The organism is Bacteroides sp. An51A, assembly GCF_002161565.1.
Taxonomy (GTDB): Bacteria; Bacteroidota; Bacteroidia; order Bacteroidales; family Bacteroidaceae; genus Phocaeicola; species Phocaeicola intestinalis.
This window is the reverse complement of sequence record NZ_NFIC01000001.1, coordinates 1-57671: the sequence shown is the minus strand read 5'-3', so window position 1 is coordinate 57671 and position 57671 is coordinate 1. Positions and strand designations below refer to the sequence as shown.

At 44.8% G+C, this 57671-nt stretch carries 42 protein-coding genes and 1 riboswitch; of the genes, 38 read left to right on the top strand and 4 right to left on the bottom strand.

Annotated features, from left to right (window positions below):
• Window positions 1-205: 205 nt before the first annotated feature.
• Both B5G04_RS00210 and B5G04_RS00205 read left to right on the top strand, forming a co-directional pair.
• Window positions 206-3622 (top strand): SusC/RagA family TonB-linked outer membrane protein, encoded by a 3417-nt coding sequence (locus B5G04_RS00210; RefSeq protein ID WP_087251097.1) that lies wholly within the window; start codon window positions 206-208, stop codon window positions 3620-3622.
• A 22-nt stretch (window positions 3623-3644) separates the two neighbouring features.
• Window positions 3645-5471, top strand: a complete 1827-nt coding sequence (locus B5G04_RS00205; protein ID WP_087251075.1) for a SusD/RagB family nutrient-binding outer membrane lipoprotein — start codon at window positions 3645-3647, stop codon at window positions 5469-5471.
• 672 nt (window positions 5472-6143) lie between these two features.
• Here B5G04_RS00205 and nrdG read toward each other — a convergent pair.
• Together nrdG and B5G04_RS00195 are read right to left on the bottom strand one after the other, a co-directional pair.
• Window positions 6144-6626, bottom strand: coding sequence for an anaerobic ribonucleoside-triphosphate reductase activating protein (gene nrdG, locus B5G04_RS00200; protein WP_022039569.1), 483 nt, complete (start codon window positions 6624-6626; stop codon window positions 6144-6146).
• A gap of 4 nt (window positions 6627-6630) precedes the next feature.
• Entirely contained in the window at window positions 6631-9018 is a 2388-nt protein-coding gene (locus tag B5G04_RS00195) for an anaerobic ribonucleoside triphosphate reductase (protein ID WP_087395021.1), read from the bottom strand.
• A gap of 25 nt (window positions 9019-9043) precedes the next feature.
• A riboswitch (cobalamin riboswitch) is annotated at window positions 9044-9229 on the bottom strand.
• Window positions 9230-9733: 504 nt separating this feature from the next.
• Between B5G04_RS00195 and uxuA the strand changes: the two genes are divergently transcribed.
• From uxuA to B5G04_RS00150, 9 genes are all read left to right on the top strand, one after another.
• Complete coding sequence (gene uxuA / locus B5G04_RS00190; RefSeq protein WP_204246979.1) at window positions 9734-10927, top strand: mannonate dehydratase; 1194 nt, start codon at window positions 9734-9736, stop codon at window positions 10925-10927.
• A gap of 95 nt (window positions 10928-11022) precedes the next feature.
• Window positions 11023-11517, top strand: a complete 495-nt coding sequence (locus B5G04_RS00185) for a hypothetical protein (protein ID WP_087395018.1) — start codon at window positions 11023-11025, stop codon at window positions 11515-11517.
• A 16-nt stretch (window positions 11518-11533) separates the two neighbouring features.
• Window positions 11534-12490, top strand: a complete 957-nt coding sequence (gene bioB / locus B5G04_RS00180) for a biotin synthase BioB (protein ID WP_087395015.1) — start codon at window positions 11534-11536, stop codon at window positions 12488-12490.
• Window positions 12480-13763 carry an adenosylmethionine--8-amino-7-oxononanoate transaminase gene (gene bioA / locus B5G04_RS00175; protein WP_087395012.1) on the top strand — a complete coding sequence of 428 codons (1284 nt, stop codon included), beginning with the start codon at window positions 12480-12482 and terminating at the stop codon, window positions 13761-13763. Before bioB ends, bioA begins: the two co-directional genes overlap by 11 nt.
• A gap of 79 nt (window positions 13764-13842) precedes the next feature.
• The gene (locus tag B5G04_RS00170) at window positions 13843-15015 is read left to right on the top strand and encodes an 8-amino-7-oxononanoate synthase (protein WP_087395009.1); all 1173 of its coding nucleotides are present in this window, start codon (window positions 13843-13845) and stop codon (window positions 15013-15015) included.
• Window positions 15016-15154: 139 nt separating this feature from the next.
• Window positions 15155-15820, top strand: a complete 666-nt coding sequence (locus B5G04_RS00165; protein WP_087251561.1) for a pimeloyl-ACP methyl esterase BioG family protein — start codon at window positions 15155-15157, stop codon at window positions 15818-15820.
• The gene (gene bioC, locus B5G04_RS00160; protein WP_087251558.1) at window positions 15805-16557 is read left to right on the top strand and encodes a malonyl-ACP O-methyltransferase BioC; all 753 of its coding nucleotides are present in this window, start codon (window positions 15805-15807) and stop codon (window positions 16555-16557) included. The genes B5G04_RS00165 and bioC overlap by 16 nt, the downstream gene beginning before the upstream one ends.
• 11 nt (window positions 16558-16568) lie before the next feature.
• Window positions 16569-17216, top strand: a complete 648-nt coding sequence (gene bioD / locus B5G04_RS00155) for a dethiobiotin synthase (protein ID WP_087251559.1) — start codon at window positions 16569-16571, stop codon at window positions 17214-17216.
• Between the two features lie 34 nt (window positions 17217-17250).
• Window positions 17251-17577 carry a helix-turn-helix domain-containing protein gene (locus tag B5G04_RS00150; protein ID WP_087207869.1) on the top strand — a complete coding sequence of 109 codons (327 nt, stop codon included), beginning with the start codon at window positions 17251-17253 and terminating at the stop codon, window positions 17575-17577.
• Between the two features lie 203 nt (window positions 17578-17780).
• Here B5G04_RS00150 and B5G04_RS00145 read toward each other — a convergent pair whose 3' ends face one another.
• A complete protein-coding gene (locus B5G04_RS00145) occupies window positions 17781-17966 on the bottom strand; it encodes a hypothetical protein (RefSeq protein ID WP_158100006.1) in 186 nt (61 codons plus the stop codon).
• 1047 nt (window positions 17967-19013) lie between these two features.
• Here B5G04_RS00145 and B5G04_RS00140 point away from each other — a divergent pair.
• From B5G04_RS00140 to B5G04_RS00030, 23 genes are all read left to right on the top strand, one after another.
• Window positions 19014-20309, top strand: a complete 1296-nt coding sequence (locus B5G04_RS00140) for a hypothetical protein (protein WP_087249704.1) — start codon at window positions 19014-19016, stop codon at window positions 20307-20309.
• Window positions 20310-20343: 34 nt separating this feature from the next.
• The gene (locus B5G04_RS00135; RefSeq protein WP_013617834.1) at window positions 20344-20685 is read left to right on the top strand and encodes a cupin domain-containing protein; all 342 of its coding nucleotides are present in this window, start codon (window positions 20344-20346) and stop codon (window positions 20683-20685) included.
• Window positions 20686-20718: 33 nt separating this feature from the next.
• Window positions 20719-22206 carry a hypothetical protein gene (locus B5G04_RS00130; protein ID WP_087249706.1) on the top strand — a complete coding sequence of 496 codons (1488 nt, stop codon included), beginning with the start codon at window positions 20719-20721 and terminating at the stop codon, window positions 22204-22206.
• A gap of 15 nt (window positions 22207-22221) precedes the next feature.
• Complete coding sequence (locus B5G04_RS00125; protein ID WP_087249708.1) at window positions 22222-23535, top strand: hypothetical protein; 1314 nt, start codon at window positions 22222-22224, stop codon at window positions 23533-23535.
• A gap of 59 nt (window positions 23536-23594) precedes the next feature.
• Entirely contained in the window at window positions 23595-24368 is a 774-nt protein-coding gene (locus B5G04_RS00120) for a type 1 glutamine amidotransferase domain-containing protein (protein ID WP_013617831.1), read from the top strand.
• Between the two features lie 72 nt (window positions 24369-24440).
• Complete coding sequence (locus tag B5G04_RS00115) at window positions 24441-24680, top strand: hypothetical protein (protein ID WP_013617830.1); 240 nt, start codon at window positions 24441-24443, stop codon at window positions 24678-24680.
• A gap of 28 nt (window positions 24681-24708) precedes the next feature.
• Window positions 24709-26367 carry a thiamine pyrophosphate-binding protein gene (locus B5G04_RS00110; protein ID WP_022039556.1) on the top strand — a complete coding sequence of 553 codons (1659 nt, stop codon included), beginning with the start codon at window positions 24709-24711 and terminating at the stop codon, window positions 26365-26367.
• 416 nt (window positions 26368-26783) lie between these two features.
• Entirely contained in the window at window positions 26784-27977 is a 1194-nt protein-coding gene (locus B5G04_RS00105) for an MFS transporter (protein WP_087249710.1), read from the top strand.
• Between the two features lie 59 nt (window positions 27978-28036).
• Window positions 28037-29203 carry a SpoIIE family protein phosphatase gene (locus tag B5G04_RS00100; RefSeq protein WP_013617826.1) on the top strand — a complete coding sequence of 389 codons (1167 nt, stop codon included), beginning with the start codon at window positions 28037-28039 and terminating at the stop codon, window positions 29201-29203.
• Window positions 29204-29233: 30 nt separating this feature from the next.
• On the top strand, window positions 29234-31090 hold the full coding sequence (locus B5G04_RS00095; protein ID WP_013617825.1) for an AGE family epimerase/isomerase: 1857 nt from the start codon (window positions 29234-29236) through the stop codon (window positions 31088-31090).
• Between the two features lie 6 nt (window positions 31091-31096).
• Window positions 31097-31405: an STAS domain-containing protein gene (locus B5G04_RS00090; protein WP_022039552.1), complete on the top strand. Its 309-nt coding sequence runs from the start codon at window positions 31097-31099 to the stop codon at window positions 31403-31405.
• A gap of 2 nt (window positions 31406-31407) precedes the next feature.
• Window positions 31408-33525 carry a glycogen debranching protein GlgX gene (gene glgX, locus B5G04_RS00085; protein ID WP_087249714.1) on the top strand — a complete coding sequence of 706 codons (2118 nt, stop codon included), beginning with the start codon at window positions 31408-31410 and terminating at the stop codon, window positions 33523-33525.
• A gap of 43 nt (window positions 33526-33568) precedes the next feature.
• Window positions 33569-33880, top strand: coding sequence for an STAS domain-containing protein (locus B5G04_RS00080; protein ID WP_013617822.1), 312 nt, complete (start codon window positions 33569-33571; stop codon window positions 33878-33880).
• Window positions 33881-33892: 12 nt separating this feature from the next.
• Window positions 33893-34306, top strand: a complete 414-nt coding sequence (locus B5G04_RS00075; RefSeq protein WP_013617821.1) for an ATP-binding protein — start codon at window positions 33893-33895, stop codon at window positions 34304-34306.
• Window positions 34296-34856, top strand: coding sequence for a DJ-1/PfpI family protein (locus B5G04_RS00070; RefSeq protein WP_239413987.1), 561 nt, complete (start codon window positions 34296-34298; stop codon window positions 34854-34856). Before B5G04_RS00075 ends, B5G04_RS00070 begins: the two co-directional genes overlap by 11 nt.
• Before the next feature lie 190 nt (window positions 34857-35046).
• Entirely contained in the window at window positions 35047-36597 is a 1551-nt protein-coding gene (locus B5G04_RS00065) for a WD40 repeat domain-containing protein (RefSeq protein ID WP_143269841.1), read from the top strand.
• A 5-nt stretch (window positions 36598-36602) separates the two neighbouring features.
• Window positions 36603-39617: a sensor histidine kinase gene (locus B5G04_RS00060; RefSeq protein ID WP_087395000.1), complete on the top strand. Its 3015-nt coding sequence runs from the start codon at window positions 36603-36605 to the stop codon at window positions 39615-39617.
• A 34-nt stretch (window positions 39618-39651) separates the two neighbouring features.
• Window positions 39652-40491 carry an ATP-binding protein gene (locus B5G04_RS00055; RefSeq protein WP_013617817.1) on the top strand — a complete coding sequence of 280 codons (840 nt, stop codon included), beginning with the start codon at window positions 39652-39654 and terminating at the stop codon, window positions 40489-40491.
• Window positions 40488-42764, top strand: a complete 2277-nt coding sequence (locus B5G04_RS00050) for a TonB-dependent receptor plug domain-containing protein (RefSeq protein ID WP_087394997.1) — start codon at window positions 40488-40490, stop codon at window positions 42762-42764. Before B5G04_RS00055 ends, B5G04_RS00050 begins: the two co-directional genes overlap by 4 nt.
• A 102-nt stretch (window positions 42765-42866) precedes the next feature.
• Complete coding sequence (locus tag B5G04_RS00045) at window positions 42867-44318, top strand: transposase (RefSeq protein WP_087394992.1); 1452 nt, start codon at window positions 42867-42869, stop codon at window positions 44316-44318.
• Window positions 44319-44458: 140 nt separating this feature from the next.
• The gene (locus tag B5G04_RS00040; protein ID WP_087394989.1) at window positions 44459-46942 is read left to right on the top strand and encodes a non-ribosomal peptide synthetase; all 2484 of its coding nucleotides are present in this window, start codon (window positions 44459-44461) and stop codon (window positions 46940-46942) included.
• Between the two features lie 10 nt (window positions 46943-46952).
• Window positions 46953-47498: a nitroreductase family protein gene (locus B5G04_RS00035; RefSeq protein WP_022039544.1), complete on the top strand. Its 546-nt coding sequence runs from the start codon at window positions 46953-46955 to the stop codon at window positions 47496-47498.
• A gap of 8 nt (window positions 47499-47506) precedes the next feature.
• Window positions 47507-47911, top strand: a complete 405-nt coding sequence (locus B5G04_RS00030; protein ID WP_022039543.1) for a VOC family protein — start codon at window positions 47507-47509, stop codon at window positions 47909-47911.
• A 687-nt stretch (window positions 47912-48598) separates the two neighbouring features.
• Here B5G04_RS00030 and B5G04_RS00025 read toward each other — a convergent pair.
• The gene (locus tag B5G04_RS00025; protein ID WP_087213269.1) at window positions 48599-49639 is read right to left on the bottom strand and encodes an IS630 family transposase; all 1041 of its coding nucleotides are present in this window, start codon (window positions 49637-49639) and stop codon (window positions 48599-48601) included.
• Between the two features lie 344 nt (window positions 49640-49983).
• Between B5G04_RS00025 and B5G04_RS00020 the strand changes: the two genes are divergently transcribed.
• The 4 genes from B5G04_RS00020 to B5G04_RS00005 all read left to right on the top strand — a co-directional run bounded on the left by B5G04_RS00020 (window position 49984) and on the right by B5G04_RS00005 (window position 57588).
• Window positions 49984-52701 (top strand): TonB-dependent receptor, encoded by a 2718-nt coding sequence (locus tag B5G04_RS00020; protein WP_087394985.1) that lies wholly within the window; start codon window positions 49984-49986, stop codon window positions 52699-52701.
• A gap of 24 nt (window positions 52702-52725) precedes the next feature.
• Window positions 52726-55164, top strand: a complete 2439-nt coding sequence (locus B5G04_RS00015) for a choice-of-anchor J domain-containing protein (RefSeq protein ID WP_087395779.1) — start codon at window positions 52726-52728, stop codon at window positions 55162-55164.
• Between the two features lie 123 nt (window positions 55165-55287).
• Window positions 55288-56553, top strand: coding sequence for a DNA/RNA non-specific endonuclease (locus B5G04_RS00010; RefSeq protein ID WP_087207900.1), 1266 nt, complete (start codon window positions 55288-55290; stop codon window positions 56551-56553).
• A gap of 15 nt (window positions 56554-56568) precedes the next feature.
• Window positions 56569-57588: an endonuclease/exonuclease/phosphatase family protein gene (locus B5G04_RS00005; protein WP_087394980.1), complete on the top strand. Its 1020-nt coding sequence runs from the start codon at window positions 56569-56571 to the stop codon at window positions 57586-57588.
• Window positions 57589-57671 lie beyond the last annotated feature (83 nt).

Sequence of the window (57671 nt, the reverse complement as noted above, 5' to 3'; positions counted from 1 at the left end):
AAAGACCGGAGCTTGTGTGCGACGCATAGGCTTCGGTTGTTCATTATTTGTTCGTGAAAATTAAAAAAATTCATTTTCTGCCTAAGTGTTTTATAAAAGATAGTTGTTATTATTATAAGTTTTGCCCAATAGCTTAAAGATAAAAGAGAAAAAAGAGAAAGAGATAATCAACTTAATATTAATGTTTAACCTTAGAAATGCAAGTATGAGAAGCAAACATTCGTGCATGAGCTCGAAGAAACTCGTTCGGGCATTATTGGTTTCGGCACTATTTGCTGTTCCTACACAGGTAGTGTCTGCGCAATTAAATATTGCATTGACCAATACTCAGTTGGGGACTATGATTCAGCAGATTCAGTCTCAGTCCCAGTATCAATTCTTTTACGATGACGAATTGGCCGATACACCGATCGAGTCGGTAAAGGCAAACGGCTCCAGCGTGGAAGAAGTTCTTGATCAGGCATTGGCAGGGAAGGGTATCAGTTATGTAGTAGATGACAATGTGATTTATTTGTCGAAAGAATCTACTTCTACAACAGCACCTACTGCTGTGAATGCAGCGCAGGAAGAACAACAGCAACAAATCACTGGACGTGTTGTTGACGCAACAGGTGAAGCGTTGATTGGTGTGTCGGTTGTACAGAAAGGAACGACTAACGGAAACATTACCGACTGGGATGGTAACTTTACAGTAAATGTTCCCGTAGGTTCTGTCTTGCAGTTCTCTTACATCGGTTATAAAACGGTAGAAATGACGGTAGAGGCCGGAAAGACTACCATCAACCTGACTATGGAAGAAGACTCTGAAATGTTGGACGAAGTGGTTGTTACCGCTTTGGGTATCAAGCGTGAAAAGAAGATGTTGGGTTACGCCGTTCAGGAACTGAAGAGTGATGAACTGAACCGTACGGGTGACCCGTCGGTAACCAGTGCTTTGCAAGGTAAAGTTGCCGGTCTGTCGATGAACACTTCTGCTACCGGTTTGGGCGGTTCTACCAAGATTACTATCCGTGGTAACTCTTCGTTGAGCGACAACAACCAGCCGCTGTGGATTGTGGACGGTGTGCCGTTCAGTGATAACAGTAATTCGGATGCATCGTTCTATGGTGGTGTAGACCGTGGCGGTGCTTCGTTGGATATCAATCCGGATGATATCGAAAGTATCTCGGTATTGAAAGGTCCGAATGCTGCAGCCCTTTACGGTAGCCGTGCCGGTAACGGTGTTATCTTGGTAACGACCAAGAAAGGTTCGAAGAAAGACGGTTTCGGTATCCGTTATAGTGGTAACTTTACGTGGACAAAGGTTGCTGAGACATTGGATATGCAGGAACGTTATGGACAAGGTCTGATAGGAGAAAATGGGGGAGCCGAGTATACGACAGGAGCTTCTAGTAGCTGGGGACCCGTATTGGATGGTTCAATGAAGGAAGCGTGGAACGGTCAGACCTACGCTTATTCTAAATACGGAAACAAGCTGAAAGATTATTTCGAGACAGGCTTCTCTCAGACACACAACGTATCTATCCAAAACGGTACGGAAACTTCACATTATCGCGCATCATTCGGCGCATCGGATAATGACGGTATGTTCCCGAACGAGAAACTGCAACGTATTAATGTAGACTTGAACGCAGGTACGGAATTGAATAAATACCTGTCGATGGACGCTAAGATTTCTTTGTCGCGTACGAAAGCTAACGATCGTCCGATGTATGGTACGTATGGTGCTATCAATCAGTTGATGGGTATTCCACACAATGTACGTTTGGATGACTTGCGCCAGTATTCCGATGACAATCATGTACATGTTAACTGGTACGGACCGACTGCAGGCATCCGTAACCCGTATTATGTATTGAACCAACGTCGTAATGAAGACGAACGTTGGCGTGCTTTCGGTTACTACAATGCGAAAATCAATTTTACCGATTGGCTGCATTTCTCTGCTAAATACGCTTTCGATTACTATCGTACCCGTATCGAAGAAACCAATGGTGGTGACGGTATCAATGGTGAAAGTTCGATGGCAATGATAACGAACGATGCAATGGATCGCCGGGAAGAAAACTTCTTTGAATCGAATGCTGAATTTATGTTGATGGCAGACAAGCAAATTACCGATAATTTCCGTTTGGGTGTGAACTTGGGTGCCAACTTCATGTATCAGAAGTATGAGGCTCTGAATGCCGGTGTAGGTAATATGCTGATTAAAGGCAACTGGATGTTTAATGCTGCCAACTTGCTCCGTACGGCAGGTGAAACCGGTTACGAACGTGCTACAAACTCCGTATTCGGATCGGCACAGTTGGCATGGAAAGAATATTTGGCTTTGGACTTGACTGCCCGTAACGACTGGTCATCTACGTTGCCCCAACAGAACAACTCTTTCTTCTATCCGTCTGCTAACTTGAGTTTCGTGATTTCAGATTTTGTACGTTCCTTGGATAAAGAATTGCCCAGTTGGTTGACTTTTGCCAAGTTGCGTTTGTCTGCAGCTCAGGTAGGTAAGGATACAAGCCCTTATCAGTTGTACAATACGTATTCTTATTCATTTGATAACGGTATCCTGACTCCGACCCGTGACAATGTGAAGATGAACGACCAGTTGAAGCCGGAAATTGCAACATCTTACGAGGCTGGTTTGGATATGCGTTTCTTTGATAATCGGTTAGGCTTTGACTTCACTTATTATTATATGAAGACAAAGAACCAGATTATGAAAGTGCCTGCTGCAGCTCCCTGGTCGGGTGGTCAATGGGTGAATGCCGGTTTGATTTCGAACCAAGGTGTGGAATTGATGATTTATTCTACCATTGTAGACACCAAAGACTTTACGTTTGATTTGAACTTGAACATGGCTCACAACGTTTCTACAGTTGAAGAATTGGCACCCGATCAAGGTGTAAGATACATGTTCTTCGAAGGTGATACTAATTTCCCGATTCAGGTAGGTGCAACCGAAGGTGGTAAATTGGGTGATATCTATGCTAGTACGCTTTATCAGCGTGATGAAAATGGCAACATCATTATCGGTGCGAACGGACTTCCGATGACCATTACTGATGAAGCTGAACGTGTTGCTAACCCGATTGGTAACATCCAGCCCAAACTGACAATGTCTGTATCTCCAACTTTCACTTACAAAGGCATTACGCTTTCGGCTATGTTCGATATGAAGTTTGGTGGTGACATCTTCTCTTATTCAGAAATGGTAGCTACTGGTAACGGTTTGGCAAAACGTACGGAAAACCGTGGTGAGAATAACAACTACATGATGGTATTCCCAGGTGTAAAAGAAGACGGTACTACAAATAACACCGCTATTAGAGCTTCTGACTATTATGGCAATTTGTTGCCGGAAGATTTCTTGTATGACGCTTCGTTCATTAAGTTGAAAGAATTGTCTATCGGTTATTCGTTCCCGTCAAAACTGTTGCAAAAGACTCCGTTGACTTCGTTGAACGTTTCGTTCGTGGCTCGTAACTTGTGTTACCTGATGAAACATACACCGGGCACCAGCCCTGAAGGTGGTTACGATACCTCAATGTTCTCGCAGGCAATCGACTATGCGGCTCTGCCGTACTCTCGTACCTTCGGTTTGTCAGTTAGTTTAGGTTTTTAATCTTACATAAAAATAGTAACTTATGAAATTCAATACATATAAGTCAGTGGCGATGTGCTCCCTGTTGGCACTTTTAGCCGGGTGTCATGACTTTGAAGAAATGAATACCAATCCCTATCAGCCGGTTTATGACCCGAGCGTCATTGGCGGTACGGGCGATGGCATTGATATCGATTACGAAGTGTCGGATAATGCGTTGCAAAGCTTGCGTGCCACTGAAGGTTCGGCAGGCGCAACATTCTCCAATCTGGTTTACGAAGGAATGTATAACGATTATCAGATAACCACGAATTTGACCCACGATGTCTATGCCGGTTATTGGGGTAATAACTCGTTCACACCTCCTAGTGCTCCTACGTATTCGTATAATGACGGATGGTCGGGTGCACGTTGGAGACACTTCTACGATGACCGTACGGTGAGCGAATACAGCCAGTTGATTAAGACATTCTGGTTCTGTGATAGAGACTATTATCAGAATGCATTCTATATCACTCGTATCTATTACGCTTTCCTGCTGTCGGCGCAGACGGATACCTACGGCGATATTCCTATCAAGTATTATGTAAAAGGTATGCTTCCGCCGGAAGAAAACGTAGAATATACCTCACAGGAAGAAGTATATGGCATGATTTTCGATATTTTGGATCAGGCTATTACCAACTTGCATAATCCGACTCTTCCTACGGCTCAGCAATTTAGCTTTGGAGAAGATGATTTATGCTATGGCGGTGATGTGGAAAGCTGGATTCGTTTTGCCAATACCTTGCGTTTGCGTTTGGCGTTGCGTATCTCCAACGTCAATCCGAGTTTAGCTAAGCAACAAGGCGAGGCTGCTCTTAACGACCCGTCAGGCTTGATGGCAAGCCAGGATGATAACATGAAACTGATTCCGAAACGCCAATACATTACCGGCGGTAATGAAAATATTTACGGTTTGCTCTTCTCGTGGGGTGCCAACGTAGTGCTGCCGAAAGAAATGGAATGGGCTTATAAGAATCAGGCTTTGAAACCGGGTGTTACAACTGCAACTCCGGGATTTGAACAAAAAGCGCCGGCTAATCTGTATACGGCAGGTGGGGTAGACGAAACAATGTTCAACGCTAGTGAAGATAACTGTTATCTTGATCCGCGTTGTAACATCCTTTGGTTCCGTCCTTCAGCATATGCGAATTTGAATCAAGCTGTACCCGAAGAGTCTGATGCAGATTTCTGTGGTATACGTAATGGTGCAACTGTTTTGGGTAGTTCACAAACGGTAAACTATTCACCCAACCGTTGCAATCTGCAGTCGGATGCCATGAATCCGAAGATTTGGTGGAACTTGGCTCGTGAAATTGTTTGGTTCGGCTATTCTGAAAGCTTGTTCCTGAAAGCTGAAGCCGCTTTGCGTGGCTGGACAGGTTCGTCTCTGACCGAATCCGCTAAGGATTATTATCTGGACGGTATCCGTGCTTCAATGGACTACTACGGCATTGCGGAAGCCGACTACAGCGATTACATCAACAACTTGCAAGGGTTGGCTGCTTTCGATGGCGGTTCGCAAGAAGAGCAGTTGGAACAGATTATTACTCAAAAGTGGATTGCCGTATTCCCGAATGGAAACGAAGGTTGGGCTGAATTGCGCCGTACTGATTATCCGCGTTATGCATTGGTTGTACAGGGCGGTAACGGTTCGAACGGTGAAGTTCCAAACACGAAGTTGATTAAGCGTGTACAATATCCGGACAGTGAATCGCGCAACCCGTTGAAGCCGACTCAGTACACTCAAGGTACAAGGGTTTGGTGGGATGTAGCCGATACCATGGATGATGATGGCAAGTGGCATCAACCGAATAACTTCAGATAATGCGTTGAGATTTATCTCTAAAAAGAGAGGATTCTGATATGTTGAGCGGAGGGCAGCTTGTAAAAGTTGTTCTCCGCTTGATTTGTCTGGCAGGTGTATGGCGGAAATAGACACAAAAAAAAACGATATTCATCTTTTTATGAATACCGCCGACTTCCGAAAGAACCCCCATAATAGGGTTCTTGTTTCATCATCATTCAGTTGTTTGTGTTTCTGTTATCCTTCCTTTCTCTTTTTACCTCAAAGCAATTCATCTAATTCCTATTGAATCTAATTCCTGAAAACTTACCTTATTACTAATACCTAAAAAACAAAAACATCTAATACCTTAAATCTAATACCTTTTTGCTTTGAATTGTTTACCTTAATCTAATACCTTTAGTTTTTGTATATGTCATCTAATACCTATTAGTTAATGCTTATTGGTTTCACAACCACGATGCAAAGGTATAGCTTTTTTGTGTTTCTGCAATAGACAGAAAGGATTTATTATAAAAAATGCAATATTTCTTGATGTAAATCATCTCGCATTTATTCTGATATGCCGTAAATAGCATATTCGTGTACGGAAACGGCAATAGTGTGCGCGATAACGATTGTTTTTTATAGCTGAAATGATAGATTTATCCTTGATGAATGAACCTGATGAAAACGTAACTTCAATGTTGCTTTTTAGGGTGAAATGTTAAATTTATCTTTCAGTTTTAAGATACGTTGGTTACTGCTGCCGCGGAATTCCAGATAGGGAGAATATAATGCCTGTTCGAATTTCCCGTCTACCAATACGTCGATATAGTCGAGGATTGGCCGGCGGAGAGGGTCGGCAAGTAATGTTTCGTAGGTGTATCCGGTGTAACACCAGATATTTAGTTTGGTATATTCATGGAATTTCCGGATAACCGGCAGAAATTCTTTGGGATTGTAGAAAGGGTCTCCTCCAGAGAATGTGATGCCGTCCAGCAGCGGATTGGCGTTAATCTGGTCAATCATTGTTTTGATTGCCGTTTCTGTCAAAGGAAACCCAGCTGACGGATTCCACGATTCAGGATTGTGGCATCCTTTGCAACGGTGGCTGCATCCGGCAAGGTAGATGGAAAAGCGGATGCCTTCACCGTCGACAATGGTTTCGGGATATGTGTAGAGGTAATGGAGCACTTTTTTAATGATGTTTTACACGGTCGCGTTCTTCGGCACGTTTGGCAGAATTCCAACTGTTTAAGTCCCCGGTCAGATAACCTGTGATGCGGCGCATGCGGAGGATGTTCTCGCTGTTGCAGATGGGGCATTTGTCGTAGATTACACCTCGGTATCCGCAGTTATGGCATGTGTCTACCGGATGGTTGATAGAACCGTAGCCGATGCCTTCATCGTGCATCACTTTGACAATCTTGGCAATGGCGCGCACATTCTTTTGCGCTTCGCCGTCCAGTTCCACATACGTGATGTGTCCACCCCGTGTCAAGGCGTGAAACGGTGACTCGCATTTGATTTTCTCAACGATGCTGATGGGTTCTTTTACGTCTACGTGGAACGAGTTGACGTAATAATCACGGTCTGTCACACCGGGAATAATGCCGTATTTCTTGCGGTCGATACGGGTGAAACGTCCGGAAAGCCCTTCGGCAGGCGTGGCGAGTATCGAGTAGTTCAGTCCATATTTCTGTTTGAATTCGTCTGCTACCCGGTTCATTTCCTCTATTGCCTCGTATAAGGTGTTCCATGCCTTGCGGTTATGCCCGTGCCCTGTGCCGTAAAGTGCGGTCATGGCATTGTGTCCGCCGATAAAGCCGATGCCCAACGTGCCTTGTTTCAATACGTCGCCCACTTCATCGTTCGGATTCAGTTTGCCTCCTCCTTTCCATACATCGTTGCTCATCATGAACGGGAACTGGCGGGCAAGGGCGGTCCGCTGGTATTGGTAGCGGACATACAGTTGTTCTCCGATAAATTCCGACATGCGGTGCACCGATTGCAGGAACAGCTCTTTGGCGTGTTGTTCGATGGCCTCCTGGCTTTGGTTTCCCGGTGTGCGCTCTGCTTCCCGGCGTGCTTCGATGGCAAGGCGGGGCAGGTTCATTGTGGTAAACGAAAGGTTTCCCCGTCCCAGACTGGTCTTTTCGCCGTTCAGGTTTTCGAATACACGGGTGCGGCATCCCATGGTGGCAAGCTCGTAGCGGTACCGCTTCGGGTCGTTCGGATTCCATTTCTCGTTTTGGTTGAACGGGGTGTCTAAGAACATGAAGTTCGGGAAAAGGGCTTTCGCCGTCGTGCGGCATGCTTTCAGAAACAAGTCAAAGTTGGGTGCCTCGAAGGTCATTCCGCCGTTCAGTGCCGCTTCAAAGTCGGTCATTGCTTTCTGATAATCGGCATCCGAGTAGGATACCCCGTCTTTTATCTTGAATATCTGGATGGGGAATACCGGCACTTCGCCTTGCGTGCCCAGTCCTTCAACGGTGGCTTGGAGCAGTTCTTCGATGACCATCCGTCCTTCGGGAGAAGTGTCCGTCCCGTAATTGATGGAACTGAAAACCACTTGGTTCCCGCCTCGTGAGTGCATGGTGTTCAGGTTGTGGATAAATCCTTCCATCGCCTGATGAGTGTCTTTCCGCACTTGCTTGTGGGCGGAGTGCAGGATGTGCGCCGATTCTTCTTCGGTGAGGAAGCAGCCTTCGTTTGCCAGTGCTGCAAGGAAAGCCTTTTGGGCTTTTGCGTCCGGTTCTATCGAAGTCAGGTGTTTGCGTACGTGTTCCGTCAAGTTTTTTTCGTCTATCGGCGTTCCTTTCATTTCCATATAGAAAGCAATGTCCGTTACAATCGCTTTCTGATAGCTTTTCAATACGCCTTTTGCCATGAAGAAGTCGAATGCCGGAATCGCCTGACCTCCGTGCTGCTCGTTCTGGTTGGTCTGGAAGATAATGGTAGCCAGTGTGGCATAGCTTTGGATAGACTGGGGCGTGCGGATGCTTCCGTTCTTGGTATGGAACCCCCGTTCGAACAGGTCATCCAAGTCATATTGGATACACGTGGTGGTTTTGGTGGGATAATAATCCAGGTCATGAATATGGATATCCCCCATGCGGTGCGCTTCAGCATATTGCTTGGGCAGCAGGTATTTGTACGTGTAGTCTTTGGTGACTTCCGAGGCAAAGGTCATCATCTGTCCGGCAGGCGTATGGCTCGACATGTTGGCGTTGCTCAGGTTCACGTCGTTCTTGTCTATTGCCACGATGCCGTCCATGATGTGTTTCATCTGTGTCTTGCGCTCGCGTTCGGTATTGCGCCACTGGCGGTAGATGATGTATTTCTTCGCTACTTCGGGCTGCACTTTCATCAGTTCGTTTTCTACGAGGTCTTGGATTTCCTCTACATTTAATGTTAGATGTTCAAAATGTGAAATGACCCGCTGGGTGATTTCATCAATCAATGCTTCTTGGCGTTCCAAGCCTGTAGCCTGGAATGCTTTCCCGATGGCATTCGAGATTTTGGATGCCGAAAAGTCTTCCCGCTTTCCGTCCCGTTTGATAATGCAAATGTCTGCAGTATTCATACGTCTTGTGTTTTTAAGTGCAACATAAATTCTGTTTTTCCGTGGCAGGTCTTCTGACTGATTCCTCTCTGCAGACGCCTTCCCACCTGTTCGAGGCAGTGGCTGCATTTGCATGTCCCGAGTTTTGGAAATCACAGCAGCGGGTACTGTTGCCGATGTGCGCGGCATTCCCTATTGAAACTTTTTTGTTACCATAAGAAAAACATTTGCAAAGGTAGTGATTTGGCACATTTCTCAAAATGTACTTTTGCTGAGGTTGTCTAAATTGAATAACTTCTGAAAATAAAAATGCCGATTTAGTGGTTTGTATCGCTGTTTATTGGAAAACTTAATTTATAATGAATGTTTCTTGTTTGACATTCTGATTTTTTTTGTTAAGCCACATTCCCGGTATTGGCCCGGCTCGTCAGTGAAGGTTTTCTTTTAGCCAGTATGATTGCAGAACGAAGATATGTTTCAATAGCAGTTCATGTATCTGCAATTGCCAATGTATATATATTCTCGCGGCACAAGGGTGGTCAAATTATATTGGTAAAGCTCATTTAATCCTGTATGAAACAGACAATGCCTGTATGCATAAACAGAAGCACAGGCTGATACTTTTTAAATATTACTTCAGAAATTTGTCAATTTGGAATATTCTTGATAACTTTCGCCGTCTTTTTTCAAAGAACTGATAAAACTTACGAACTTAAAAACTCAAGAACTCGTATATATGATGGAAAAAACTTGGAGATGGTTTGGGAAGAAAGATAAGATTACACTTCCCATGTTGCGCCAAATCGGCGTAGAAGGTATTGTGACAGCACTTCATGAAGTGCCCAACGGTGATATATGGACCGAGGAGGCTATTAATGACTTGAAGTCATACATCGAATCGTACGGGTTGAGATGGTCGGTAGTGGAAAGCTTGCCGGTGTGCGAGGCTATCAAATATGCCGGTCCGGAACGCGACCAACTGATTGAGAACTATAAGGTGAGCCTTGCCAATCTGGGCAAATGCGGTGTGAAGACGGTATGTTATAATTTTATGCCGGTCATCGACTGGGTGCGTACCGACTTGCAGCATCCGTGGGCAGACGGTTCTAGTTCGTTGTATTTCGACCGCGTACGTTTCGCTTATTTCGATACGATGATTCTGAAACGTAAAGGTGCCGAGGCGGACTATACGGAAGAAGAACTGCGCAAGGTGGCTGAACTGGATAAAGTGATTACCGAAGCCGAGAAAGACGAACTGATTGACTCGATTATCGTGAAGACGCAGGGATTCGTAAACGGTAACATCAAGGAAGGCGACAAGAATCCGGTGGCTATTTTCCGCAACCTGTTGGCATTGTATGACGGAATCGACCGTGCTGCGTTGCGTGAGAACATGCGTTATTTCCTGGCTGCCATTATGCCGGTATGCGAAGAATACGGAGTGAATATGTGTGTGCATCCCGATGACCCTCCTTTCCAGATTCTGGGCTTGCCGCGTATCGTGACCAATGAAGAGGATATCGCTTGGTTCTTGAATGCTGTAGACAATCCGCACAATGGCTTGACTTTCTGTGCCGGTTCGCTCAGCGCAGGCGAGCATAACGATACACGTGAATTGGCGAAGAAGTTTGCTTCGCGTACGCATTTTGTACATCTGCGCAGTACGGCGGCTATGCCGGGCGGCAATTTTATCGAAAGTTCGCACTTGGAAGGTCGTGGTCATGTAATCGACTTGATTCGTATTTTCGAACAAATAAAGCCGGGGCTTCCGATGCGTGTAGATCATGGGCGCACGATGTTGGGCGATGAAGACAAAGGCTACAATGCCGGCTATTCGTTCCACGGCCGTATGTTGGCTTTGGCACAGGTAGAAGGCATGATGGCTGTAGTGGAAGACGAGATGAAACGGAATATTAAAGTGGAATATTGATATTTGTTTTTCACCACAGATTACACAGATTAATTAGATGAAATTTAAGAATAATAATTTAATTAATCTGTGTAATCTGTGGTGAACGTAAAAACATGAAGAAGGTTTGTTCACATAAGGCAGGCAGTATCCGGTTCCGTCGGTGGAGCCGGAAGGGGTATGCCGTGTTCGTGAGTCTGCGCATTGTTGTGACAATCGGGCATGTATGCCGGAGCATTGCCGATGCGGCATTGAGCAAGAACAAATCTTTTTCTGAGAACCGGGAACAGAGAACGTCCGTTGACGAGAGAATGGCGGAAGGTACTGTAGATGACGGGGGCGGAGGAATCTTAGTGTCCGCATCTCAGGTAGTGAATGCCGTATTGCTTCTGTTCTTGATGCAGAGAGTGGTATCGGTTTCGGGTAAATCTGTTGTTTGTCCGGAGCGTTATATACCTTTATATAATATAGGAAGCGGAATGGGAAAGGCTCGCAAGCGGGTTTCTCTCATTCCGCTTTTAATGTTTTTTGAAACGCAGATTAGCGCAGATTTTCGCAGATATAATTATTTTTATTTGCGAAAATCTGCGCTAATCTGCGTTTCAACCTAAAGACTTATAAGCTCAAATGATAGAAAGAATTGAGAAAGCTGTTTACGAAGGGAAGCCGCTTCAGCCCGATGAGGTGCTGAGGGTTGCCGAAGAAACCCCGTTGGGCGTGTTGTGTGAGGCGGCACATCGGATTACGGTGAGGTGTGCTTCACGGAAGTTTGATATGTGTTCCATTATCAATGCGAAATCGGGACGGTGTCCGGAGAATTGTAAATGGTGTGCCCAGTCTGTACATTATGATACAGGCGTGCAAGTGTATGGCTTGGTATCGGAAGATGAATGCCTTCGTCATGCCCAGCTGAATGAAGCGCAAGGCGTGAACCGTTTCTCGCTGGTGACCAGCGGCAAGCGTCCTTCGGATAAGGAGATAAAGGTTTTGTGCGAGCGTTTCGCTTATTTGCGTATGCATAGTGGGATACATTTATGCGCTTCGTTGGGGCTTGCCGATGAGGCTCAGTTACGTGCCTTACATGAGGCGGGCGTTACCCGATATCATTGCAACCTGGAGACGGCGCCTTCTTATTTCGGGAATCTCTGCACCACCCATACGCAGGCAGAGAAAATAGAAACCATCCGGGCGGCGCGCCGCATAGGGATGGAAGTGTGTAGCGGAGGCATTATCGGAATGGGCGAGACGATGCGTCATCGGGTGGAATTGGCTTTTACGTTGCACGGGTTGGATATACAGTCTATTCCACTTAACCTGTTGCAGCCGATAAAAGGGACGCCGTTGGAAAAAGTCGCTCCTTTATCGGAAGAAGAGGTATTGCGCACGGTGGCAATGTTCCGGCTGGTAAATCCCGAAGCTTATCTGCGCTTTGCCGGAGGGCGTTCAAGGTTAAGCGAGGCATGCGTGAGCCGTGCGTTGTATGCCGGAATCAATTCGGCGATTGTGGGCGATTTGCTTACCACGCTGGGTTCGAAGGTACAAGAAGATAAAGAACGAATAAAAAATGCTGGTTATGAATGTTGATAAACTTGTTGATAAGTTCGACCGCGACCATTTGTGGCATCCTTACACATCGGCGGTCGACCCGTTGCCTACGTACAAGGTAAAACGGGCGGAAGGATGCGTGATAACATTGGCGGACGGTACCCAGCTGATAGACGGCATGTCTTCGTGGTGGTGCGCCGTGCACGGATACAACCGCCCCGAACTGAATGAAGCTGTCGAAAGGCAACTGCAAGACATGGCACACGTGATGTTCGGCGGACTGACCCATGAGCCTGCCATTGCTTTGGGCAAGCGGCTTTTACAGATAACGCCGCCTTCGATGCAACACATCTTTTATGCCGATAGCGGCTCGGTAGCGGTAGAGGTAGCACTGAAAATGGCGGTGCAATACCAATATGCGGCGGGACATCCCAGGAAGAGTAATTTTGTGACCATCCGTTCGGGATATCACGGAGATACATGGAATGCCATGTCGGTATGCGATCCGGTGACGGGGATGCACAGCCTGTTTGGTCCGGCATTGCCGGTACGCTGGTTCGCGCCGGCTCCCGAAAGCCGTTTCGGAGGCGAGTGGGACGAAAGCGATATCCTTCCGTTGCGGGAGATTATGGAAAAGCATCACGAAGAACTGGCAGGACTGATACTGGAACCCATCGTACAGGGTGCGGGCGGCATGCGTTTCTATCATCCGCAATACCTGCGCGAGGCGGCGAAGCTGTGCCGTGAATACGGTGTCCTGTTGCTTTTCGACGAGATAGCCACCGGTTTCGGGCGTACCGGAAAACTGTTCGCCTGGGAACATGCCGGCGTAGAGCCGGACATTATGTGCATCGGCAAGGCGCTGACCGGAGGATATATGACGTTTTCGGCGGTGCTTGCCAATGCAAGAGTGGCGGAAGGCATTTCATCGTGCGAGCCTCGTGTGTTTATGCACGGTCCTACGTTTATGGGCAATCCGTTGGCTTGCTCGGTGGCGTGCGCTTCGATTGACCTGTTGTTGTCGTATGGATGGCAGGAGAAAGTGGAGCGCATCGAGGCGCAACTGCGCAGGGAGTTGGAACCTGCCCGTATGCTTCCGCAAGTGGCGGATGTGCGGGTCTTGGGAGCCATCGGAGTGATTGAAACGAAGCGGGAGGTGGACATGGCATGGATGCAACGACGCTTTGTGGAGGAAGGCATCTGGGTTCGTCCTTTCGGTAAATTGGTTTATATAATGCCGCCGTTTGTCATCCGTCCCGATGAACTGACGAAGCTCACTTCGGGGCTGGTGAAGATAGTGGGCGAGATATAATTCACCACAGATTACACAGATTAATAAAAATTTTTTATTTAATTAATCTGTGTAATCTGTGGTGAAAAAACAAAGCAATATGAAAGAAGAACAGACTTTATACGCATTGGCGCGGGAAGGCAACCTGCGCACCTTGCCCGAAGCGGAACACGACGGGGTATGGATTGGGCAAGACGGACGGCGGATGCTGAACGTTGCGTCGAACGATTATTTGGGGCTGGCTTCCGACAGAGACTTGCAGAAGGAGTTTCTCCGCAGTGTGCCGGAGAGAGACCGCCTGCTTTCGGCTTCCTCTTCCCGTCTGCTGACGGGCAATTTTGCGGTGCACCGCGAATTGGAAGCATTGCTTGCCGGACGGTTCGGGCGTGAAAGTGCCTTGACGTTCAGCAGCGGTTATCACCTGAACATGGGCATCCTGCCCGCTGTGGCGGATGGGCATACGCTGATACTTGCCGACAAGCTGGTGCACGCCAGCCTGATAGACGGCATCCGCTTGTCGGCGGCGCGGTGCATCCGCTACCGCCATCAGGATTACAGGCAGTTGCAGAGCCTGGTGGAGAAACATCATGCCGCTTTCGATAGGCTTATCATCGTGACCGAAAGCGTGTTCAGCATGGATGGCGATGTGGCTCCGCTTGCCGCACTGGCGGAACTGAAGAAGGCTTATCCGAATGTGATGCTTTATGTCGATGAGGCACATGCCGTCGGCGTGCGGGGAAAACGGGGGCTGGGCATAGCCGAAGAGCAGGGCTGTCTGGCGGACATTGATTTCTTGTGCGGCACGTTCGGCAAGGCGCTGGCTTCGGTTGGGGCATACGTAGTGTGCAGCCGTTTGATGCACGATTATTTGGTCAACCGGATGCGGACGCTTATCTTTACCACGGCGCTTCCGCCGCTCAACGTGGCGTGGGCCAAATTCGTTTTTTCGCGGCTGGACGGGTGGGAAGACCGCCGCGTCCGGCTGGCTTCGATGGCGGAGAAGGTGTGCGGAGCAGTCCGCCGGGCGGGTTATCCTTGTCCTTCGGAGAGCCACATTGTTCCGTTGGTGGTGGGTGAGAGCGAAAAGACTGTCCTCAAGGCGGCGGAGATGCAGCGGAACGGGTTTTATGTCCTCCCCGTCCGTCCGCCCACGGTTCCCGAAGGCACCTCGCGCCTGCGCCTGTCGCTCACGGCGGCATTGCCCGAAGCAGAGGTGGAACGGCTGGTAGAAGCCATTGAAGCCTCTTCAATTCCCTCCGAAGGGGGGACTTAGATTTCGGGGCTTTATGTCACGCGACCTCGGCAGATATGAAAACAGCTTTTGGCAGCATTTCCAAGGCTTCGGTTGATATGAAAACAGCTTTTGGCAGCATTTCCAAGGGCTCGGCTGATAAAATAAAATGATTTTAGATATGGAACAACGATTTATAAAGAAAGAAAACAATCCCCGGCTGCTGCTTTTCTTTGCAGGGTGGGGAAGTGACGAACACCTGTTCAGCCGTCCGGTGGAAGACGGGTACGATTATCTGTTGTGTTTCGATTACCGCACGCTGGATTTCGACTATTCGCTGCTGGACGATTATCGCGAAATCCGCCTGCTGGCTTGGTCGATGGGCGTGTGGGTTGCCGGACAAGTCTTGACAGGCAAGGATTATCCGTGGCAGATGAGGCTTGCCGTAGGCGGTACGCCCTTCCCGATAGATGACCGGAAGGGAATCCCCGAAGCTATCTTCCGCGCTACGCTGGAGAATTTTTCGGATGCGGCGTTGGTACGTTTCCGCCGGCGCATTTGCGGGACGGCGGAGCAGGTGAAAGAATTTCTGTCGCACGCGCCTTACCGTCCGGTACCGGAACTGCACGAAGAGCTGCAGGCGTTAGAGCAGTACGTGCGCCGTCCGTCCGCTCCTTTCGTATGGGACAAGGCAATCATCGGGACGGACGATAAAATCTTTCCTCCTGCCAACCAGCGTGAGGCGTGGAGGGGGACTGCGGTCATTGAAAAAGACGTGGCGCATTACGGCGGCGCATTGTTCGACCGCCTGCTTTCGGGAGAGGAGGCTGTATGGACAAGGCACTGATCCGTCATCGTTTTGCCAAGGCTTCGGGCAGTTATCCGCGTCAGGCATTTGTGCAACGCGACATTGCCTTGCGTATGGCAGACCTGATAGGGCGGTATGTGTCGCCGGAATCGCATCGCCGGGTGCTCGAAATCGGATGCGGAACCGGATTGTTCACCCGTGCCTATTTGCACCGCTGGTGTCCGGAGCGGCTGGTGCTGAACGACCTTTGTCCTGAGGTGGAGCCTTATTTCGCCGACTTGCTGGGCGGGCAGGTAAGTTTTGTGGCAAAGGATGCCGAGGCGCTTGATTTCCCTTCCGGCCAGGATTTGATTGTGTCGTGCTCGGCGTTGCAGTGGTTCGATGCGCCCGAACGTTTCTTGTTGGGATGCCGCAAGCTGTTGTCCGGTCGTGGTTATCTTGCCTTCAGCACCTTCGGTCCCCGCAATGCCGAAGAAATCCGTGTGCTGACGGATGCCGGGCTTCCTTACCGTCCGCTGGACGAACTGAGGGAAGTGCTTTCGGGAGCATATCGTGTGGTCCATGCTTCAGAAGCATGTGTGCAGCTTTCTTTCCCGACTCCGCTGGACGTGCTGAGGCATCTGAAAGATACGGGTGTGACAGGCATCCGCCCCTGCCATTGGACACGGGAGAAGTTGGCGGACTTCAGTATGCGTTATGCCGGACGTTATGCCGCTCCCGACGGGACGGTTCCGCTGACGTATCATCCTATTTATATAGTATGTAAAATGAACTAAAAGAACGAAAGATGAAAGACAATGTGTATTTTGTAAGTGGTATTGACACCAATATCGGCAAGAGTTATGCCACGGGTTATCTGGCGCGGAAGTGGAACGAAGCAGGCATCCGCACCATTACGCAAAAGCTTGTACAGACGGGTAATGAAGACGTATCGGAAGACATCGCGCTGCACCGCCGGCTGATGGGCACGGGCTGGCTCCCCGAAGATGACGAGCGGCTGACGATGCCCGAGATATTCAGTTATCCCTGTTCGCCGCACTTGGCGGCGGAGATAGACCGCCGCCCGATTGATTTCGATAAGATAGAGCGGGCTACGCAAGCGCTGAGCGGACGCTATGACGCCGTGTTACTGGAGGGAGCGGGAGGGCTGATGGTGCCCTTGACCCGCGATTTGCTGACCATTGATTACATTGCCCGGCATCATTATCCGTTGGTGTTTGTTACCTCGGGCAGGCTGGGGAGCATCAACCATTTGTTGCTGAGCCTGGAGGCGGCAGACCGGCGGGGTATCCGTCTGCATACGCTGGTTTATAACCTTTTCCCCGAAGAAGATGATGCACTGATTCGCCAAGACACGGAGGAGTATATCCGGCATTTGCTGAAGGAGAAATATCCGGAGGCGCGTCTGGAAGTGGTGCCGTATATTCCGGAGTGAGTAAAGGGAAAGAGACCGTGCATTATACGACCGTGTGAGTTATGAAATCATGAGCCGCCGGCTGTATCTGTGTCCGGGATTTAACAAGAAGGAATTGTTGAAAGAGATTCATGTCCCAGCCAATAAGTTTGCGGTTTTGTTTAAGGTGTTTGCCGGTTGCAGCTTTTCCCAGTACATACAAAATTGCCGCCTTGATTATGCTGTCCGCTTAATGCGTGAGCAACCCCAGTGGACGTTGGACGCAATTGCCAAAGAAGCTCAAATGTCTAAAGGGGCTTTTAATATCCAGTTCCATAAGCGGTATGGCATGAAGCCTTCTGAATTTAGAAGCAGAGAACTTTCGTTGGACGAGGAAAAATAAGAAACTGTTTTGAATTGATTTATACTTCACGCGGTATGAAATTGTACATTTTAATGGAACACAGAAAACACGGAAAGACACAGGAATGACGCACTATCCACCCGACCTGATTGAAAAACAGTGGTAAGTTATACCAAAGATTTTAGAACCGCAAGCGAGGAACCGGAAACATCCGTTTAAAGAGGTGACGGATACCTTGTACATTACAAACATAGGAACTTAGAAGCTGTTTTGAATTTCTCCAAAAAGTTTTTCTTGGCTTGATGTATCCGTTTTCGTGTGTGCTTTGGGCGATTTTTTGGTCCTTTCCGCTCCTGTTCTTCGTCAGATAGCCCGCTATCTTCCTCATCACAGAAGCGGAAATGCCACAAAAACTCATCCCAAATCATCGCACGATAAATTCAAAACAGCTTCTTAATTTCTCCGATAAGTTTGTTGGACAGATACAAATCAATGTATGATTGAAAGGTTCAGTATCTGTTTCAAACTGTCTTCTTTTTACGTTCTCCATATGGAAACCGTACGGTTTTCATATCGAGAACGTACGGTTTTCAATTGGAGAACGTACGGTTTTGAGATGGAAACTATAAAAAGATACCGCTTGGATTGATAATATGACCCAATCAGCAACTTTAACTGTTTTGATTCTTTGATTAATTCAAAACAGTTTCTGAAAGGAGAGATCTTTTGATAATCAGTTTATTGCTTTCCTGATGTGATTTTCGTGAGACATAGTGGTGATTTTCATGAAACTTTTCTAGCCTGCTTTGTAGGGCATGTTAACTTGTACTGACTAACTTTGTTCTTAATATGATGAATATACATTAAAAAGATTGCATTTTGATAAAATATAGTCAATCAGAAATAAATTGCGAAAAATCATTTGTCATGCTGAGTGCCTATTTCCTGCGGAAAACCCATTCGATTATGACAAATTGTAAATTCGTCATTGGTAACGAAGTGAAGCATCTCGGATGCGCCCACGTGGATGTACACGAGATCCTTCACGTTCGTTCAGGATGACAATACAGGATGACAATACATCAAGAATTTTTCGCAAACCAATTTTGTTTTACTATAATAAGTATATTTACGCCCATAAGATACATTTTATTTCTTATTTAATGGGTGAATTTTGTGTTCAGACAAAATAGGTTTAAAATGTAATCTGAAAAAGTGATGTATTATATATTGCATGTTGCCGGCTGTTGTAAATCACTGGCAAGTAGTGATAAATAGACTTTTTGATATTCATTTAGGATATTTTGATACTGTGCTAATAGGCTTTTGATACATCTTTCCGGACTTTTTGATATAAGATATAGAAGTCGGAGATTGGTTAAGTTTTTGATTTGTGCTAGTTTTGAAATGCATTTGAGTAATGTGGGCTTATTGCTAAAAATAATTTTATGAATTGAATAAAACAGGAATCGGATATGAAACAAAATATCGTATCACCTCAAGCGATGATAGTTGGAGAAGGAGCTTATGCTGTCAATGAACTTCATTTAAGCATAGAAGATGCCTCGGAACAGAATCTGTTTATTTACCGTTATGCCGCCGGAGCACAATTCAATGTCAGCCGGAAGCTGCAGAATAATGTGATTTGTGGATTGGTGGCATTGACGGAAGATCCTTCTTCGCCAGGAGATATGATGTTGGCTCCGAATGCTACCCTTATAAATAAAGGTGTCATTGACATTCATTTCAAAGAATTGTATGCTGCTCATATTCGGAATGCACAGCGGTGTGGGGATGCTTATCAGGTAGATGCCTTGCGTGGGTATGCAATGGCTGCAGGTGCAAATTCGGTATTGATAAACGAAGGTGTCATTAATGTCTATATGGATCATGACGCCGATGCCGAGACTACGATGTATTGTTGTGCCATGTGGGCGGAAGCTGATTCGATGTTGGTTAATAAAGGCGAAATTCATTTCTATGGCAATGGTTCCTGGCAAGCATTGGTGCGTGGTGTAGGAGGTGTAGCCGACCATTTGCATGTGGTGAATGAAGGACTGATTACGGTAGATGTGGAACGTGCTTTCCAAACCCGTGTGTTACATACAGCCGGTATGTATGGTTCGCTTTGGAATAAAGGGCGTATTGAAGTGCGTGTGGCCGGACGTGTGATGACGATGGGAAGCGTGACAGGTACACAAATGCTTAATGACGGTGAAATTTATGTTACTTCATTGGCCACTTTGATTGAAGGGAAGATTCCTTATTTATTTAATTTCCCACCAATGGCCACGGGTATGTATGAGCATTTCCGTCCGGGTGCTTTATTGCCGAGTCCGATAGTCAATAGGGGAGTGATTAAGGTGCATTTGATAGGTAGCAAAGCTTCTGGTCCTGATGCGATTGCTTTCGGATTTTATTATCAGATGGAAAATAAAGATAATGGGGAAACTCCAGTTCGTTTCGTTTCCAATGAAGGGACAGTGGAAGTAACTCAAGAAGGGCCTGTGAATTATGTAACGGGAGAATTGGGCGTGAACATGCAGTTGAAAGAAGACAATCCGGTGAAGTTGAAAATCGGTACGTGGAAAACGCACAGCCGTGACTTCTCGCAGACACACGACTTGTTCGTGTGCCAAAGTGCGTGTTTTGACTTATCGGAGCTAAACTTAATATTGGAGGATGGAGGTGTACGGCCTGATGTATCTGAATTGGTTTATCAGCTTCCTGTTGCTTTGCATCGGGGTGACACATGTATAATCAGTAAGTAAGAATTTATGTTATACAATTAAAATGCAGAAAATTATGGACAACAAGATGGTGATTAATCACAAAGAAGTAGAAAAAGTAGATATGGGTAAAGGTGTAATCCGTCAAGATTTCGCCATGGGCAAGAATCTGAATGTATTGCACTGGAATATGTCTGACCAAAGTGTGGTAGGTATGCATACGCATCCGCAGGAACAATTCGGATATGTCATCAAGGGTGGTTTCCGCCTTACGATTGGCGATAAGGAATACGAACTGAAAGAAGGTGATGCTTATTTGGTTCCCGCAGATGTGCCTCATGGTTTTGTAGCTATCGGTGAGACAGAAGCCATTGATGTGTTCGCTCCAGTCAAGACGGTTTTTCCGTGGGATAAATAAGCATGAGTATCGGACCAAAACAGTTGATTCTCGATGAAAAAATTTATTGGATTATGGTTTTGGGGCATATTGCTGTTTGCCATATCGTCTTGCTCGGAGGATGAAGAGCCTGCATTCGTTCCGGAAGGAGAGGAAGAAATATTGATAACGGGCGAGTCGGGTGCTACGGTGGTCAATACGAAAGATATTGTCTTGGGGGTGAGCGAGGACGATGTGGTATTCGAAATGACTTCCACTATTCTGACGACAAGTGGCCGTGTGACGGAGACAACGCTTAATTGTTGCGCTATGGCTGGCATTAACTTTACGGATAATGGCGGGATGCTTGCAATGGATACGTTGAATACGGTAGAGGATGTAGTGCTTATCAACCGGGGAACCATTACCATTCATACCAAAGACTTAGTGGAACGGTATAAGGACCAGATTCAGACTCCGGATGACCCGGAACGTCCTTATACTTATCTTCGTTTGATCGCCATGTTTGTCGGAACGAATAGTACGATTATTAATGAAGGGGTCATCAATGTGTATTTTGACCATGATCCGTCTGTGACTTCTACGATTTATGTCATGGGAATGAACGGAGGCGGAAACTCATCGATGATTAATAACGGCGAAATTCATTTTTATGGAAACGGTTCTGTAGCTACCCGTTTGCGTGGTATGGCAACATTCGGTAATAGCATTTCCGCATTCAATAACGGTGTCATGACCGCAGAATTGGATATGTGTGAAGACGCGCGTATGATTACTACGGGCGGTACTAAATCGAATGTGATAAACGATGGTACGATGCAGATGCGGTTGCCTGGTTATATACTTTGCATGACCCGTTACGGGGATTCTAATTTGATAAACAATGGTGTGGTTGACTTGACCATGGTTGACCTTCCTGAAGGATATACCGCTGTGGGCAACGCTGAGAATCCTGTCGTTTGTGCGATGTACGACCCTTTGTCGGGCGGACGTACGCAGATGCCTTCTTTGGTGAACCGGGGCAGTATCAGCATTGCCATTGAAGGAAGTGAACGCTCTAATTCGGTAAGTCAAGGTTATGGCATGTATTGTGACTTGATGGGTGCCGGCGGTGGAGATTTGCAGGTGAATGTCATCAATGATGGAAGCATCGAAGTGTCGCAAAGTGGTCCGGTAGATTTCAGGATGGCAGAGGCTGGATTCATTACCCGTCCTGCGGTAAGAGAAGAAACTTGCTGCATAAAGCTGGGACGTTGGAATACGACGTTACGCGATTTTTCCCAGACTCAGGATTTGTTTTACGGTCAAGGTGTCAATATGGATTTTGGCGGAGGAGAATTGCTGTTGAAGAAAGGAGAAGATTATGTGGACGGAACTTCTTACAGTGTAGCTCCGGAAGCATTGCTTTATAATGGAGGAAGAACGATGTTCCGTTATGAGTATTCCGGATATGAAAACTTTGAGATAAAAGCAGCTGATGAAAGCAATGTTAATCTGACATGGGATAAAGAAAATAATCAGGTGTCTTTGTCTGACAAATAAAACAGAAAATAGAATATGGAAAATATAGTAAGAAAAAGTGTCCGTGTAGGGAGCGCAGGGTATTATGTCAACCGTGAACATCTGGTTATCACTAAGCCAGAGGCAGGTAATGTAGCAGATATTACTGAGCAGGCGATTGCCGCCGGTAAAGTGCTTAAGGGGCGTAATATTGTTCTGTATGCTTTGGCGGCATTGATGGATGATGAAGAAAATCCGGGACAGCAGCGTTTGGCTCCGAATGCGACTTTGATAAATGAAGGCGTCATCGAGATACATATGCATGACATTGTTGACGCTTATAAGGCGCAAGTAAAAGCTACGCCTGATGACCCGAACGGAACATATCGTTTCGTGAAATGTTTTGCCATGGCTGCCGGTAAGGATTCGACCATTATCAACGAGGGAATTATCCGGATTTATTTCGATCAGGAGAAGGATTTGGAAACGGCTGTATATGGAGAAACGTTGTTGGCGGGTGAGAATTCGACGGTTATCAATAATGGGACTATCGAATTGTTGGGTAACGGTTCATTCGATACACAGACTCGTGTCATCGCTCTTCCGGTCAATAATGTGACCATCATCAATAACGGGAAAATCAATGTGGATGTCGAGAAGGCTTCTACCGTCCGTGTGTTGGCTACAACAGGTATTGGCGGAACGATTGCCAATTATGGTTCTATCCGAATCAATTCGACAGGAAGAATCATGACGATAGCCCGTTTTGCCAATACGCATTTGATTAATGCCGGAGATATTGATATTGTTTCGCGTGCGCATTTCATTGTTAATAAGGTGTCGTTCTTGTACCAATCTTATCCTTTGGCATGTGCTTTTTATGAACATTCATTGCCGAATACCCAGCTTGTTCCTCCTTTGGTCAATAAGGGTACGGTGAAGATTCATTTGGAAGGAAGCGAGGCTTCTACTCCGAAGGCGGTTGCGTTCGGTATCTATAGCGAGATGGTAGGCAAGGAAGAACATATTCATCGCATGGAAAATACCGGCTCGATTACGGTGTCAAAGTCGGGTCCCTATGATTTTCTGGTAGCGGAAGTGGGCGTAAACGCTCAGTCGGCTAAAGATTTTCCGTATCATGTAGAGATAGGCGAATGGCATACGGAAGCCCGGAACTTTACAGAAACGAAAGATTTGTTTGTCTGCAATAGCGGAATCTTTGATTTCGCGCATACTCGTTTGACACTGACGGGAGATAATGCCGTGCCGGATGTAAAAGCTGAAAGCTTGGTTTATCAGCGTGACGAGGCGATGCAACGTGGCGATACCTTCCAAGTTCTGAATGCGGATAAATTGGTTATTACAAAATAAGAGTGTTAAAAAAGCAGGTTTTTCCCCTGTATGTTTAATTTTAAATACCTATTGAGATTATGGCAAAGAAAGTTTTAATTATTGCAACGAATTATGGTTCATGGGGTGAGGAATTGCAGGCTCCGTGGGATGCATGTAAGAAAGCTGGTTTTGAAGTGACTTTGGCTACTCCGCAAGGAAAGAAACCGCTTCCTTTCCAAATCAGTGTAGACCCTGATTTTGTAGACGGTGTACAGAATATCAAGACTAATCCGAAAGAAGTTTGCGACCGCTGCAAGGAATTGGTAGATGGTGAAGAATGGGCACATCCGTTGAAATTCTCAGAAGTAAACATGGCTGATTATGACGCGATTGCTTTGACTGGCGGTCCGGGTGCTATGTTGGATATGTGTAATTGCTGGGAATTGCATAAGCTGATTATGGATGCTTATAAGAGCGGTAAGATTGTGGCTGCATTGTGCTATGCCGTTTCTACATTGGTATTCCTCCGCGACCCGGAAAATGATTATAAGTCGATTGTGTATGGCAAGAAGATTTGTGCTCATCCACGTGCATGGGATTTCTATGGTCCGGGTATGGCTATGTCATACGAATTGTATGGTGCAACTCCTGATAACTGCGGTACGAATGTGATTACTCCGGGATTCTTGTGGCCTATCGAAGATTTGGTTCGTGACGCAGTAGGTCCTAACGGCGCTTGTATAGCACGTATCAATGCAAGTCGTGAAGACCCGCAAGTTTATTATGATCATCCGTTTATTACCGGTACTTCGGTAGAATCATCTATCGCATACGGTGATATGATTGTGAAAGTGTTGAATTCTCTTAAATAATAATTATAAGGAGAGTCATGTGTGGGGTTAATTCCGCACATGACTTATTCCTTTTTTAAATCCAAAAGCAAAATGCCGGCAATAATAATTCATAGCATTGAGATGACCGACGAGCAAAAGAAGATTGTAGCCGATAAGTTCATCTCTACCTTTTCCGAAGTAAGCGGAGTGCCCAAAGACCGTATTTATCTTTTTTTTAACGGATACGGTTTGAACGAGGCAGCTACAGGCGGAAAATTATTTTCTGAAAATCCTCCTAAAAGCGCGAAAGCAAAGTTTAACGAGGATGAGTGGGCTGATAAACAGAAGTAAAACTAACATATAATAAAAAGGATTTATTATGGATGTAAACCAAACCATCGTAAAAGCACTGGAAGATATCGGCGTGAGCTATGTATTTGGAGGGAGCGGACAGGTAAACGCCTCTATGTTGTTGGCTCTGCGCGATTCGAAAAAAATAAAGACCGTTATTATCCGCAATGAGCAGGCGGCGTCGTTCATGGCATGTGGCTACACTATGTTTAACCCGAATAATTTGGGTGTGTGCTTTGCGACGGGAGGTCCGGGTGCGTTTAATTTGTTCTCAGGCATGGCGGTAGCATTATCCGATTCGTTGCCCATATTGGCTATAACAGGATATACTTCAATGGGACAACGGGGAAAAGGTGCGTTGAACGAGTCTACAGGATTGAGTCGTACGCCTGATTCGCAGGTGATGTTTTCGGCTACGACCAAAAAATCGTATGTATTGGAGCGGGCAGAAGATACGTGTGATATCTTGGAAGACGCTATAAATACAGCATTCGACGGGCGTCCGGGACCGGTGCATATCCATATACCGAAAGATGTGACTACGGCAGAAGTAACCAATTTCCGCCCGATTAACATCCGTGTAAAAGCGGTTAAGGCAACGGAAGAAGCTCTGCAAAAAGCGGCGGATGCATTGGCTGATGCAATCAGTAAGAATAAGAAAGTGCTGGCGATGATTGGTTATGGTTGCGTGCGTAGTGAGGCATCCGGCGAATTGCTCCAATTAATAGAAAGGTATCAAATACCGTTTGTCCAGACAATGGATGCCAAAGGATTATTGCCGGAGAATCATCCTTTGTGTTTAGGCATGTATGGAACATCGGGTGACAAGGCGGCTAATACGTATTTTCAGGAGGCGGAAGTCGTGCTCGCAATGGGAAATTCGTTCGCTCAAAATGCTACATTCTCATTCCAACCGGATTTATATGCGAATAAACAGTTGATTCATGTGAATATTGATCCGGCTGAAATCAATAAAGTGTATAAAGCTGATGTAGCGGTGGTAAGCGATATCAAATTGGCACTTCAGGAGTTATTGCCTTTATTGGAGAAACGTGATTTGCCCTCCTTGCAAATCGGTGCATTGCCCAACGGGCATTATTATGAGGAACCGGTGCATACAGATGCCCAACGGATTTTTCCGGGAGATATCGTCCGTGTCTTGTCTCAGAATCTGCCAGACAATGCCATTGTAATGGGTGATGCCGGTTCGCACATGTTGTGGTTGAGCTGTTATTTGCAGTTGAATAAGAATCAGCGCTATCAGAATCCGGGAAGTTTCGGACCTATGGCAAGCCATACGAACGGCTGCTTGGGAGTGAAATGCGCTAATCCGGATAAAGTGGTGATTGCAGGCGTGGGTGATGGATGCTATCAGATGGCAGGATTCGAATTGATGACTGCAGTGCAATATAACATTCCTGTTATTTGGATTATATTCAATAACAGTGAATTTAATATCATCAAGAAGTTCTTGCTGAATATGTATAATGACGAGGCATATATGCAGTTTGAGAATCCGGATTTTGTGAAGTATGCCGAAGCATGTGGAGCGAAAGGATATAGGGTAGAAAAATTGGAAGAATTCTTGCCGGCGTTGCAGGATGCCATCGCGTTGAACAAGCCTTGCATTATTGATGTGTTGGTAGATAGTGAAGTGTATCCGCCTTTCAGTTTGGGAAGGGTATAAATAAAAAATGCATGTCCGTAATGAACCGGAGCAATGATGTGCAAAATGAATATATACTGACTTTGCCAAGTCAGTTATCTTCGTGGGCTGTAGCAGTTAACTGGAATTGCTTATGAAGTATATATTCATTTTCCGGACATATTAATCAGGTTGAATACGGACATTCATGGCACGGAAAATTCTTTTGCCGGATCGGACAAATATTTATTCTACCATATCTTTCCTGAATGATAATGCCGGTTCATCATCGGCACATGTGTTTGGCAGAAAGTTGTTTATCAATGATGCTTTGTCGTTACAATGCGGATAAGCCTTCGTATATAGGAGGCGTGGTGAATTATCTGCGCTTGAGTGTGACTGTAGGCAAGCCTGTCCGCATGTTCTTATAAAAAATGGGAGGATAATTGAATATAAAAATGGAAGAGACAAAGAAATATTCGAAAATGTTGATACCGTCTATTTTATCGGTATCTGTGCTTACTATTATGGCACCTACGGCGGTATCTCCTGCCTTGGCTGCTATACGGGATGCATTCCCGCATATTTCGGAAACACAAGCCAAGTTGGTTTTAACCTTGCCTACGTTGATAATGATGCCGATAGGATTGTTTTCCGCGCGTCTTACCGCTAAGATAGACAAGAAAAAGCTTTTGCTTACCGGGATGATACTTTTTCTTGTATTTGGTGTGGCTGGAGGTTTTGTGAACGATTTCCGGCTTTTGTTGTTAATGCGTTTGTTTTTCGGAATAGGTCTAGGCATTATGACTCCTTTATCCACTTCACTGATATTTGATTTTGCTCCGGATACCAATAAACGTAGCAAGCTTTTGGGCTTACAAGGCTCTTTTAACCAGTTGGGCGGTTTGCTTTTTATGAGTTTGTCGGGTGTGTTGGCAAGTATTTCGTGGCGTTATTCGTTCTTGTGTTACGCCTTTGTGGTTATATCAATCGTATTGACCACTTTGTTTATGCCTTCTATTCCACCGTTGGCTTCCCCCAAAAATGCTGCAGGTGGTGCAGGCAGGAAAACGGGAATGAATAAGAAGATATTTGTTTTAGCGTTTTTTGCCATGATGATATTTGCTTGTTATTTTGTGATAAATACCGACTTGGCGTTGTTTATGGACGTGGAGGGTATCGGCAATGCGAAAGAGTGTGGCTATGCGCTTTCTCTGATGCGTATCCCGGCGATTATTGCCGGTGTGTTGTTGGCTTGGATTATGCGGAATCTGAAAGACTGGACCATGCCTTTTGCCACGGTGATAATGGCGGCAGGATATGTCATTATCGCTTGCTCTCATTCGTATGGCGTCTTGATGGCAGGATGTTTGGTCGTGGGGCTTGGCGGCGGCTTTGCTTTGCCTCCCATTTCTCTTTTCTTGCCGCGCATTGTCACTCCGCGCCAGCGGACTTTAGGAGTAGCTATTATCATGTCGGTGGCTCAAGTGGGACAATTTGTGTCTCCGCTTTATACGGACTTGTTTGTAGATAATTCGATGGATGGTTCTGGTAGAATGCGTTTTATTGTGTGTGCCGTTACTTCTGTGATAATCGGTTTTTTGGTGGTGGCATTTGCTCATACTTTGCCGAAAAAACCACTAGAAAATTGAATATTTACGAAGTGAGGTAGAAAGAATTTAAAGGTATAAATTATTAGAATGAATAAGATATGGCAATTAAAATTTTAAGCGTAGACGATGAACAGGACTTGGAAATACTGTTGACCCAGTATTTTCGTCGGAAAATCCGCAAGGGTGAATACGAGTTCACCTTTGCGCATAATGGTTTGGAAGCCTTGCAATTGGTGTTGGAAAAGAAAGACTTTGATATTATTTTGAGTGATATCAATATGCCCGAAATGGATGGGCTTACTTTGTTGACCCGCATCAACGAGATGAGGAATCCGGCATTGAAATGCATTATGGTGTCGGCATACGGCGATATGGACAACATCCGTTCGGCGATGAACAACGGTGCATTTGATTTCGCTACTAAACCGATTGATTTGGATGATTTGTCACGCACGATAGAAAAGGCGATTGAGCAAATAAATTTTGTCAGAGAATCGCAGAATGAACATGATCAGTTGGAGTCTATTAAAAATGATTTAGCGGTGGCTGGTGAGATTCAGCAGGCTATATTGCCTCGTAAATTTCCGCCATTCCCTAAGTTGGCTGATGTTGTTGACATTTATGCCTCAATGACTCCGGCGAAAGATGTGGGTGGAGATTTCTACGACTTTTTCCAGATAGACGAAGAACGAATCGGCTTTGTAATAGCCGATGTATCGGGGAAAGGTGTCCCGGCATCCTTGTTTATGGCAGTAAGCCGGACGTTGATTCGTGCTACAGGCATCAGGGGAGTCCCTTCTCATGAATGCATCAATTATGCTAATAAATTGTTGTGTAACGAAAGTCTTGACTCAATGTTTGTAACGGTCTTTTATGGTATTTACAATATCAAGACCGGCGAGGTGGACTATACGAATGCAGGGCACAATCCTCCGTATTTATTGCGTAAGAATAATACCGTAGAACCATTACCGCTTTCCAAGAATTTCATCGTAGGCGTATTTGATGATTTTGTCTATACAAATTCGAGCTTGACTTTGGAGCCGGGAGACACGTTGATTCTCTACACCGATGGTGTGACAGAAGCCTTTAATGAAAACCGGGAAATGTTTTCGGAAAGCGGATTAGAGAAAACCTTGAAGAGTGTACCGGGTGCAGGGAGCGAAGAAATAGCGGAAGCTATTTTGGAAGACTTGAAGGATTTTGTCGGGAACGAACCTCAAAGCGATGACATTACGATGTTGATATTGAAACGATTGAAATAACACATGTAGTACAATAAAAGACCTTTTTTTATGAAAGACAATTTTAAAGTATTCAAACCTGCCGATAAGATGCAGTTTGAATTTACAGATCTGATTGCCGGATATGTAAGCGATTTTAATGAAAGTGAGAAATGTTTTACGTTGACAACAACAGATAAACGTTCTTTCCCTGTATTGTTAACAGATACTACATTTGCGCGTTTGATGCGTAATTTGGACGAACCTTACCAGGATGCTACTGGTAATCTTTATCAGCTTTTGTCTCAAAATGGCCGTATGGCTTTTGTCTTTGGTATTTTCTATCCCCAACATGACGGGCAGTATACATTTGAAGCAAAACAGATAGATTTTCCGGAAAGAGAATTAGGTAAGTTCCGTTTTGAAGAATCCAACTGGTGGGCTAATCAGGCAAAGAGTATCTGTAACTTTTTTGTCCGTGCGCAGTTCGGTGATGGTGAAATCGATTATGAAAAATACCGTACGGCGGTAAGCCTGGGCGGCAAACGGGAAGTGAACTCTTTCCGCCAGGAAACCGATACGATTTCACGTATGATTTACGGTATGGCTTCCGCTTTTATGCTGACAGGTGAAGACATTTTCTTGGAAACAGCTGAAAAAGGTGTGGAATACCTGAAAAAACACATGCGTTTCTACGATGTAGATGAGAATGTGGTTTATTGGTATCATGGCATTGACATTGATGGGGACAAAGAAAAGAAAATCTTTACTTCTGAGTTTGGCGATGATTACGATGCCATCCCGATGTATGAGCAGATTTATGCATTGGCTGGTCCGATTCAGACTTACCGTGTGAACGGTGACCCTTCTATTTTGCGCGATGCTGAATTGACTATCGACCTTTTCGAACGTTTCTTCAAGGATAAGAAAGGAGAAGGATATTATTCGCATATAGACCCGGTATTGTTGAGTCCGGACAGTTCAAGCCTTGGCCCGAACCGGATGCGTAAGAACTGGAACTCTGTAGGTGATCATGCTCCTGCTTATTTGATTAACTTGTATCTGGCTACTGAGGAAAAGAAATACAAGGATTTCTTGGAATATACAGCCGATACTATCACTACACATTTCCCGGATTATGAGAATAGCCCGTTTGTAAATGAGCGCTTTATGGACGATTGGAGTCATGACCTGACATGGGGATGGCAACAAGACCGTGCGGTAGTGGGGCATAATCTGAAGATTGCATGGAACTTGATGCGTATCAATAGCATCTGCCCGAAGAAATCGTATGAAGAATTTGCCCAGCATATTGCAGAGGTCATGCCTCAAGTAGGTTTGGACGTACAGCGTGGCGGTTGGTATGATGTGATGGAACGCCGTTTGCATGGCAATCAAGAATATTATCGTTTCGCATGGCACGACCGTAAGGCATGGTGGCAACAGGAGCAGGCGATTTTGGCATACGAGATTCTGTATGGTATCTATGGCAAAGAGGAATATTTGAAATATGCACGTGAATCAGCTGCCTTCTATAATACTTATTTCCTTGACCATGAAGACGGAGCCGTTTATTTCAATGTATTGGCTAATGGCTTGCCTTACCTGCTGGGTACGGAACGTAAGAAGGGAAGCCACTCGATGAGTGCTTACCATTCAGTAGAATTAGCTTATCTGGCAGCTACTTATACCAATTTGCTGAATACCAAGAAACCGTTGACCTTATATTTCAAACCTATGGTAAATGGTTTCAAGGATAATGTATTGCGTGTACAACCCGATATCTTGCCTGTAGGAAGCGTGAAATTGCAGGAAGTATGGATTGACGGACGGGAATGGAAGAATTTCGATGCAGATAAGTTGACCATACAGCTGCCTGCCGTAGAATATCGTCCGAAAGTCAAAGTCGTTATTGTTCCTAAAGATTGAAAAAAGATGAGTGCGGAAGTTCATAAAGTAGGTTCTGTGTTGGACGCTTCATCCAGCAAAGAAGAACAGCAAGTCATATTGTCTATTTTGGATGAAAACAAAAGTGTGATTTTGGACTTGTCTGAATGTAAGTATGTATCGAGTGCCGGATTGCGTGTCATGCTTTATGCTTATAAAGTAGCTGCATCCAATGGCTTGAATGTGTACTTGGTAGGTGTATCTAAAGAGGTGAGGGAAGTAATGGCTATTACAGGCTTCGAACATTTCTTTAAATACTTCGATACAGTAGAAGAGTGTCAAACTCAAATAGGGTAAGTATGCAGCGAGTAGATTTATTTCCGACGCATGAATATAAAGGATTGAAATTGCGTACAGGGCGTCCTTATCCTTTTGGAGCTACGGTAATGGGAAATGCCGTCAATTTTTCGGTCTATTCCCGTTACGCTACGGCTTGTACGTTGGTTCTTTTCCATAATCATGAACCGGAACCGTTTGTCGAAATACCTTTCCTGAAGGAATTCAAGATGGGAAATGTATTCTCGATGATGGTTTTTGATTTGGATTTCGAGAACATTGAATACGGCTATCGGATGGATGGTCCATGGAATCCGGAAGAAGGGCATCGTTTTGATAAGACGAAAATCTTGATGGACCCGTATGCCAAGCTGATTGCAGGACGTGACGTATGGGGTGCCCAGCCCGATTGGGACAATGTATACCAATACCGTGCCCGTGTGGTTTGTGATGACTTTGATTGGGAAGACGACCTTCCCTTGGAAACGCCGGTGAATGAATTGGTCATTTACGAAATGCATATCCGTAATTTCACTTGTGGCGCAAATGCGAATGTGAAACATCCCGGGACCTTTGCCGGCATAGCCGAAAAGATTCCTTATTTGAAGGAGTTAGGCGTGAATTGCGTGGAATTGATGCCGATTCATGAGTTTGACGAATTTGAGAACAGCAAGCCTTCTCCGGTTGACGGGCATATGCTTTACAACGTATGGGGATATAGCAATGTAGGCTTCTTTGCCCCTAAAGCCGCATACGCATCTACCGGGCGTTTCGGTATGCAGGTGGATGAATTGAAAAATCTTATCAAGCAACTTCATGCGAATGGCATTGAAGTTATCCTGGATGTGGTTTTCAACCATACGGCAGAAGGGAATGAGAATGGGCCTTATATCTCGTATCGGGGTATTGATAATAAGACTTATTATATGCTGACACCGGATGGATATTATTTCAATTTCAGCGGGTGCGGAAATACGTTGAATTGCAATAACCCCAATGTGCGGGATATGATTGTAGAAAGCTTGCGTTATTGGGTAACCGATTATCACGTGGATGGATTCCGTTTCGATTTGGCGGCTATCTTGGGACGTGACCAGAATGGATGTCCGATGCCTAATCCGCCTTTGCTGGAGTCATTGGCTCATGACCCTATTTTGGGTAAAACCAAATTGATAGCTGAGGCATGGGATGCCGGAGGCTTGTATCAGGTAGGTGCATTTCCTTCATGGGGGCGCTGGGCGGAATGGAACGGGAAATACCGGGATAGCATCCGCAGGTTCCTGAAAGGTGACGAACATGTATTGGGCGATGTGAAAGAACGTATCGCAGGTTCAGCCGACTTGTATGCCTCTCAAAACCGGGGCATTAAGGCAAGTGTGAACTTTATTACAGCCCATGACGGATTTACATTGATGGATCTTGTATCGTATAATGGCAAGCACAATGAAGCGAATGGCGAGGACAACCGGGATGGAGAAGACAATAACAATAGCTGGAATTGCGGCTGGGAAGGCGAATGTGAAGATGCGGGAATCAATTACCTGCGTCATAAACAGATAAAGAATGCAATATCCTTGTTGATGGTAAGCCAGGGTATTCCGATGATATTATCGGGTGACGAAATGGGGAATACCCAATATGGGAATAACAATGCTTATTGTCAGGATAATGAAATCGGATGGATCGACTGGACGAATCTGCAGAAGAATGAGGACATTTATAATTACTTCCGTAAGATTATCCGCTTCCGTCAGGCTCATAAAGCATTGCGTTTCGAATATCATTTCGGGCATTGTGATTACCGTAATCTGGGATATCCCGATTTCTCATGGCACGGTGTAAAAGCATGGCGTCCTGATACCGGATATAACAATCTGACCGCAGCCTTTATGCTGAACGGGCGGTATGCGGAGACAGACGGGGTGCCTGATGATTTTATTTATGTAGCCATGAATATGCATTGGGACATGCATGGGTTCGAACTCCCGCAATTGCCCGAAGGCATGGCATGGCATGTATTTGCCAATACGGAAATGGCTGCTCCGGACGATATTTGCGAACCGGGAGAAGAGTGTATGATTGAAAACCAGCAGGAAATCCTGGTAGGACCGCGTTCTATCATGATTTTGGTTGGGAAATAGAAAACTGTAAATAGTAAATTGTAAAATTATAAATTAAAAAGATATGGATAATCAATTTGTAATCAATCAGGAAGGTAATACCTTGACTATCGTTTTAGGTGACCAGCTTACTACAGGCAATGCTCCTGCCCTTATGGAAGAATTGAACGGATACAAAGGCAAGGGCATAGAAAAAGTTGTCTTTGATGCCACCAAGCTGGCTTATATTGCCAGTAGCGGTATACGTACCATTATTTTTGCCAAGCAGAAATTGGGCGGAAACCCTGTAATTGAGTTTGTGAATTGCGCTGCTGATATCCGTAGCGTGTTTGAAATGACAGGTCTGCAGAACTACATTTCTTTCGTAAGCAAGTAAGCAGGTAATGCTATGAAAGAATTGGTTTTCAAGCCTATTGCAGGCAGAACGGAAGAAATCATTGATGCCATCCTCCAGACCGGGGAGGTGGCATCATGCACCAAGGAATTGTATGCCATTCATCTGGTTTGCGAGGAACTGGTGGTCAATGTGGTAAGTTATGCTTACCCTGAAGGCGTGGAAGGTTATCTGAAGATTCAGATAGAGAAGGCCGACGGATGCATCACGCTGAAGTTTATTGATGGAGGTGTGCCGTTCAATCCGTTGGAAAGGGATATGCCGGATGTTTCTCTTCCGCTGGAAGAACGCCAGATAGGGGGACTTGGAATCTTCCTTACGGTTCAGATGATGGATAACGTGTCGTATGAACATGTAGGTAATGAAAATATATTGACTATCAAGAAAAAGATTGATGATGAAAAATAAGATAGGAATACTTATAGAAAGCGATTTCTATGAAAATGAAATCTTCTATTATCAGTTCCGTTTCAAGGAAGCCGGGTATGAGGTTCATTTTCTGTCCCGTCTTTGGGGCAACGAGGGCATTACGTTTAGCGGGCATGAATTCAGGGCACCGTTTTATTGTAATGAGAGCTTTGAGGCACTTGATGATGAGGCTCTTAATGATTATGCAGCTATTATCGTGCCCGCAGGTATGGTGTCAGACCGTCTTCGGTATACCGAAGATGTGACGAAGCTTCCTCCTGCATGTGTGTTCTTGCAAAAAGTATTTGCACGCAAGGACATCGTTAAGGGAGTGATTTGCCACGGCTTGTGGTTGTTCTCTCCTGTAGCCGAACTGGTGAAAGGAAGAAAGATGACCGTGCATAATAATCTGTTGGGCGATGCCAAGAACTATGGTGTAGAGTATGTTGATGCAGATGTTGTGGTCGACGGAGACTTGGTTTCGGCGCGCACCGGAGGGCATTGTTATTTGCTGGCTTCCGAGATATTGAAAGCGTTGGCAAGCAAATAAAACCTATTAAAAGGGGACGTTTCTTTTGTCCGCAGGTGTGGGTATGTCGTAAGGCCGGCTTGTTGCTGGTAAAAACGCATATACTTGCATGGGCGGACGGAGATAGTTCCATCGGACGGCGGAACTGGCTTCATAAGCCATCGGAGCCAGTTTCGTTTTCTTTGTTAAATGATATATACTGAAAATCGAAGTGAAAAAGCATGGTTGGCATATCTTGAGTGTTTTTCTTCTCGTTGTGGTGGTGATATTGGGATATTTCAATATCGGCTTATCCCGGCGGGTGGATGCTTTGCGGGCTCAGCTGGATGAGTATAAGGAAAAAGAAGGTAAGTCGTATGTGGTGGAACGTATCAGCAAACAGATGGAAGACATAGCTTATCAGCAAAAAGACATTTCCGAGAAGCAACGCGAAGAAGCGGTATTCCAGATGGGAGTGGCCGAGCAGATGCGCATACGTGCCGAAGAAGAGCAGAAAAAGGCGGAAGCTTTTTCCCGCAATGCGGTTGAAGCTAGAAATATGGCGGAGAACCAGCGTGAGCTTGCCGTACAACAGCAACTTCGTGCCGAATATGCAAGGAATGTGGCTGATACGTTGAGCAATGTGGCATTGGGACGTGCTTTGGCTTTGCTTTCCAATGTGCAATACAGGGCTGGCAATAAAGATGTGGCGGCTTTGCTTGCGTATGCTTCGTGGAAATATACATCCGAATATAAAGGGAATGTGTATCAGCCTGTTATTTTTAATGCCTTGGGACAGACCAGTGAAAGTTTTGTGTCCAGGAATCTCCATAAGGGAGGTGTCACGAAGATAGTTCAGTCTTCGGACGGTAAAAACAGTTATGTCTCGGTGAGCAACTATGGAGAAGTGAACCGATGGCGTTATGATGAGGGATTTGCTGGGAATGAAGTGTTGTTCAGCAATCCGGAGTATAGTTTCAGAGATGTTTATTGGGATGAAAATAATGTGGTGTATGCCTTGTCATACGATGGGAGGATGCTTGTCATAAACGGGAAATCGGCAGAGACCTTTCTCTTGCCGGAAGATAACGGGTGGATGAGGATTGTTCCTTTCGGCAACGGACAGCTGCTTTTGGCTTCGGCTATGCACCTTTATATATATGATAAGAAGGAGGACCGGATAAAGAAAACCATTTCTCTATCAGAACCTCTTGCCGCTTTGGGATGTAAAGAAAACCAATGGTTGGCATTCGGTAAGGAAAACGGCTTATGGAGGATAGGGCGTGAAGGGGAACTGGTTCCTCAGGAACATTTTATTAAAGAGCAAGTTACGGCTTTTTCCTGGTCGTCTGACTTGAAAATGGGAGCGGTCGGAGTAGAGAATGGAAATATTTATCTGATAGATGAGACGGGGAATGTGGTAAAATCGCTTGTGGGGCATCGTTCCCGTATAACTCAACTTGAATTTAAAGGGCAATACTTGTTCTCTTCCAGTTATGATTGCACCGTAAGCTTGTGGGACATCAGTGCCAGCAAGCAGGAGGCGGTATCGTTGAAGATTTTATCCGGATGGGTGCATTGCATTTGCATGGCGGAAGATAATACGATATGGACAGGAGATGAGAGTGGAGCAGTGTCGCGTATCATGATTTCTCCCGACGAGATGGCTGCTCTTATCCAAAGCAAGCTGAAGCGGGATTTTACCGATGATGAATGGTCGTATTATGTAGGGCGTAATGTTCCCCGCATACGGCTTAAATTAGTAAATAAAATTAAAGATTGAAGACGATGAAACGATATCTTCTGTGTCTGGTGTTTTTGCTGCTTGCCGGTATAGGGCAAATAGAGGCAAAGGACGGGATTCCTTTCTTTGTCAATTATTCTCCTGCGGTTTATCATGCGCACAACCGTAATTTTGATATTGTGAGTGATGATAGCGGCCGGGTGTATGTTGCCAATTTCGAAGGGGTATTGTATTACGACCAGACGGAGTGGCATACGATTCATGCTCCGGGGGTATTCCGGATTACGAAATTATTTAAGGACAACCGGGGACGAATCTGGGTAGGCGGATACAATCTGTTCGGATATCTGACCTCAGGCGGGAATGGAGAACTGGAATTGCAGATGGTATTCTCTAAAAACAATAAAGGTTTTTTGGGCGAAGTGACGGATATCGGGGAGAAGGATGGGAAGATTTATGTTACGACTTCGCTGGGTGATGCGGATATTCAGGATGATTCCATGGACGGTTTTATTGTTAATCAGGACAAATCCGATGATATCCGGTATTATAAAGAGGCATTGGTAAACAAGCGGTTGACGCTGGAGGATGGCTCGGTCTTGTTGGCTACGGCTGGAAACGGTTTTGTGATGTTGGATAAAGAGGGGAATGAAGTGTATGCGCTGACAGAGCAAAACGGGTTGTGCAATAACAATGTGAATGGCATTTATGCAGACTCGTCTGGTTATGTGTGGGGAGCTACCGATAATGGTCTTTTTTTAGTAAATATACATACAGCATATACTTATTTCCGCTCTAACGAGGGCTTATCGGGTGAAGTGCAGTCCATTTGCCATACCGCCGACGGGCTTTACGTAGGCACTTTGCAGGGCTTGTTCTATAAGGAAGGTGATGTTTTTGAACCGATTCGGGCAATCCAGCATGCCTGTTGGCAGCTCCAGCAAGATGCGGCAGGGAATGTCTATGCTTCTACGGCTGGCGGCTTGTATGCCGTATATGGCAGGCAGGCACGGCAAATAACGGACAGCCATACGCTTTCTGCCTATGTTTGCGGAGATGGAACGTATTATGCGGGTGAAGTGGACGGTGTTTATCAGGTCCGGCAGGGTGAAAGGAAACAGCTGAACATTATCGAGAAGGCTACCTATTTTTATGTAGATGACGATAAGACGTTGTGGGTAAGGAATATTTATGGCCAGGTGTTCCGTTGCGAAGGAGACTATTCCGGGTATGTTATTCTGGCTCCCGAAAATGCCAAAGGTGAGAAAGACAGTTTTAACAATACGCTTTTCGTCCAGAATGGAATCATATTTGTGTTGAGCCATGTAGGGTTGTTTAAGTGGGATAAGGCTGGGAAAAAGCTGGTAGAAGTGGCGGACCGCTCTTTGTGGTCTTCGGATATCCAATATCCCCAGTTTGTTTATCCCGAGCCGGGCCGGCGTGTCTGGGGAACAAATAATGACGGGAAAAACCTGCATATATACACCAAAAAACAAGGGATGGAGGAGATAAATGCCCTTTTGCGTCCCATACATGATTTGACAATAGGAACAATGGAGACCGATGGGGATGATGTATGGTTGGGAGGAAATTTCGGACTGATTCATTGGAATATGGCGGTGAAAGAACCGGATTATGCGAAGAAATCTCATGTATACATCCGGCGCATTGTGATTGATAATGATTCGGTGGTATGGGGCGGATTTGATGAGGGAGACCGCCTGGGGGTTACGCTTCCTTTTAAAGAGCTTACATTTAATAGCGGCATCCGTGATATCAAGGTGTATTTCTCTTCGGATTTGTTCTCTGTCCTGGGGGCAACGGAATACCGTTACCGGTTGGATGCCGGTGACGAATGGTCGGATTGGAGTACGGAGACTTCGGTACGTTTTGCCAATCCACGTTCGGGACGTTATACATTTCAGGTTATGGCACGCGACCGGTACGGGCGTACGATGGAATCGTTGACATTGCCTTTAACCGTGCGTTATCCTGTTTATGTACGTTGGTATAGCATCGTATTGTATATCGTTGCACTTTCATTGCTCATCCTGTTTTTGATAAGGTGGCGTATGCGCCGGCTTTTGGCGGAGAAGATGCGTCTGGAGCATATCGTGGAAGAACGGACCTCGCAAATACGTAATCAGAAGGACGAGATTGAAGAAAAATCCAAAAAGCTGGAGATTGCCCTCGATGATTTGAGCAAGGCTCAATACCAGCTTATCCGTCAAGAGAAGATGGCTACGGTGGGTACGTTGACCAAAGGGCTTGTAGACCGTATTCTGAACCCGATGAATTATGTGAACAATTTCTCGCACATGAGCATCGGGCTGGTAAAAGACATCAAGGATAACCTGGACGATGACCAGGAGAATATGACTTCGGACATTTACGAAGATTCCGTTGACGCACTTGATATGCTGAATACGAACCTGAAGAAGATTGAAGAACATGGGTTGAACACGACGCGTATATTGAAAGCAATGGAGGAAATGCTGAAAGACCGGAGTGTGAATCCGACGCTGATTAATCTGGTATCGATTTGCCGTAAGAATATAGAGATGCTTCATGCGTATTACGCCGAAGATATAGCTGAGTGTCATATCCGGATAGAATCACCGGATAAGGAAGCGATGGTTGTAGCGGAAGTGGATGCAGAACAGTTCAGCAAGGTCGTGATGAGTATGCTGGCAAATAGCATGTATGCGCTTCGGAAAAAACGTCAGCAAGGTAAGGCTTTCGAACCCTTGATACGGTTGCGGGTTTTCATTGATGCCGATTCAAGCCAGGCGAAAGTAAGTATTTATGATAATGGTGTTGGCATTGAGTCCTCTATTATAGACAAGGTATTTGATCCGTTCTTTACCACGAAAACTACGGCAGAAGCGGTGGGAGTAGGTATGTATCTTAGCCGGGAAATCATACTCAATCATGGCGGGGACATAACTATACAATCGGTTAAGAATGAATATACCGAATTTGTTATTTCTGTACCTGTCCACCATCCGGAAAATGGGAAAAAGAATGATGCGGATGAGAAAGGGGAAGAGAATAATTAAGAAAACAAAAAGATTAATTCAAAAATCTCAAGATATGGAAACGATAGAACAATTGAAGCGGCAGGTAGAAAGTTTGCAAGACCAGTTAAGGCAGCAGGAAAAAATGGCTACATTGGGTTTGCTTACGGCAGGAATCGTACACGAGATACGTAATCCGTTGAACTTTGTCATCAATTTCAGCAAGCTTTCTGGAGACTTGATAAAAGATTTGGAAGAAGATATCGAAGCCAATACGGCAGATATTGACGGGGATGACGTAGAGGATATCCGGGATATAATGGAAAGCCTGAAAGAGAACCTGCAAAAGATAAAGGAACATGGCGACCGGGCTATCAGCATCATTCAGAATATATTATTGTATTCGCGTGGGAAAGAAGACGAGTTTATTCCGACGGATGTATGCAAGCTGGTAAAGGAATATGTATGGCTTTCGTATCATGCGATGCGGGCAAATCTGAAGAATTTTAATATCTCTATCTTGGAAGATTATGGAAAGGATATTCCGATGATGTCTGTAGTGCCTCAGGATTTGAGCCGTGCCGTACTGAATGTGATGAACAATGCTTGTTATGCTGTGTGGGATAAGGCGCAGAACGGTGATGCCGACTATAAGCCGACGGTCTCGGTCAAGGTGGCACGGCAGGCGGAAGAGTTGGTTATCTCAATCACCGATAATGGGGTAGGGATGAGCCCTGAAGTGAAACAACGGCTGTTCGAGACTTTCTTTACGACCAAGCCTACAGGGCAAGGTACGGGGCTGGGAATGTTTATCACCCGTAGTATCATTGAGGAGAAACATCACGGACGCATTGAGTTTGATTCAGAAGAAGGCCGGTTTACTACATTTTCATTAATAATACCGATTAAAGCATGAGAAAATGGATTGTTACTTTCTTTTTGCTGGCGGCATCCATGGCATGGGCGCAAGACGATAGTGAGCTGCGCCAGATTTATATGCAGGCAGAAGAAGAATATACCATAGGACATTTTGATGCTTCCATTCGTTTGTTGAATGAGAATATCGCAGGGTTTGACGGGGCATTGAAGACCAGTGCCTACCGCTTGCTTTCGTTGTGCTATTTAGGAAAAGACCATGTACAGGATGCTGAAAAGTATGCTTCTCTCCTTTTGAAAGAAGACCCGTATTATAGCACATCCATCCATGACCCCTTGCGCTTTGCAGATATGATAGAACGTCTGAAACGAGGTGAAGAGACAACTATTACTACAGCTTCACAACAGACCGAATCCATAGAAGAAGCTCCGGTACCGGTTACATTGATAACGGAAGAGATGATTAAGGCATCGGGGGCAAGGAATTTAAAAGAGGCCTTGCTTGCTTTTGTTCCAGGTATGACAGATATTGAGTCAAATGAAGAAATGAACATTGCTATGCGTGGTATATATTCATCTGGTCAAGAGAAAATACTTATAATGCTTAACGGACACCGTTTGAATAGTTATTCAACGAATACTTCGCGTCCTGATTTTAGTATTAGCTTAGATAAAGTGAAACAGATAGAGGTTTTGCGTGGTCCGGCTTCTTCTCTTTATGGTGGTGTGGCATTAACCGCTGTGGTTAATATTATTACACATACTGGTTATGAAATCAATGGGGCTGAAGTAAAAATAGGCGTTGGAAACTATGGTCAGGTAAAGAGTAGCTTTTTGTTTGGAAAGCAATATTTGGATTGGAACATTATGGGATGGGCATCTGTTTATAATTCTTCAGGAGAAAAGGTGAATGTTCCGGTTGAAGAGCAAATGGGGGTTTTGCCTGTTCCCGGTGATATAATTATTGGTGGTTTTAACAAAAAACCGTCATTTGATGTAGGATTGAATTTAGGTTGGAAAGATTTTAGTTTGTTGTATAATACAAATTTTAGTAAAACTGTAGCACCTTATTCAATGAGTTATTTTTTTGCTCCCTATTCGTATGACCGCTATCGAACTTTTCAAGGTAACGCTCCTGGGTTTGCTAAATTATCTCATCATTTAAATGCTTCTATCGAAAAGCAATGGGAACGTTTTCAAATGAATGCTGGATTTATTTTGGATATGGAAAATCAAAGTAGATACCAAATAGCAGGAGATACTGTTCCAGATGTAGGATATAATATGTTTTTCCCTGTTGGAACAAATGATACAATTATTTCGACAAAAGGTGCATTTCAATATCATAATTGGCAAGAAACGACTTGGGGGGGATTCTTAAAGGGAAATTATCAATATAATTTAAGTGAAAATCATAAAGGTACAATAAGCGCGGGCTTGCAATTCGATAGATTTCATCTTAGTGATTCTTATTATGTTGAAGGAGATAATTTTGATAGAGTCCTTGTTACTTATGATGATAAAAAAAATTTATATGTGGGGTCTGAAATAAGTGTGAGTGCTTATGCGCAAGTAAAACACCAATGGAAAGATTTTTTGATTTTGAATGCAGGCTTACGTTATGATTATAAAAAACGTCGGAATAATCAAGTAATACAAGAATATTCTCCTCGTTTAGCTTTAATTTTGATACAACCTAAATGGAATCTGAAATTTAGTTATGCTAAATCTTTTGTGGATGCACCTTATTTTTATCGGAATAATACGCTTGATACAACTACAGGAGGAGAAAATTTATTGTCGGAGTATTTGCATTCTTATCAGTTAACTTTTGTTGCTAATGATTGGTTTAAAGATTTGAATTTTGATATTAATTGTTTTTATAATAAAGCTACTGATTTTATAGTACCCGATGGATTGGTTTATACGAATGCAGGTAGGTTGGAAAATATTGGCTGTGAATTATCTTCTTCATATTCATTTCGACGCTTTAAAGGTTGGTTTAATTTGACTTGGCAGTATGTTTTATCTTCTGATAAATATAATGTGAAAGGTCATGATGTGTATAACGTACCGACAATTTCATCAAATCTCATTTTGATGTATGAAATTTTTCGAAATTTCAATGTTCATACCCATTTAAATGTATTATCAGATCAGACTTCATTATACGAAATACCTGATGAGCAGGGGAATATGTTTTCTGAGGAATTAGATATCCCAGCACGTGCTGTTTGGAATGTAGGGATTGATTATAAATTTAATAGGTTTAATGTCGAATTTAATATTAATAATTCAAGTTTCGCAAGTTAATAGATAACCTTCTTCTTGGGATATAAAAGAGGCACAGGGATTTCCACATATCGCAGAAAATGAGTAATTTTATAGTTGCAAATCAAAACATTACTCAGCCCTATGCCCTTGCACAAAGTTACAGACTTTCTTTCAGAAATCAGCGCATTTTTTAGAAAAAATGACGCGCATAAAGCGATGTATTCCATACTGGACGTTATCAAATGGTTAAGAATGAATGAATCCACCTTGTTCGGCATGAAGAGCAAGTGCAACAATGTGTATCCGTTGTTGCAGGTGTTCCAGGCTTTGCTGTTGTACCCGTGTTTCATGGTCCGTAACCCTTATCGTTTCACCGGGTCTTCCTTAAGCGGCTTGCTGGGATGCAAGAAAGACGTGTTCTACCGTTTCATGAGTAATCCCAAGATAAACTGGCGGAAGTCCGTCTATCACCTCACCCTCCAGCTTTGGTCGAAGATCAGACTCCGCTCCGGGCGCAAGGAAGGCACGGTCTGTCTGATAGTCGATGACACGGACTATCCCAAGACGGGACGGCGCATGGAGAACATCGGCAGGGTGTTTTCCCATGTCCATCACAGGTGCATCCTCGGTTTCAAGGCATTGTTCCTTGCCGTCACGGACGGGACAACCCAAATGCTTCTGGATTTTGCACTGCTGGGTGAAAAAGGAAAGGATGGAAAGTTCGGGATGTCCGATGAAGAGCTCGCAAGACGTTTCACCAAAGGACGTGACAGCGGCGACGCCTTGCAGGAGCGTATCGGTGAATACACGGCAAAGAAAACCGACCTGATGATTGCCATGATAAGACGCGCCATCCGCAAAGGGGTCAGGTTCAGGTATGTGCTGGCAGACAGCTGGTTCGCCTGCAAGGATGTCATCCGGTTCATCCGCTCCCGCCACGTCAGGTGCGATTACCTGGGCATGATCAAGGTGGGAGAAAACAGCAGGACAAAATACTGTCTGGACGGGAAGCCTTATACCGCGCCGGCCTTGATCAGGCACCTTAACAGGCAAGGCAGGCGGAAGTACAGCAGGAGACTGCGTTGCTATTACATCGTGGCGGACGTGACCTTTGCGGATACCAAGGTACGCCTGTACTTTGTCAGGAGAAGCAAACGGGGCGCATGGAACGGCCTGATGACCACGGACATACGGCTTGAGTTCCTTGAAGCGTACCGGATTTATGCCCAAAGGTGGTCTTTGGAAGTCGTGTTCAAGGAAGCGAAGGGGCTGTTGGGGCTGGGCAAATGCCAGGCCGGCAACTTCGCCTCGCAAATCGCGGCGACATCCCTGACGGCTTTGCAATACAACATCCTTTCCTTAGTGAAGAGGTTTGCAGCCTACGAGACCATGGGAAAGCTCTTTGAAGACGTAACCAAGGATTCTTTGGAACTGTCCGTTGCGGAAAGGATATGGGGCGTCATGCAAGAACTGGTCATTGCGGTTGCGGAACTCTTCGGATTGACTGATGAAGATATCTATCAGGCTATCATCAACAGGGAGGAAGATATGAAACATATTTGCGACATTTATAGATTAAAACCTGCAAGTTGAACTTGCGAAACTTGAATTAATAATCTCTTGAATAAAACATATGAGCAAGGAGGAAGTAGTATAGCCCCAATTCGTCAACGTGGATTATGGTATATGTTAACTTTATCTTATAAATTTAATAATTAAATAAAATAGCTTCAATGGATACTATACAGGAAATAATCAATAATAACATATTAAAGTATTTAGATAAGACTTCGCTTGAAATAGAAGATAAGTGTTATTCTTATCGAGAACTTGACGAATTTGCAGATAGAATTGCACAACGAATAATAAGAGAATCAAAAATAGTTGATGATAAGGGCGTTTATGTGGGAGTATGTCTTCCTAGAAAATTTTGTTTATTATCTGCTATTTGGGCAATATGTAAATTAGGTTATACTTATGTCCCTTTAGATCCTGAATTGCCGATAGAACGAATGAAATATATTATAGAAGATTGTAAAATGCCAATTATTATTACTGAAGGTAATTTGACAAAGCAATTTTCTGATATAACTGTAATTGATTTGTTAGAGCAAGAAGCTGAGGATAATAAAGAAAGAGAAATTTCATTGATTGATGACGTGAATAAAAAAAACGCTTATGTTATTTATACGTCTGGAACAACAGGGAAACCGAAAGGTGTTCCTATTACTTATCAGAATCTTTTGAATATGTTGCATAATTTATCATTGCCTTCAGTTTTTAACATTTCAGAAAAGAGTAAAATTTTAAATTTTGCAAGTATTAATTTTGATGCATCTATTCTTGAAATTTATTCAGGATTGTTTTATGGTGGTACTTTGATAATGGCTACAGAGAAAGAGCGTCGTGATGTACAATTATTGTCTGAATTGATTCGTAAAACAGGTGTGACTTTTATGACATTGCCACCTTCTTTAGTTGTATTATTCCAAGATTTGAATTTTAAATCCTTAGATACATTGGCCGTTGTTGGAGAAAAAATGCTTCCTAATATAGTGCAACGTGTAAATCAATATTCTTATCGTTTGATTAATGGTTATGGTCCAACAGAAAATACAGTGATGAGTACGGTAAAAATTGTAGATTCTGATATTAATATTCAAAATCTAGGGACTCCTGTGCCTGGAGTTGTAGCACATGTGGTTCATGAGGACTTAACTTGTGTAAAAGTTGGTGAGATTGGTGAATTGTGTTTGGGAGGAGGTCAGTTGACCTTAGGATATTTAAATCGTTCTGAACTTAATCGACAAAAATTTTTTGCAAATCCATTTGCTGATGCAAAAGTAGCACCTATTCTTTATAAAACAGGAGACTTGGTACGTCTTATGAAAGATGGTAGTTTTGATTTTATAGGTCGAAAAGATACGCAGGTTAAAATTAATGGATATAGAATAGAATTAGGAGAAATAGTTCAACAAATAGATGCATGTGAAGACGTTGTACAGTCTTGTGTGCTGGTGGTAAATGATTCACTTGTTGCTTATGTTAAATTAAAAAATAACTGTTTAGTAGAATCTGTTATAAAACAGATAAGATGGAAACTGAAAGAATTTCTTCCTTTTTATATGCAACCATCTTCTTGGGTTATTATAGACGAATTTCCTCGTACAATTAATGGGAAAGTAGATCTAGAAAAATTGAAAAATGTGAAACAAAATTTTGTAAAAAAACTAGATAAAAAAAGGAATTCTCAAGAAGATATGATGGCGCATGTAATAGGGCATATAATAGGTCAGGATTTTGTTGATATTGATAGTGATTTCTTTGATGATTTAGGAATGACTTCCATTCAAATAATGCAGATTCCCATATCGTTGGAAATTTTAGGAATATATGTATCTGTTAACGATATATATGAAAATCGTACTATCAGAAAGATCATAAAAAATCATTCCATGAAACGAAACTATTGGTTTAATCAACCTGTAAAAGGAAAACCTGTGTTGATAATTGTAAGTGGTTATACTAGTTTTTCTTTCCTATATACGAAACTAGCTCAGGCTCTATCTGATTTGTATGCTATTTACGTATTGGAATCTTATCATGAAGCTCCGTGGCAAGTTACTGTTTCATGTGATGATATTGTTAAATATTATATGAAACAACTAGCTTCCGTTGTTTCTCAGTATAAAATAGCTGCTATTACTGGATTTTGTGTGGGGGGAGAATTAGGTCTGTTATTGGCTTATAAATTAAGTAATGAATATTCTTTATTTCCTCATGTTATAGTATTAGATGGAGAAGTAAAACGCAGTAAAGATAAAGAAGATTATATTCCTTTGGATATGGATTTTCTTTCAAGTGAAATAAATCAAGCTCGTTTTGAACGGGATTTAAGGATGGTCTGTACGATGCCTGATTTTCATTATGAAGGGAAGGTTACTTCTATTTTGGCTAATCAGTTTATGAGTGATTTTATGCCTCTTTCAAAAAAATCAACGGTAACGGAAAAACAGAGGCAGAAAGCACGATATTTTTATAATCGTACTCCTAAATTATGGAAACAATATTATCCGGATTGTGTGTTGTTTTATGTAGAAGCTGATCATTGGTCTTATTTGCATACTCCAGAAAGTATTGAACCAATCGTTGAGTATATCCGTTCATTGGTTGTTGAAAATAGAGGCGAAGATACTGATAAGATCGATTTAAAATAATGAAGTAGAAATGATACAGAACGAAACAATAACCAATATCCTGACACGAGTTACGGTCAGGAGGTTTACAGACGAGCCGGTAAGCGATGAGGCGTTGCACATCTTGCTACAGGCAGCCATGGCCGCACCCAGTTCGATGAATTTTCAGCCTTGGCATTTCATCGTGGTGCGTGATGAGGCAGTCATGCAAAAACTCAAGGATTGTTTGCCTTATGCAAAGATGATAAATAAGGGATGTACGGGGATTGTGGTTTGTGGCGATGTGTCTCTTTACGAATCCATCAATAAGATGGATAAGGAAGACAACACACTTTATTGGGTGCAAGATTGTTCGGCTGCATCCGAGAATCTGTTGCTGGCAGCCCATTCTATCGGGCTGGGAGCTGTATGGACGGGAATTTATCCACTGGAAAGCCGTGTGGATAAATTGCGTGATTTGCTGTCTGTGCCTGTCCATATTGTACCTTTGAACTTGATATTGGTGGGGCATCCGGTCAATATTCCTCAACCGAAGAATAAATGGAACAAAACAAAAATACATTACGATAAATTCTGAACACTTGTATGTTGAACGAAATCTTATTCCATCATGTCGGTTATGTGGTAGCCGATATCCGTCTTTCTGCTGCTCAGTTTGCCCAATTGGGGTATGTAGCTGGAGAGATACTTTACGATGAAGGCTTGCAGGTTGAACTTTGTTACCTGACTAAGGAGGGGGCACCTCTTGTTGAGCTTGTACATCAGTTGCAGTCTGGTTCGCTTGAAGCCAGTCTGCTTCATGCCAATGGTGTTATGCCGTATCATCTGGCTTACGAAGCTTTGGGATTTGATAAAGCTTGTGAGGAGTTGCTTGCCCAAGGCTATGAACGGTTGTTTGCCCCGGTACAGGTAGGGGCATTGCAGGGCATTCGGATTTGTTATTTTCATCATCCGGATGCTGGTTATATAGAACTGATAGAGAAACGTTGAACGGTATAATGGCAATGTGGCAATTTGTTAATGTGGCAATGTGTTAATTTGCTAATGTGTTAATTTGCTAATGTGTTAATTTGCTAATGTGTTAATTTGCTAATGTGTTAATTTGCTAATGTGTTAATTTGCTAATGTGTTAATTTGCTAATGTGTTAATTTGCTAATGTGTTAATTTGCTAATGTGTTAATTTGCTAATGTGTTAATTTGCTAATGTGTTAATTTGCTAATGTGTTAATTTGCTAATGTGTTAATTTGCTAATGTGTTAATGTGCTCTCATATTATTCATTAGCACATTAACGCTGCATTTTCATACGGTTTTGTGCGTCAGGCTCAGGAAGCGGTTTGTTACGTTGTTGAGCCGGGTGTGTTGACAATCAGTAACGCTGTTATGTGGGAATATAGTTTTTGGCATGTCACAGTACTTGGCAAAGCTTTTTCATCTATATGCATCGGTGCGCGCAAGTACATGCGGTGACGGACGCAGATAGTTGATAGTCCGTCAGATGATAGCAGACAGTTGATAATCAATGTGCGTAAATTAATCATGCCAATCAGGAGTTAAAGGGGAGTTAGAAGAAGTTATTGTCCGCCGGGCTTTGGGTATCGGTTTCAGAAGCAGGACTATTGACCTTTACCTCCTGAACGAAGTGGTAACTCCTGTGAAACATAACAGCTTTTATAGTCAAAAAGAAATGGTTTGCGAATTAGACAAACGGAATTTAAGAGTCAGAAGTGACTCCAACTCTTCTTTATAGTTTCCGATATTGTCGAAGAAATCCTTAACGGCCTGCCTGAATTTCTCTTTTGTCCTGTAGAAACCGGTATTGATGACCTTCTTGCGGAGGAATTTCCAAAGCCTCTCAATCAGATTGAGGTTCGGCGAGTAGGGCGGCAGGAATATCTGCCTGATTTTTGTCCCGTCCACCCATTCCTTGAGCTTTTTGTTGTGATAATAACGGGCATTGTCGGAAATGATATAGATGAACGGGGCCTCCGGATGCCTGTCCAAGGCCGCCTGATAAACTTCTTTTGTGGATTCGGCATTGACGCTTTCGCAATCATGGGCTATCACGTCCGTCACGTCATGCGCGTTAAGCAACCCGTTGATGTTCACCCTGTCACGACCGCTGACGGTCGGTTGTTCCAACTTTTCGCCTTTCTCTATCCACGCATAAGTGGAACGGCTGTTGTGGGTCGGATGAACACCGTCGGCATAATAAACCACGGCATCTTCCGGCATACCGGAAAGGATTTCGGAAAGTTCTCCGACAAAGGCTGCCTGCTTGGAGGCATCAGCCTCGCAAGGGACTTCCGATGTCTTCTTATAGGTGAAACCAATGCGGTTCAGCAGGTCTACAACCCCCTGGGGCGTGTACTCCACGCCGAATGTGGACTTTATCCACTCTGCCACACTCTTGGCATCCGTATAGATATGCTCACGAAGTTCCTTGCGCAAGGCGGACAACTGTCTGCTGTCAAGAAGCCCCCAATAACCTTTGTGGCGGTTTTCCAGAAGTTCATCGGCACCGCCGTGCAAATAAGCGGAACGGTAACGGTATACGGTGGAAACGTCTATTCCAAGGCATGAAGCCACGAAGGAAGGAGAATTGCCCATGCCCAACATCAGAATGCAAGTCACACGGGCATAGTCGGAACTTCCGGCTAGATTCCGTTGAAGTTTACGTAAATTTTCTATTTCTGATGTCGACAACTGCATTTCCATGCCGTAAAGATACAACTTTTAAACGAATTATTCGCATTTCACTTACTTTTGACTATAATTCCTGATTGGCATGCATTACATTCTTATTTCATGTGTTAAATTGAAAGTCCGGTGTTGAAAATTTGGTGGCAGATGTAGTTGTGAGCCTTCTGGGGCTTTCCCACTTGGACTGGAGGAAATGTTTTTGTGTTAATTTGATAGTCCCTCCTTTTGTTAACTGCTAAATCCTTTAACATAATGTGGTTAAAGTCGTGATGAAAAAGGCTTCAAATGCTTTAGGGAACCGAAATATTTGTTATATTTGTTTCATAATCTTTTAATAATGCAAAACTAAAAAGAGACGTATGAAAGATCAGTTGAAACATTTCTTACTGTTTGCTGTACTTACCATTTGTTGTACAGCTACGGCGGTGGCACAGGCTACCGTGAAAGGTATGGTGGTGGATGCAGGTACAAACGAGCCTCTTATCGGGGCTACGGTTGCCGTGCAGGGGACTACGCAGGGGGCTATCACCGATGTGAACGGAGGTTTCACATTGAAGCTTGCTAAAAAGGGAGTTACCATCGTATTTACATACTTGGGCTATAAAGAGAAGACTGTAACAATCGGGAAGGATGGAGAGGTAGACTTGGGTACCATCCTGATGGAATCGGATGCACAGATGCTCCAGGACGTGGTGATTACTTCGTCGGTGGCTATCGCCCGCAAGACGCCGGTAGCCGTTTCCAGCGTAAGCATGGACTTTATTGAAGAAAAGCTCGGTACGCAGGAGTTTCCCGAAATCCTGAAGTCGACTCCGGGTGTGCATGCCAACAAGGAAGGCGGAGGTTATGGTGACTCTGAAATCTATATGCGTGGGTTCGGCAACGAGAATATCGCCGTGATGGTGAACGGTGTGCCGATGAACGATATGGAGTGGGGAGGCATTTATTGGTCGAACTGGGCAGGACTGACCGATGTGACACGCACCATGCAGACCCAGCGCGGTTTGGGTGCTTCGAAGGTGTCGGCTCCTTCGGTAGGTGGTACCATTAATATCGTAACTCGCGGACTGGATAGCGAAAAAGGCGGAACCCTTGCTTATTCGATGGGGAACGACGGCATGAACAAGATTTTGTTCAGCGTTTCTACCGGTGTGTCGAAAAGCGGCTGGGCAATGACGTTGCTCGGTGCCCGTACGTGGGGTAACGGTTATGTGCAAGGCACTGACTTCGAAGGATACAATTATTTCCTGAACATTTCGAAACGCATCAATGAGGCACACCAGTTGTCGTTGACGGCTTTCGGTGCTCCGCAAAAGCACTACCAGCGTGACGGTGCCCTGACCATTGCTGGCTGGCAATATGTGGAAAAGGTATTCGGGGTGAAGAATTACAAATACAACTCTACGTACGGATTCGATAACAACGGTCAGCGTCGGAGTTCGGAATACAACGTATACCACAAGCCGCAAATCAGCTTAAACCACCAGTGGCAGATTGATGAGAAATCATCGCTGAGTACGGTGGCATACGTGTCTATCGGACGCGGTTACGGAAATTCAGGTCAGGCAAATGAAGACTATGGGTATTCATACCGCGACTGGAATGGAGGTTATTATGGCGAATTAATGACCGAGTATCGTAAAGCCGATGGTACGTTCGATTATGGAAAAATCGAAGACATCAATGCGGCAAGTGAGTATGGTTCGATGTTGGTCATGAGCCAGTCGAAGAACTATCATAACTGGTATGGTTTGCTCTCTACCTATACGACCAAGTTCGGCGAATACTTCGATTTCTACGGAGGTATCGATTTCCGTTATTATAAAGGTACGCATACGAACGAGATTTCGGATCTGTTCGGCGGCCAGTATTTCATGGATTCTACCCGCGGCGATGTACAGGTGGAAAACAATGCCAATGCTGCCAATTCGGCATGGAGATACCAGAAACTGGGTGTAGGCGATGTGGTGTACCGTGACTATGACGGACACGTATTGCAAGAGGGGGCTTTCTTCCAGACCGAGTTCAACAAGGATAAGCTCTCGGCTTTCGTGGCAGGTTCGTTATCGAATACCACGTATTGGCGTTACGACCGTTTCTATTACGACGAGGCTCATGCCAAATCCGATAAAATCAGCTTCTTGGGCTTTACGGCAAAGGGTGGTGCCAACTACAACATCACCGACAATCACAATGTATTCTTTAACTTAGGATATATCAGCCGTGCGCCGAAGTTCTCTTACGGTGCTTTCATGCAAGCCACTACGAGCCATGCCATCAACAAGGATGCCAAGAACGAGAAAGTCTTGTCGTTCGAGTTGGGATACGGTTTCCGCAACGAGTGGCTGAGCGCGAACGTGAATGCTTATTATACCAAATGGCTGGACAAGACCATGACCAAGAGCGGTACGATGGATAACCAGATGGAATATTTCATGAACATGACCGGTGTGAACGCCTTGCACAAAGGTATCGAGCTGGATGTGAAAATCACTCCGTTGAACTGGCTGGAGCTGACGGGTATGTTCTCGTTGGGTGACTGGAAATGGGATAGCAACGCTACGGGATATGCTTACGATGCTTACGGTCAGGCATTGACGGCTGAAGGAACCGTTACCACAGTAGGTGCTGCCGACCATGCCAATGCCAAGATTAACCTGAAAGGTGTGCGTGTAGGAGGTTCGGCACAGACCACGGCGGCTATCGGCGCTACCTTCAAGATTGGCAAGTCCATCCGTGTAGGTGCCGACTGGACGTATTACGGACGCAACTATGCGTACTATTCATTGTCGGGAAGCAACCTGTCGTTGGGCAGGGAGGTATCTGTGCTCGACCCGTGGAAGATTCCGGCAGCCAGCCAGTTTGACCTGAATGCTTCTTACCGCTTCAAGATCGGCAAGCTGAATGCTATCCTTTCCGGAAACGTGAACAACTTGCTGGATTACCAGTATATCTCGAAGGCATACAATCCGAATACGCTTTCTTCTTCAACCCTGCAGGAAGCTACAGCCGACAACATTTATTGCTACTATGCGTTCGGCCGTACGTATAGCTTGAGACTGAAAGTAAATTTCTAATCCTAAACAAAAGAAATGCAGTATATGAAAAAGATAATATTGATGTCGACCGTATTGCTGGCGGGCTTGTCGGCATGCGAAGATTATAACGACCAGTTTAATATTGATTCTTCCCTGACCGATGTGAAGACGGGCGTTACCATCCAGCTGGCTTCTTCCGATTACGGAACCATAGCGGGAATGGAAGCGAACAAGGAACTTGCCTTGTCGAAAGACCCGGAAGGGCAGACCTATGTGGCGGCTTTGGAAGCCATCGGCAAGAACAAGTATTTTGCCGATGCCACGGAAGCCGAATGGTATTTGCCTGCTTTTATCGATTATAAATATCCGAATGCCGATACCGGTTCGCGCATCTCGGTACAATATAATATGTACAGAGGGCAGTCGGGCTATCTGGCCGATTTCAAGAAGATTTCGGATTACACACTGACCAATAACGATTACCGTAGCGTATGGAACGGGACTTCTACCGCTACTTACTTGTCTCCGTCTACACTGAGACAGATTCCTTCGGTACTGGAATCCAGAATGGAAGACCCGCAAGAAGGAGATATGGTAGCCGTGAACTATGCTTACTCGGAGTTCGAGCCCGGTGCGGGAGGCGGTGTCATTCCGGTAGTGTATCAGCAGGTTAATACCTTCGACGGAGAAGCCGGAAATTACGTCATTGCGGCTAAAGCCAACGATGGCAGTTATTATCCGTTCGGCAAGCTGGACGACCCGAGTAAACCTTATGGATATATCTATCCCGATGCGATTACCGTGACCGATGGCATTATTTCTTCGGATAACGGTTCAGAGCAGGTTGTTACGATCGAAGAAGGTTCGGAAGGCTATACGTTGTTGAATAGCTACATGCAGTACATCTACATGGACGAGACACACGATAATTTTAACTTTACGACTTCTTTACCAACGGAAGGCGGAGAATGGTCGTTTGAGTCGAACGGAGACGGCACGTTTAAGCTGAAGAATATCGAAAGGGACAAGACCGTAAAACTGACTCTTTATAACGATTCGTATAGCTACGGAAGCTATGCAGCTTCGCGCTACACGTATGTGGAGGATGCGATGAAGGAAGAAAGCAAATTGTTTGCTGTTAAAAACATTACTGTTCCTGAAGATCTGTCTGCTGTATGGTCTCATGATGCCTCATACGGTTATTATAAAGCGACAGGATATGATGATGCAAATAAGAAAAACTTGGCAGCCGAAAGCTGGTTTGTGTCTTCCGAAATCGACTTGTCGGAAGCGCAGAATCCAGTACTGAACTTTGATTTTGCTTTCAATTTCTTGAATGGGAACAATGCGGCTGATTTTATGCAACTGAAAGTCTCTACTGATTATACCGGTGATGTACAGGCAACTACGTGGACAGATTTAGCTTATGATGGTTCTCGATTTAACCGTTGGGATTTCATCGCTCAAAGCGTAGACCTGGCGCAGTTTGCAGGGAAAAAGATTACCTTGGCATTCGCTTACAAGAGCACTGACCAGTGTGCGCCTACCGCCGAAATCAAGAATCTGGCGATTGTAAACGGACAATACTGGGATGTATGCCTTTTCAAGGAAGTGCCCGAATCGGAAGTAGCAGCCCAGATGTTGAAGATGAGCCGTGCATCGGGCGCATACGCCAATACCGCTGCCCTCTATGTATATCGTGAAGGTGCATGGAGCGAATATACGAATGAAGACGCGAATGTTGTGGTTGCCGACCCGGCTATGTATGCCGAATTGGGTGCCGACTATGTATCGCGGCCTGCCAATGTATTCCCCATCTATCTGGTTCAGAAGTTCCCGTTTGCCGCGAAAGGTGATAAGGCTGCCGTGGTTTACCGTGCAGATGCCGACGGAACAATGGCTGTAACGGAATATACGTACGATGCCGGCTGGAGTGCATCGCAGATTTATTCTTCCCGTACCACTACTTTCGAAAAAACCGAAGAAGGATATGTGGCTATGGCAGGCACTTACCTGAATGAAAGCTTGTTGGGTGATGAAGGTGGTTTTACCATCCAGGACATTTCGATGCAAGGCGTCAACTATGTATGGTCGAACACGGAACAATATGGCTGGAAAGCATCTGCTTACTATAACAATACGAATTATCCGGCAGAAAGCTGGCTGGTATCTCCGGTGATAGATTTGTCGGAAGCCATGGCTCCGCAGGTGGCATTTGAGGAAGCGCACCGTTATCTGAATGGTGAAGCGTTGACCGACCATTTCAAGATTAAGATTTCTACCGATTATGTAGACAATGTAGAGTCTTGCACATGGGAAGACTTGATATTCGATGAATCGCAATGGTCTGACGGTCAGACGTGGGATTTCTATCCGGTAGGTCCGTACGATTTGAGTACATACGCAGGACAAACCATCCGGATTGCCTTTGTTTACATCAGCAATTCTACGGCTGCTCCTACGTGGGAATTCAAGAATATCGTGGTGAATGAGGCTGAATAAGTTATAAAATGAAATGATTACATAAAGAAACGCAGATATTCGCGGAGGTGCGCAGACTGGAATTATAATCTGCGTGAATCTGCGGATATCTGCGTTTTTAATTATTAACCGGTTACTGAATATATGAAATCTGTTTTAAGAATATACATGCTGCTTTTCGGCTTCATAGTAGTCGGGTGTAGCGATAATGATACGATAACCATTGAGAATGAGACCACGCAAGAAGGAGCGGTCACATTGGTATTGAAAGGGTACGAAAGTGCTTCTGAGGGGTTCTCTGTATGCCAGCCCGAAGGGTTTACTTATCCGTTCTACATTCAAGACAAGACTTTTCATGGGGATGTCTACTGGTTTTCAAAAAGCGATGCCGGACGTCTGGACGCCATGCCGGAAGTACCTGTACAAGAAGCCGGTTGGCAACAATCGGTTGACATCGAGGAAGATGCCGCTTATTGGGCTTGGTGTATGGGTGCCGACCGTTACCGCTATCTGAAGTTCCGGGTAATAGACATCGAAGGAAACAATGTAACGATTGAATATGTGGAAGAAGATGCTCCGGCTGGAAACTGGAATGCGAATGCCGGTAATGATTACGTGACGGAATACGAAATGCCTTGCCTGAACGATTCGAATGTGTATGTGGCACATGACATTGAGGTAAACGGTAATCGGGTATTGAATTATGCACTGGAGTGGAATGCGGCTAAGCGGCACGCCAATTGGGTGGCTTTCAGTTTCGATAAAACGACTTCGGCTGATGAAGTATCACGTACCGATGCATGGGCGGTAGACGAAGAGTTGCCGGAAGAGATGCGTACGGAAGAAGCAGACCATAAGAGTGACGGTTTCGATAAAGGCCATTTATGCGCTTCGGAAGACCGGGTGTATACGAAAGAAGCCAACGAGCAGACCTTCTATTATAGCAACATGTCGCCACAATTGAATGACTTTAACGGAGGTTTTTGGCGTGGATTGGAAGAACAAGTGCAGACGTGGGGACGTTCTACAGCATCAGGAACCTACGATAAAGTATATGTGGCAAAAGGAGGAACCCTCAATGAATTATTGGTGAACTTTAACGGTACACACGTTTCGGGAGGAACTCCTACGACCGATGAAAATGGTTTTACCATACACGGATTGGCATGTCCTGCGTCCTATTTTATGGCTGTATTGACTGAAAAGGGAAATGATTTTCATGCCATTGCGTTTTTGATACCTCATCAAGAAGGATTGATTCGTAATCCTAAAGCGGAAGATTTGCAAAAATATGTGATTCCGGTGGATGAGCTGGAACGGAAGACAGGCATTGATTTCTTCTGCAATCTGGATGATGCGGTAGAGAATCAGGTAGAAGCAGAAGCGGTGATAAGTGACTGGAGTTGGTGATAAAATTGAAGGAATATGTATAAAAGAATCGGATTGACACTCTTTCTGTTCCTGCTGGTCGTAGCAGGTAATGCACAGAATAAGAAAGGGAAACTCTACGGAGTGGCGTTTTATAACTTGGAAAACCTGTTTGATACCGTTCACGATGAAGGGAAGAACGATTATGAATATTTGCCGGACGGACGGAATAAATGGGATGATAAGAAATATCAGTCGAAATTGGAGCACATGTCGACTGTATTGAGCCTGTTGGCTACGGATAAAGTGCCCCAAGGTGCTGCGGTGATAGGCATGGCAGAGGTGGAAAACCGCCGTGTGCTGGAAGACTTGTTAGCCCAGCCTGCGTTGAAGGAACGGGGGTATCAGATTATCCATTACGAAGGACCGGACGAACGGGGCATCGATTGTGCCATGTTTTATAATCCGGAACTTTATCAGGTGAAATCTACAAGGTTGGTGCCTTATCAGCTTGCGGAGCCGTCCGACAGGCCTACACGTGGCTTCTTGATAGCGGACGGAGAATTGGCAGGCGAACGGGTAGCTTTTATTGTCAATCATTGGCCTTCGCGTGGAGCCAAGTCTCCGGCTCGTGAGCGTGCCGGTGTGCAGGTGCGTGCCTTGAAAGACTCTTTGCAACGTCTGGACTCGAAAATCAAGATTGTCATTATGGGGGATATGAACGACGACCCGATGGACAAGAGCATGGCAGAATCGCTCGGAGCCAAACGTAATGCCAAGGATGTGAAAAAGAAAGAGCTGTATAATCCGTGGTGGAATACGCTGGAAGGAGGTGACGGGACATTGAAGTACCGGGGGAAATGGAACCTTTTCGACCAGATAGTCTTTACCGGCAATTTTCTGAACCGCCGGCACCGGAAACTGACGTACGAGAGCCATCAGATATTCAAACGCGACTATCTGTTCCAGACCGAAGGAAAATATGCTGGTTATCCCAACCGTACGCAAGCCGGAGGGCGTTGGCTGAACGGCTATAGCGACCATTTGCCCACCGTGGTTTATTTCATCAAGTGGTAATAAGTAAGAAGCTGTTTTGAATTTATCGTGCGATGATTTGGGATGAGTTTTTGAGGCATTTTCGCTTCTGTGATGAGGAAGAT

What these genes read in the sequence shown, in the direction of transcription:
- B5G04_RS00210 (WP_087251097.1), top strand. Translation starts at nt 206, where the DNA reads ATGAGAAGCAAACATTCGTGCATGAGCTCGAAGAAACTCGTTCGGGCA.
- B5G04_RS00205 (WP_087251075.1), top strand. Translation starts at nt 3,645, where the DNA reads ATGAAATTCAATACATATAAGTCAGTGGCGATGTGCTCCCTGTTGGCA.
- B5G04_RS00195 (WP_087395021.1), bottom strand. Translation starts at nt 9,018, where the DNA reads ATGAATACTGCAGACATTTGCATTATCAAACGGGACGGAAAGCGGGAA.
- uxuA (WP_204246979.1), top strand. Translation starts at nt 9,734, where the DNA reads ATGATGGAAAAAACTTGGAGATGGTTTGGGAAGAAAGATAAGATTACA.
- B5G04_RS00185 (WP_087395018.1), top strand. Translation starts at nt 11,023, where the DNA reads ATGAAGAAGGTTTGTTCACATAAGGCAGGCAGTATCCGGTTCCGTCGG.
- bioB (WP_087395015.1), top strand. Translation starts at nt 11,534, where the DNA reads ATGATAGAAAGAATTGAGAAAGCTGTTTACGAAGGGAAGCCGCTTCAG.
- bioA (WP_087395012.1), top strand. Translation starts at nt 12,480, where the DNA reads ATGAATGTTGATAAACTTGTTGATAAGTTCGACCGCGACCATTTGTGG.
- B5G04_RS00170 (WP_087395009.1), top strand. Translation starts at nt 13,843, where the DNA reads ATGAAAGAAGAACAGACTTTATACGCATTGGCGCGGGAAGGCAACCTG.
- B5G04_RS00165 (WP_087251561.1), top strand. Translation starts at nt 15,155, where the DNA reads ATGGAACAACGATTTATAAAGAAAGAAAACAATCCCCGGCTGCTGCTT.
- bioC (WP_087251558.1), top strand. Translation starts at nt 15,805, where the DNA reads ATGGACAAGGCACTGATCCGTCATCGTTTTGCCAAGGCTTCGGGCAGT.
- bioD (WP_087251559.1), top strand. Translation starts at nt 16,569, where the DNA reads ATGAAAGACAATGTGTATTTTGTAAGTGGTATTGACACCAATATCGGC.
- B5G04_RS00145 (WP_158100006.1), bottom strand. Translation starts at nt 17,966, where the DNA reads ATGATTTGGGATGAGTTTTTGTGGCATTTCCGCTTCTGTGATGAGGAA.
- B5G04_RS00140 (WP_087249704.1), top strand. Translation starts at nt 19,014, where the DNA reads ATGAAACAAAATATCGTATCACCTCAAGCGATGATAGTTGGAGAAGGA.
- B5G04_RS00135 (WP_013617834.1), top strand. Translation starts at nt 20,344, where the DNA reads ATGGACAACAAGATGGTGATTAATCACAAAGAAGTAGAAAAAGTAGAT.
- B5G04_RS00130 (WP_087249706.1), top strand. Translation starts at nt 20,719, where the DNA reads ATGAAAAAATTTATTGGATTATGGTTTTGGGGCATATTGCTGTTTGCC.
- B5G04_RS00125 (WP_087249708.1), top strand. Translation starts at nt 22,222, where the DNA reads ATGGAAAATATAGTAAGAAAAAGTGTCCGTGTAGGGAGCGCAGGGTAT.
- B5G04_RS00120 (WP_013617831.1), top strand. Translation starts at nt 23,595, where the DNA reads ATGGCAAAGAAAGTTTTAATTATTGCAACGAATTATGGTTCATGGGGT.
- B5G04_RS00115 (WP_013617830.1), top strand. Translation starts at nt 24,441, where the DNA reads ATGCCGGCAATAATAATTCATAGCATTGAGATGACCGACGAGCAAAAG.
- B5G04_RS00110 (WP_022039556.1), top strand. Translation starts at nt 24,709, where the DNA reads ATGGATGTAAACCAAACCATCGTAAAAGCACTGGAAGATATCGGCGTG.
- B5G04_RS00105 (WP_087249710.1), top strand. Translation starts at nt 26,784, where the DNA reads ATGGAAGAGACAAAGAAATATTCGAAAATGTTGATACCGTCTATTTTA.
- B5G04_RS00100 (WP_013617826.1), top strand. Translation starts at nt 28,037, where the DNA reads ATGGCAATTAAAATTTTAAGCGTAGACGATGAACAGGACTTGGAAATA.
- B5G04_RS00095 (WP_013617825.1), top strand. Translation starts at nt 29,234, where the DNA reads ATGAAAGACAATTTTAAAGTATTCAAACCTGCCGATAAGATGCAGTTT.
- B5G04_RS00090 (WP_022039552.1), top strand. Translation starts at nt 31,097, where the DNA reads ATGAGTGCGGAAGTTCATAAAGTAGGTTCTGTGTTGGACGCTTCATCC.
- glgX (WP_087249714.1), top strand. Translation starts at nt 31,408, where the DNA reads ATGCAGCGAGTAGATTTATTTCCGACGCATGAATATAAAGGATTGAAA.
- B5G04_RS00080 (WP_013617822.1), top strand. Translation starts at nt 33,569, where the DNA reads ATGGATAATCAATTTGTAATCAATCAGGAAGGTAATACCTTGACTATC.
- B5G04_RS00075 (WP_013617821.1), top strand. Translation starts at nt 33,893, where the DNA reads ATGAAAGAATTGGTTTTCAAGCCTATTGCAGGCAGAACGGAAGAAATC.
- B5G04_RS00070 (WP_239413987.1), top strand. Translation starts at nt 34,296, where the DNA reads ATGAAAAATAAGATAGGAATACTTATAGAAAGCGATTTCTATGAAAAT.
- B5G04_RS00060 (WP_087395000.1), top strand. Translation starts at nt 36,603, where the DNA reads ATGAAACGATATCTTCTGTGTCTGGTGTTTTTGCTGCTTGCCGGTATA.
- B5G04_RS00055 (WP_013617817.1), top strand. Translation starts at nt 39,652, where the DNA reads ATGGAAACGATAGAACAATTGAAGCGGCAGGTAGAAAGTTTGCAAGAC.
- B5G04_RS00050 (WP_087394997.1), top strand. Translation starts at nt 40,488, where the DNA reads ATGAGAAAATGGATTGTTACTTTCTTTTTGCTGGCGGCATCCATGGCA.
- B5G04_RS00045 (WP_087394992.1), top strand. Translation starts at nt 42,867, where the DNA reads ATGCCCTTGCACAAAGTTACAGACTTTCTTTCAGAAATCAGCGCATTT.
- B5G04_RS00040 (WP_087394989.1), top strand. Translation starts at nt 44,459, where the DNA reads ATGGATACTATACAGGAAATAATCAATAATAACATATTAAAGTATTTA.
- B5G04_RS00035 (WP_022039544.1), top strand. Translation starts at nt 46,953, where the DNA reads ATGATACAGAACGAAACAATAACCAATATCCTGACACGAGTTACGGTC.
- B5G04_RS00030 (WP_022039543.1), top strand. Translation starts at nt 47,507, where the DNA reads ATGTTGAACGAAATCTTATTCCATCATGTCGGTTATGTGGTAGCCGAT.
- B5G04_RS00025 (WP_087213269.1), bottom strand. Translation starts at nt 49,639, where the DNA reads ATGGAAATGCAGTTGTCGACATCAGAAATAGAAAATTTACGTAAACTT.
- B5G04_RS00020 (WP_087394985.1), top strand. Translation starts at nt 49,984, where the DNA reads ATGAAAGATCAGTTGAAACATTTCTTACTGTTTGCTGTACTTACCATT.
- B5G04_RS00015 (WP_087395779.1), top strand. Translation starts at nt 52,726, where the DNA reads ATGAAAAAGATAATATTGATGTCGACCGTATTGCTGGCGGGCTTGTCG.
- B5G04_RS00010 (WP_087207900.1), top strand. Translation starts at nt 55,288, where the DNA reads ATGAAATCTGTTTTAAGAATATACATGCTGCTTTTCGGCTTCATAGTA.
- B5G04_RS00005 (WP_087394980.1), top strand. Translation starts at nt 56,569, where the DNA reads ATGTATAAAAGAATCGGATTGACACTCTTTCTGTTCCTGCTGGTCGTA.